55 protein-coding genes, 6 tRNA genes and 1 pseudogene (1 of these 62 running past the window's edge) are annotated in these 56,192 nt (G+C 58.1%); 48 read left to right on the forward strand and 14 right to left on the reverse strand.

The features are described 5' to 3' along the window. Positions 1 to 237 precede the first annotated feature (237 nt). The 21 genes and pseudogenes from ACQRAQ_RS02940 to folB all read left to right on the forward strand — a co-directional run bounded on the left by ACQRAQ_RS02940 (position 238) and on the right by folB (position 17,865). The gene (locus ACQRAQ_RS02940) at positions 238 to 1,914 is read left to right on the forward strand and encodes a peptide ABC transporter substrate-binding protein (RefSeq protein ID WP_427718635.1); all 1,677 of its coding nucleotides are present in this window, start codon (positions 238 to 240) and stop codon (positions 1,912 to 1,914) included. Positions 1,915 to 2,069: 155 nt separating this feature from the next. Further along, entirely contained in the window at positions 2,070 to 3,107 is a 1,038-nt protein-coding gene (locus ACQRAQ_RS02945) for an ABC transporter permease (protein ID WP_427728782.1), read from the forward strand. Between the two features lie 14 nt (positions 3,108 to 3,121). After that, on the forward strand, positions 3,122 to 4,057 hold the full coding sequence (locus tag ACQRAQ_RS02950) for an ABC transporter permease (RefSeq protein WP_427718631.1): 936 nt from the start codon (positions 3,122 to 3,124) through the stop codon (positions 4,055 to 4,057). Between the two features lie 2 nt (positions 4,058 to 4,059). After that, entirely contained in the window at positions 4,060 to 5,151 is a 1,092-nt protein-coding gene (locus ACQRAQ_RS02955) for an ABC transporter ATP-binding protein (protein ID WP_154517437.1), read from the forward strand. Next, positions 5,152 to 6,180: an ABC transporter ATP-binding protein gene (locus ACQRAQ_RS02960; RefSeq protein WP_154517434.1), complete on the forward strand. Its 1,029-nt coding sequence runs from the start codon at positions 5,152 to 5,154 to the stop codon at positions 6,178 to 6,180. A gap of 590 nt (positions 6,181 to 6,770) precedes the next feature. Then, a tRNA-Leu gene (locus ACQRAQ_RS02965) sits at positions 6,771 to 6,860 on the forward strand. 59 nt (positions 6,861 to 6,919) lie between these two features. Next, on the forward strand, positions 6,920 to 9,265 hold the full coding sequence (locus ACQRAQ_RS02970) for a SpoIIE family protein phosphatase (RefSeq protein ID WP_427793841.1): 2,346 nt from the start codon (positions 6,920 to 6,922) through the stop codon (positions 9,263 to 9,265). Between the two features lie 81 nt (positions 9,266 to 9,346). Next, entirely contained in the window at positions 9,347 to 10,093 is a 747-nt protein-coding gene (locus ACQRAQ_RS02975) for an anti-sigma factor antagonist (RefSeq protein ID WP_154517428.1), read from the forward strand. A gap of 105 nt (positions 10,094 to 10,198) precedes the next feature. Next, a tRNA-Gly gene (locus ACQRAQ_RS02980) sits at positions 10,199 to 10,274 on the forward strand. Between the two features lie 35 nt (positions 10,275 to 10,309). Beyond that, a tRNA-Cys gene (locus ACQRAQ_RS02985) sits at positions 10,310 to 10,383 on the forward strand. A gap of 42 nt (positions 10,384 to 10,425) precedes the next feature. After that, positions 10,426 to 10,501: transfer RNA gene (locus tag ACQRAQ_RS02990), tRNA-Gly, on the forward strand. A gap of 341 nt (positions 10,502 to 10,842) precedes the next feature. Beyond that, a pseudogene (locus tag ACQRAQ_RS02995) lies at positions 10,843 to 11,373 on the forward strand (alpha-amylase family glycosyl hydrolase); the annotation flags it as partial. A 101-nt stretch (positions 11,374 to 11,474) separates the two neighbouring features. After that, on the forward strand, positions 11,475 to 11,741 hold the full coding sequence (locus ACQRAQ_RS03000) for a hypothetical protein (RefSeq protein ID WP_427793902.1): 267 nt from the start codon (positions 11,475 to 11,477) through the stop codon (positions 11,739 to 11,741). Positions 11,742 to 11,774: 33 nt separating this feature from the next. Then, positions 11,775 to 11,850 (forward strand) — tRNA-Gly (locus ACQRAQ_RS03005). Positions 11,851 to 11,853: 3 nt separating this feature from the next. Next, positions 11,854 to 11,928: transfer RNA gene (locus ACQRAQ_RS03010), tRNA-Val, on the forward strand. A 216-nt stretch (positions 11,929 to 12,144) separates the two neighbouring features. Continuing rightward, positions 12,145 to 12,327 (forward strand): hypothetical protein, encoded by a 183-nt coding sequence (locus ACQRAQ_RS03015; RefSeq protein ID WP_154517425.1) that lies wholly within the window; start codon positions 12,145 to 12,147, stop codon positions 12,325 to 12,327. Positions 12,328 to 12,894: 567 nt separating this feature from the next. Next, on the forward strand, positions 12,895 to 15,117 hold the full coding sequence (nrdD, locus tag ACQRAQ_RS03020; protein WP_427718616.1) for an anaerobic ribonucleoside-triphosphate reductase: 2,223 nt from the start codon (positions 12,895 to 12,897) through the stop codon (positions 15,115 to 15,117). Positions 15,118 to 15,545: 428 nt separating this feature from the next. After that, positions 15,546 to 16,127, forward strand: a complete 582-nt coding sequence (gene nrdG, locus ACQRAQ_RS03025; RefSeq protein ID WP_427727760.1) for an anaerobic ribonucleoside-triphosphate reductase activating protein — start codon at positions 15,546 to 15,548, stop codon at positions 16,125 to 16,127. Positions 16,128 to 16,194: 67 nt separating this feature from the next. Next, a complete protein-coding gene (gene folE / locus ACQRAQ_RS03030) occupies positions 16,195 to 16,752 on the forward strand; it encodes a GTP cyclohydrolase I FolE (RefSeq protein ID WP_427718613.1) in 558 nt (185 codons plus the stop codon). Positions 16,753 to 16,754: 2 nt separating this feature from the next. Then, positions 16,755 to 17,336 carry an HD domain-containing protein gene (locus tag ACQRAQ_RS03035; protein WP_195838586.1) on the forward strand — a complete coding sequence of 194 codons (582 nt, stop codon included), beginning with the start codon at positions 16,755 to 16,757 and terminating at the stop codon, positions 17,334 to 17,336. Between the two features lie 43 nt (positions 17,337 to 17,379). Next, positions 17,380 to 17,865: a dihydroneopterin aldolase gene (gene folB, locus ACQRAQ_RS03040; protein WP_427718610.1), complete on the forward strand. Its 486-nt coding sequence runs from the start codon at positions 17,380 to 17,382 to the stop codon at positions 17,863 to 17,865. Between the two features lie 6 nt (positions 17,866 to 17,871). Here the strand turns inward: folB and ACQRAQ_RS03045 are convergent, their stop codons facing one another. Both ACQRAQ_RS03045 and ACQRAQ_RS03050 read right to left on the reverse strand, forming a co-directional pair. After that, positions 17,872 to 18,648 carry a M48 family metallopeptidase gene (locus ACQRAQ_RS03045; RefSeq protein ID WP_427727764.1) on the reverse strand — a complete coding sequence of 259 codons (777 nt, stop codon included), beginning with the start codon at positions 18,646 to 18,648 and terminating at the stop codon, positions 17,872 to 17,874. 74 nt (positions 18,649 to 18,722) lie between these two features. After that, entirely contained in the window at positions 18,723 to 19,736 is a 1,014-nt protein-coding gene (locus ACQRAQ_RS03050; protein ID WP_427793843.1) for a dipeptidase, read from the reverse strand. A 120-nt stretch (positions 19,737 to 19,856) separates the two neighbouring features. Between ACQRAQ_RS03050 and ACQRAQ_RS03055 the strand changes: the two genes are divergently transcribed. From ACQRAQ_RS03055 to ACQRAQ_RS03065, 3 genes are all read left to right on the forward strand, one after another. Continuing rightward, entirely contained in the window at positions 19,857 to 20,285 is a 429-nt protein-coding gene (locus ACQRAQ_RS03055) for an FKBP-type peptidyl-prolyl cis-trans isomerase (RefSeq protein ID WP_427727768.1), read from the forward strand. 3 nt (positions 20,286 to 20,288) lie between these two features. Then, on the forward strand, positions 20,289 to 20,867 hold the full coding sequence (locus tag ACQRAQ_RS03060) for an urease accessory protein UreE (RefSeq protein ID WP_427793845.1): 579 nt from the start codon (positions 20,289 to 20,291) through the stop codon (positions 20,865 to 20,867). An 83-nt stretch (positions 20,868 to 20,950) separates the two neighbouring features. After that, positions 20,951 to 21,748, forward strand: coding sequence for an HAD-IIB family hydrolase (locus ACQRAQ_RS03065; protein WP_427793847.1), 798 nt, complete (start codon positions 20,951 to 20,953; stop codon positions 21,746 to 21,748). Positions 21,749 to 21,823: 75 nt separating this feature from the next. Here ACQRAQ_RS03065 and ACQRAQ_RS03070 read toward each other — a convergent pair whose 3' ends face one another. From ACQRAQ_RS03070 to ACQRAQ_RS03090, 5 genes are all read right to left on the reverse strand, one after another. Beyond that, positions 21,824 to 22,204 carry a Fur family transcriptional regulator gene (locus ACQRAQ_RS03070; RefSeq protein ID WP_427793849.1) on the reverse strand — a complete coding sequence of 127 codons (381 nt, stop codon included), beginning with the start codon at positions 22,202 to 22,204 and terminating at the stop codon, positions 21,824 to 21,826. Positions 22,205 to 22,265: 61 nt separating this feature from the next. Beyond that, positions 22,266 to 22,676, reverse strand: coding sequence for an acylphosphatase (locus tag ACQRAQ_RS03075; protein ID WP_427793851.1), 411 nt, complete (start codon positions 22,674 to 22,676; stop codon positions 22,266 to 22,268). 2 nt (positions 22,677 to 22,678) lie between these two features. Beyond that, a complete protein-coding gene (locus tag ACQRAQ_RS03080; RefSeq protein ID WP_427718592.1) occupies positions 22,679 to 23,785 on the reverse strand; it encodes a Gfo/Idh/MocA family protein in 1,107 nt (368 codons plus the stop codon). Positions 23,786 to 23,859: 74 nt separating this feature from the next. Further along, the gene (gene rnhA / locus ACQRAQ_RS03085) at positions 23,860 to 24,345 is read right to left on the reverse strand and encodes a ribonuclease HI (protein ID WP_370450639.1); all 486 of its coding nucleotides are present in this window, start codon (positions 24,343 to 24,345) and stop codon (positions 23,860 to 23,862) included. Positions 24,346 to 24,486: 141 nt separating this feature from the next. Further along, a complete protein-coding gene (locus ACQRAQ_RS03090; protein WP_427793852.1) occupies positions 24,487 to 25,434 on the reverse strand; it encodes a LysR family transcriptional regulator in 948 nt (315 codons plus the stop codon). A 274-nt stretch (positions 25,435 to 25,708) separates the two neighbouring features. On the opposite strand from ACQRAQ_RS03090, the gene ACQRAQ_RS03095 reads away from it, so the two are divergent. From ACQRAQ_RS03095 to ACQRAQ_RS03105, 3 genes are all read left to right on the forward strand, one after another. Continuing rightward, a complete protein-coding gene (locus ACQRAQ_RS03095; protein WP_427793854.1) occupies positions 25,709 to 27,019 on the forward strand; it encodes an O-acetylhomoserine aminocarboxypropyltransferase/cysteine synthase family protein in 1,311 nt (436 codons plus the stop codon). Between the two features lie 312 nt (positions 27,020 to 27,331). Further along, positions 27,332 to 28,108 (forward strand): hypothetical protein, encoded by a 777-nt coding sequence (locus ACQRAQ_RS03100; RefSeq protein WP_427793856.1) that lies wholly within the window; start codon positions 27,332 to 27,334, stop codon positions 28,106 to 28,108. A 185-nt stretch (positions 28,109 to 28,293) separates the two neighbouring features. After that, positions 28,294 to 28,512 carry a hypothetical protein gene (locus ACQRAQ_RS03105; protein WP_427718581.1) on the forward strand — a complete coding sequence of 73 codons (219 nt, stop codon included), beginning with the start codon at positions 28,294 to 28,296 and terminating at the stop codon, positions 28,510 to 28,512. A gap of 91 nt (positions 28,513 to 28,603) precedes the next feature. On the opposite strand, the gene ACQRAQ_RS03110 is transcribed toward ACQRAQ_RS03105, so the two are convergent. Together ACQRAQ_RS03110 and ACQRAQ_RS03115 are read right to left on the reverse strand one after the other, a co-directional pair. After that, a complete protein-coding gene (locus ACQRAQ_RS03110) occupies positions 28,604 to 29,518 on the reverse strand; it encodes a ketopantoate reductase family protein (protein WP_427793858.1) in 915 nt (304 codons plus the stop codon). 116 nt (positions 29,519 to 29,634) lie between these two features. Continuing rightward, positions 29,635 to 29,829, reverse strand: a complete 195-nt coding sequence (locus ACQRAQ_RS03115) for a hypothetical protein (RefSeq protein WP_427793860.1) — start codon at positions 29,827 to 29,829, stop codon at positions 29,635 to 29,637. 163 nt (positions 29,830 to 29,992) lie between these two features. Here ACQRAQ_RS03115 and ACQRAQ_RS03120 point away from each other — a divergent pair, with 163 nt between their 5' ends. The 6 genes from ACQRAQ_RS03120 (at position 29,993) to ACQRAQ_RS03145 (ending at position 35,790) form a co-directional block, all read left to right on the forward strand. After that, entirely contained in the window at positions 29,993 to 31,183 is a 1,191-nt protein-coding gene (locus ACQRAQ_RS03120; protein ID WP_427793862.1) for an aldo/keto reductase, read from the forward strand. A 95-nt stretch (positions 31,184 to 31,278) separates the two neighbouring features. Next, a complete protein-coding gene (locus tag ACQRAQ_RS03125) occupies positions 31,279 to 32,145 on the forward strand; it encodes a deoxyribonuclease IV (RefSeq protein WP_427793864.1) in 867 nt (288 codons plus the stop codon). Between the two features lie 146 nt (positions 32,146 to 32,291). Continuing rightward, entirely contained in the window at positions 32,292 to 33,152 is an 861-nt protein-coding gene (locus ACQRAQ_RS03130) for an ABC transporter substrate-binding protein (protein ID WP_427793865.1), read from the forward strand. Between the two features lie 116 nt (positions 33,153 to 33,268). Further along, positions 33,269 to 34,630, forward strand: a complete 1,362-nt coding sequence (locus ACQRAQ_RS03135; RefSeq protein WP_427793867.1) for an ABC transporter permease subunit — start codon at positions 33,269 to 33,271, stop codon at positions 34,628 to 34,630. A 12-nt stretch (positions 34,631 to 34,642) separates the two neighbouring features. After that, on the forward strand, positions 34,643 to 35,395 hold the full coding sequence (locus ACQRAQ_RS03140) for an amino acid ABC transporter ATP-binding protein (protein WP_022094423.1): 753 nt from the start codon (positions 34,643 to 34,645) through the stop codon (positions 35,393 to 35,395). Between the two features lie 176 nt (positions 35,396 to 35,571). Continuing rightward, complete coding sequence (locus tag ACQRAQ_RS03145; RefSeq protein ID WP_427718562.1) at positions 35,572 to 35,790, forward strand: heavy-metal-associated domain-containing protein; 219 nt, start codon at positions 35,572 to 35,574, stop codon at positions 35,788 to 35,790. Positions 35,791 to 35,810: 20 nt separating this feature from the next. On the opposite strand, the gene ACQRAQ_RS03150 is transcribed toward ACQRAQ_RS03145, so the two are convergent. Beyond that, positions 35,811 to 36,236, reverse strand: coding sequence for a hypothetical protein (locus tag ACQRAQ_RS03150; protein WP_427718560.1), 426 nt, complete (start codon positions 36,234 to 36,236; stop codon positions 35,811 to 35,813). Continuing rightward, entirely contained in the window at positions 36,229 to 37,800 is a 1,572-nt protein-coding gene (locus tag ACQRAQ_RS03155; RefSeq protein ID WP_427718558.1) for a DNA repair protein, read from the reverse strand. The genes ACQRAQ_RS03150 and ACQRAQ_RS03155 overlap by 8 nt, the downstream gene beginning before the upstream one ends. A gap of 235 nt (positions 37,801 to 38,035) precedes the next feature. Here ACQRAQ_RS03155 and ACQRAQ_RS03160 point away from each other — a divergent pair, with 235 nt between their 5' ends. Next, positions 38,036 to 38,539 carry an iron-containing alcohol dehydrogenase gene (locus tag ACQRAQ_RS03160; protein WP_427718555.1) on the forward strand — a complete coding sequence of 168 codons (504 nt, stop codon included), beginning with the start codon at positions 38,036 to 38,038 and terminating at the stop codon, positions 38,537 to 38,539. 199 nt (positions 38,540 to 38,738) lie between these two features. Next, on the forward strand, positions 38,739 to 40,433 hold the full coding sequence (gene pgi, locus ACQRAQ_RS03165; RefSeq protein ID WP_427793869.1) for a glucose-6-phosphate isomerase: 1,695 nt from the start codon (positions 38,739 to 38,741) through the stop codon (positions 40,431 to 40,433). 141 nt (positions 40,434 to 40,574) lie between these two features. On the opposite strand, the gene ACQRAQ_RS03170 is transcribed toward pgi, so the two are convergent. The 3 genes from ACQRAQ_RS03170 to ACQRAQ_RS03180 form a co-directional block, all read right to left on the reverse strand. Further along, positions 40,575 to 41,879, reverse strand: a complete 1,305-nt coding sequence (locus ACQRAQ_RS03170; protein ID WP_427718552.1) for a VirD4-like conjugal transfer protein, CD1115 family — start codon at positions 41,877 to 41,879, stop codon at positions 40,575 to 40,577. Next, positions 41,872 to 42,489 carry an ATP-dependent Clp protease proteolytic subunit gene (locus ACQRAQ_RS03175; protein WP_427718549.1) on the reverse strand — a complete coding sequence of 206 codons (618 nt, stop codon included), beginning with the start codon at positions 42,487 to 42,489 and terminating at the stop codon, positions 41,872 to 41,874. The genes ACQRAQ_RS03170 and ACQRAQ_RS03175 overlap by 8 nt, the downstream gene beginning before the upstream one ends. Positions 42,490 to 42,552: 63 nt before the next feature. Next, positions 42,553 to 43,599 carry a hypothetical protein gene (locus tag ACQRAQ_RS03180; RefSeq protein ID WP_427793870.1) on the reverse strand — a complete coding sequence of 349 codons (1,047 nt, stop codon included), beginning with the start codon at positions 43,597 to 43,599 and terminating at the stop codon, positions 42,553 to 42,555. 333 nt (positions 43,600 to 43,932) lie between these two features. On the opposite strand from ACQRAQ_RS03180, the gene ACQRAQ_RS03185 reads away from it, so the two are divergent. The 13 genes from ACQRAQ_RS03185 to ACQRAQ_RS03245 form a co-directional block, all read left to right on the forward strand. Next, positions 43,933 to 44,775 (forward strand): Cof-type HAD-IIB family hydrolase, encoded by an 843-nt coding sequence (locus ACQRAQ_RS03185; RefSeq protein WP_427793872.1) that lies wholly within the window; start codon positions 43,933 to 43,935, stop codon positions 44,773 to 44,775. A gap of 64 nt (positions 44,776 to 44,839) precedes the next feature. Further along, on the forward strand, positions 44,840 to 45,499 hold the full coding sequence (locus tag ACQRAQ_RS03190; protein ID WP_427793874.1) for an HAD family hydrolase: 660 nt from the start codon (positions 44,840 to 44,842) through the stop codon (positions 45,497 to 45,499). A gap of 150 nt (positions 45,500 to 45,649) precedes the next feature. Then, positions 45,650 to 46,393: a GntR family transcriptional regulator gene (locus tag ACQRAQ_RS03195; protein ID WP_427718539.1), complete on the forward strand. Its 744-nt coding sequence runs from the start codon at positions 45,650 to 45,652 to the stop codon at positions 46,391 to 46,393. Between the two features lie 218 nt (positions 46,394 to 46,611). After that, positions 46,612 to 48,075: a YfcC family protein gene (locus tag ACQRAQ_RS03200; RefSeq protein WP_427793876.1), complete on the forward strand. Its 1,464-nt coding sequence runs from the start codon at positions 46,612 to 46,614 to the stop codon at positions 48,073 to 48,075. A 9-nt stretch (positions 48,076 to 48,084) separates the two neighbouring features. Next, on the forward strand, positions 48,085 to 49,668 hold the full coding sequence (locus tag ACQRAQ_RS03205; RefSeq protein WP_427793878.1) for an amidohydrolase: 1,584 nt from the start codon (positions 48,085 to 48,087) through the stop codon (positions 49,666 to 49,668). Between the two features lies 1 nt (position 49,669). Next, positions 49,670 to 50,521: a sugar phosphate isomerase/epimerase family protein gene (locus ACQRAQ_RS03210; protein WP_427793880.1), complete on the forward strand. Its 852-nt coding sequence runs from the start codon at positions 49,670 to 49,672 to the stop codon at positions 50,519 to 50,521. 62 nt (positions 50,522 to 50,583) lie between these two features. Then, entirely contained in the window at positions 50,584 to 51,552 is a 969-nt protein-coding gene (locus tag ACQRAQ_RS03215) for an SIS domain-containing protein (protein ID WP_427718530.1), read from the forward strand. 14 nt (positions 51,553 to 51,566) lie between these two features. After that, complete coding sequence (locus ACQRAQ_RS03220; protein WP_035138847.1) at positions 51,567 to 52,430, forward strand: PfkB family carbohydrate kinase; 864 nt, start codon at positions 51,567 to 51,569, stop codon at positions 52,428 to 52,430. A 121-nt stretch (positions 52,431 to 52,551) separates the two neighbouring features. Further along, a complete protein-coding gene (gene frlD, locus ACQRAQ_RS03225; RefSeq protein WP_427793883.1) occupies positions 52,552 to 53,352 on the forward strand; it encodes a fructoselysine 6-kinase in 801 nt (266 codons plus the stop codon). Between the two features lie 54 nt (positions 53,353 to 53,406). Continuing rightward, positions 53,407 to 54,240: an amidohydrolase family protein gene (locus ACQRAQ_RS03230; protein ID WP_427793885.1), complete on the forward strand. Its 834-nt coding sequence runs from the start codon at positions 53,407 to 53,409 to the stop codon at positions 54,238 to 54,240. Positions 54,241 to 54,242: 2 nt separating this feature from the next. Then, a complete protein-coding gene (locus tag ACQRAQ_RS03235; protein ID WP_117735290.1) occupies positions 54,243 to 54,671 on the forward strand; it encodes a secondary thiamine-phosphate synthase enzyme YjbQ in 429 nt (142 codons plus the stop codon). A gap of 33 nt (positions 54,672 to 54,704) precedes the next feature. Next, positions 54,705 to 55,514, forward strand: a complete 810-nt coding sequence (locus ACQRAQ_RS03240; protein WP_427718523.1) for a BtpA/SgcQ family protein — start codon at positions 54,705 to 54,707, stop codon at positions 55,512 to 55,514. A 6-nt stretch (positions 55,515 to 55,520) separates the two neighbouring features. Further along, positions 55,521 to 56,192: the beginning of an FGGY-family carbohydrate kinase gene (locus ACQRAQ_RS03245; protein ID WP_427718521.1), read on the forward strand. Its footprint extends 846 nt past the window's final position; the window shows 672 of its 1,518 coding nt (coding positions 1-672); it begins with the start codon at positions 55,521 to 55,523; its stop codon lies off the right edge, out of view.

Genomic DNA, 56,192 nt, shown 5'->3' on the forward strand with positions numbered 1-56,192 from the left:
TACATATTTGTAACAGAGTCAGAATATCACCACATACTGCGCCCAACTAAAGAAATTCTCGACCGTTAACCGGAATTAGCCCCAAACCGTGCATAAAATGCGCTACTGTATTGAAAACGTTGGCCTGTTGTGCATAACCAGCCATAGCAACGGGCGGCGTTTCGATAGTTCGGATCGGATTGTCTCGACATATGTCCGACTGAACATTTCTTTGTCCTATCTCATAAGGAGGATGGCATGGCTGATTCTATGTTCCACCAGCCCGTTATGGGTCGTCGCGCCTTTGTCGGCGGTACCCTTGCTGCGAGCTCCATGGCTTTTCTTGCCGCATGCGGCAAGAAGGGCGGCGACGCTTCCGGTTCTGAGTCCGGTTCGACGCTGAACTTCTACATCAATAACCCGGTCTGCATCGACCCCTACAATGTCCAGGAGGACCAGGGCACTCAGGTCGAGTACCAGCTCTTTGACGCTCTGACCTCTTATGACGCCGAGAAGGGCGAGATCGTTCCGCTGGCTTGCGAGTCCTTCGAGGCCAACGACGACGCCACCGAGTTTACCTTCAAGATCAAGAAGGCCAAGTTCCACAACGGTGATGACGTTACCTCCAAGTCCTTTAAGCTCGGTTGGGAGCGTCTGGTCAGCACCAAGTCCGCTGTCGCTCAAGAGTATGGTCCTTCCGAGGTCTCCTATCACCTTTCCATGGTCGAGGGCTATGACGATCTGCTTGCCGGTAACACTACCGAGCTCACCGGTGTTACCTGCCCTGACGATGAGACCCTCGTCGTCAAGCTGTCTTCCGCTTACGCCGACTTCCCCTTCGTCGCCACCCACCCGGCTCTGGCCCCGGTTCCCGAGTGCGCCGAGTCCGATGCCAAGAGCTTCTACCTTGCCCCGATTGGTAACGGCCCGTTCATGATGGACGGCAAGTGGGAGGATGGTCAGGAGATCAACCTCAAGAAGTTCGACGATTACTATGGCGACAAGGCCAAGATCGATGGCATCCACTTCCAGGTCATCAAGGACATGGAGACTGCTTACAAGGAGTTCCAGGCCGGTAACCTCGACGTCTGCGACGTTCCCGTTGCTCAGATCGATGCCGCCAAGAAGGACCGTGGCGAGTCCAAGGATGGCTACACCATGAGCGACGGCGAGCGCATGCTGCTCGGTGCCGAGCCTTCCACCTACTATCTGACTTGCAACACCACGGCCGAGCCGTTCAACAACGCCGATCTGCGCAGGGGCATCTCCCTGGCCATCAACCGCGAGGCCATCTGCAAGACCATCTTCAAGGGTACCCGCACCCCCGCTGACGGCATTGTTCCTCCGGGTATCGATGGCTACAAGGAGGGCGCATGGGAGTTCTGCGCCTATGACGTCGACAAGGCTAACGAGTACCTCGACAAGGTTGCTCCTGCCGACGCCAACGGTGACCGTGGCATTAACGTGACTCTGTCCTACAACCAGGACGGTGGCCACAAGGAGATCATGGAGTCCATCATCGGCGACCTCGCCAAGGTTGGCATTACCGCCGTCTCCGATACCCCCGAGTGGTCTGCCCTGCTCGAACAGTATCAGAACCTCAACTATCAGTTCGGTCGTCTGGGCTGGATTGCCGACTACCCGATCATGGACAACTTCCTGTATCCGCTGTTCCACTCCGACTCCCTCGGTGGCGACAACCGTTCTGGTTACAACAACCCCGAGTTCGACGCCAAGGTCGACGAGGCCCGTACCGCGATTGACGACGAAGAGCGCGTCGCTAAGATGCAGGAGGCCGACGCAATCGTCGCTGCTGACTGCCCGGTCATCCCGCTGATGTTCTACACGCACACCCTCGCTGGTTCCGACCGCATCAAGCACCTCTATGTTGATCCGCAGAAGCATGCTGATCTGGGTACCGCTGAGCTCGCATAAGATTTGCAGCTTTGGTGAGGGTCAAGTTTTTACGTAGACCTCATGGGAAACATACAGTTCCCCCTAACCTGGGGTAAACTGGCTGATGGTAATTTTGGGATGCCGGTCTGGCGATCGGCATCCCATTTAGGTTAATCCCTAGATAGGGGAGTGGTATGGGTAAGTACATCGTTAAACGTGTGCTTCAGTTCATCCCGGTATTTTTGGGCGTTACGCTGATTCTGTTCGCCCTCCAGAATATCGTGCCGGGAGACCCGATCAAGCTGATCGGTGGAGACAAGGCTCTGTCCCCCGAGGTGGAGCTTCAGCTTCGCGTGCGCTATCACCTGGTCCAGTCGGACGAGGACGGCAACGCGATCCTTGACGAGAACGGCGACCCCGTTCAAACGTCGCTCGTGGACCGTTACTTGTATTACATGAACGGCCTGCTTCATGGCGATCTGGGTAATTCCTATCAGCGCAAGCTGCCGGTTACGGATATCTTTGCCCAAAAGTATCCGTATACGGTCAAACTTGCCGCGTGCGCCATCGTACTCGAGGCAATCATGGGTATCGGTGCGGGTATCATTTCGGCGGTAAAGCGTTACTCCTTCTGGGATATTTTGGTAACGCTGACCACGTCGATCCTCGTTGCCGTTCCTGCTTTCTGGCTCGGTATGCTGCTGCAGCTGTTCTTTGGCGTCATCCTCAAGGATGCCACCGGCGGCGCATTCTCCATGCCGATTTCGGGTGCCGGCGGTGCTAGCTCTCAGTATCAGGATTGGATGCACTATGTGCTTCCGACCATCACGCTTGCTTCGGTTTCGACCGCCTATGCTGCCCGCATCATGCGCTCGCAGTTGCTCGATGTCATGAACCAGGATTACATCCGTACGGCAAAGGCCAAGGGCCTCTCCAATCGCGCGATCATCATCAAGCATGCGCTTAAGAATGCACTCATCCCCGTCGTTACCTATATTGGTGTCGACTTTGGCGGTATGCTTTCGGGCGCCATCCTGACCGAGACGGTCTTTAACTGGCCCGGTATCGGCTATGAGGTCTATCGCGCCATTAGCATGCGCGACTGGCCCATCGTTATGGGCGGCGTTACGCTCATCGTCGTCGTCGTCATGGTGATCAACCTGCTCGTCGACATTAGCTATGCATTCCTCGACCCGCGCATCCGCCTTGGCGGTCCGTCGGATAAGGCCTAAGGGAGGTACGTCTCATGCAGGAAACTGATTCTCAGTCTCAGGAGCAGGCTACCGCCACCAAGGCCGCATCTGCTCCCGCCAAGTCCCGCACGCTGTGGGGCGACGCTTTTAAGCGTCTTCGTAAGAACAAGCTCGCCGTTATCGGTGTCTGCTGGATTGTCATCGTCGTTGTGGTTGCCCTGACCGCCGACCTGTGGGCTAAGCCCTGGCTCGGTTCGCCGACGGCTTCCGACTCGACCACCATGGCCGAGACGTCGCTGCTGGCTCCGTGTGCAGAGCACCCGTTTGGCACCGACTCCCTTGGCCGTGACATTCTCGTCCGCGTTATCTACGGTGCACGCGTTTCGCTGTCCGTCGGCATTATGGCCACTGCGATCTCCACGGTGATTGGTCTGGTCATGGGCGCTCTGGCCGGTTTCTACGGCGGCATCTGGGATACGATCATCATGCGCTGTGCGGACATCTTCCTTGCGTTCCCGTACGTGCTGTTCGTTGTCGCCATGATCGCCGTTATCGGCCGTGGTCTTCAGAACGTCTTTATCGCCATCGGTATTCTTGGCTGGCCTTCGATTGCGCGCGTCTTCCGATCCGCGATCTTGACGGTCAAGGAAAACGACTATGTTGACGCCGCGCGCGCGATGGGTGCATCTGATGCTCGTATCGTCGTGCGTCACATCTTCCCGAACTCCGTTGCCTCCATCGTGGTCTACGCGACTATGAACATTGGTGGCGCCATTCTGACCGAGTCCGCTCTGTCCTTCCTCGGCATGGGCGTTATTCCGCCTACGCCTTCGTGGGGCTCCATGATTCAGGACGGCCAGCAGTATCTTCTGACTGCTCCCTGGATGATGATCATGCCCGGTCTGGCAATTCTCTCGACGGTGCTCGCCTTCACCCTGCTGGGTGACGGTCTGCGCGACGCCCTCGACGTCAAGATGAAGGACGCATAAGGATGAAGAAGAACAAGAACTATGTGGACCTGAAGGACCAGCCGGTTCCCGAGGGCCAGCATCTGCTCGAGGTTGATGACCTTAAGATGTATTTCCACACCGAGGATGGCGTCGTTCGCGCTGTCGATGGTGTGTCCTACACGCTCGATCGTGGCGAGACCCTGGGTGTCGTCGGTGAGTCCGGCTCCGGTAAGTCCGTGACCGCCATGACCATCATGGGTCTTATCTCGATGCCTCCGGGAAAGATTGAGGGCGGTGACGTTCGCTATCGCGGACGTTCTATCCTCGAGATGACCGAGGAAGAGATGCAGCACATTCGTGGCAACGATATCGCGATGATCTTCCAGGATCCTATGACTTCCTTGAACCCGGTCTATAAGATCGGCAAGCAGGTGGGTGAGGGCCTTCGTCTGCACCGCGGCTACTCCAAGCAGGAGGCGCTCAAGCGCGCCACCGAGCTTTTGGACCTCGTTGGCATTCCCGAGCCCGAGAAACGCGTCAATGAGTATCCGCACCAGTTTTCTGGTGGTATGCGTCAGCGTGTCATGATTGCCATGGCCCTTGCCTGCGATCCCGATATTCTGATTGCCGACGAGCCCACGACTGCCCTGGACGTTACCATTCAGGCTCAGATTATTGAGCTTATGCAGGAAATGCAGGAGAAGAACGGCAACGCCATCATCATGATTACCCATGACCTGGGTGTTGTCGCCGATATGGCCGACAAGATCATGGTTATGTACGCCGGCCGTCCCGTCGAGTTCGGTACTGCTGAGGAAATCTTCTACGAGAGCCGTCACCCCTATACCTGGGGCCTGATTCGCTCCATCCCGGAGCAGGCCATCGATGAGAAGAAGCCGCTTACGCCGATTCACGGCAACCCGCCTTCGCTCATGAACCTGCCCGAGGGATGCGTGTTCTCGCCTCGTTGCCCCTATGCGACCGATAAGTGCCGCAAGCAGCGCCCCGAGCGTTTTGTCACCGAGTCCGGCCACTATTCTGCGTGTCATTATTCCGGTGACCCCGAGTTTCTCAAGAACGCCCCTGAGACGTCCCGCACGCGTAAGGATTCCAAGAAGGGAGGCGAGGCGTAAATGGCAGACAATAACGAGCGCACTCCGCTGCTGAAGGTCGAGCACCTCTCTAAGGAGTTCCCCGCAGAGTCCGGCATGTTCGCCAAGCGTTTTTCCAAGCGCGTCGTCTCTGCTGTAAACGACATCTCTTTTGAGATTTATCCTGGTGAGACCTTTGGTCTGGTTGGTGAGTCTGGTTGCGGTAAGTCCACTACGGGTCGCACCATCATGCGCCTGACCAAGCCGACCGCCGGTAAGGTGTTCTTCCAGGGTAAAGATGTTGCCGAAATGAGCAAGCATGAGATCAAGGATATGCGTCGCGAGATGCAGTTTATCTTCCAGGATCCTTATGCCTCGCTGAATCCTCGCATGACCATTGGCGAGATCGTCTCCGAACCCATGACCATTCACGGCGTGGGAACCAAGGAGGAGCGCATTGAGCGCGTCCGCGAGCTTCTCGACGTTGTCGGACTGAACCCCGAGCACATCAATCGCTATCCTCATGAGTTCTCGGGTGGCCAGCGTCAGCGTGTCGGCATTGCCCGCGCTTTTGCGCTGAAGCCCAAGCTGATTATCTGTGACGAACCGGTATCCGCTCTGGATGTGTCCATTCAGGCCCAGGTTCTGAACCTGCTTAAGGAACTGCAGGACAAGTTTGGTACGGCGTATCTGTTTATCGCCCACGACCTGTCCGTCGTTCAGCACATCTCCGATCGCGTTGCCGTTATGTATCTGGGTAAGGTGGTCGAGGTTTCTGACTGGAAGACGCTCTATAGCGAGCCTCACCACCCGTATACGCAGTCGCTGCTGTCTGCCGTGCCGGTTCCCGATCCGGATATCCAAAAGTCCCGTAAGCGCATCATCCTCGCCGGCGATCCGCCGTCACCGCTGGATCCGCCGACTGGCTGCCGTTTCCACACGCGCTGCCCGATCGCGCAGGGCATCTGCTCCGAGAAGCTTCCCGAGTTTAGGGAAGTCGCACCGGGCCACTGCTGCGCCTGCCACTTCGCCGAGCCGTTCCCGATCAAGGAATCGCACATCGACCTGTAGTCGGTTGTTTTCGTCCGGGCCTGCCCTGGTGTTGCTTTTCAGAACGTCCTCGGACATGTCGGAAGCCCCGCTGCGCGCTACGCGCTGCGGGGCTTCCTCCGTCCTGCGGAATGTTCTGAAAAGCAACACCAGGGCAGGCCCTGCGGCAACTCGGCAGGTGGAATGCGGTTCCCTGATCGCTCACTTAATCTAATGGGAAAGATAGCGAGGCCGGAGCTTTAGCTCCGGCCTCCTTATATAAGGGCTCGGCAAAGCCGAGCCACCAAATTTATATCAGCCCCAGAACATGTTTGAGAACTGTGCCTGAAGTACGTATTTGCAGGCCCCGAATCGGTGCTGCCTCCCGGCGCATTCCGCAGGGGGAGCGATATTTTGCAGCACGAAGTGCGTAGCAAAATATCGCTCGTGCCCGAGGACGCGCCGGGAGGCAACACCGATTCGGGGCCGGACATATAGATTTACCTGCGCATTTTCAAATTCGTAAACTTTTTTGAAAAAAGTGCTTGCACAGTTCTCGAATCATAGGTTATTATCTTCCTCGTTGAAAGCGCGGGTCCAACAAAACGAACTGCGAATCAACAACATAGCATGTCGGAGTGGCGGAATTGGCAGACGCGCTAGCTTGAGGTGCTAGTGACCGCTTTTTGGTCATGCGGGTTCAAGTCCCGCCTCCGACACCATCGCATTTGAGAAGCCTCTTCGGAGGCTTTTTTGTTACCGATAGACGGTGAGGTTCACGATGGAAACGCTTGAGCGCAATGAGTGGGTTGACGTTGCCCAATTGGTCGATATTACGAGCGATGCTGTCATTATCTGCGAGCTCGACGGAACCATTTTGCATGTAAACAATCGCTTGCTCGACTTGATCTGCGAGGAACGTTCCGATGTGATCAACGGGGACGTTAAAGATCTCTTGTACTCGTCAGCATTTGAACGCGCGACAGAACATCGTCTTCCTTTTGAGACCAATGGTACCGAGAGCGAGTTGATGCTTAAGCTCAGTGACGGCTCCTTTATTCCCGTCCTAGTTTGTGCCGGCTCGGTTACGCCGCCTCGTATCTTTGGCCGCCGTGCGCCGCGTGTCCTCGTGGCGCTCCATAGTATCGAAGAGCAGTATTCGCATGACCGTCAGCTCAAGCGTGCGCTTTCGGAGCTCAGAGTGGCGAATAAGCGCCTCTCGGGCACGTTGTCGGTCATTATGAGCACGATGGGCTCCGATGAGCTGCCTAGTTTGTTGGATACCGTTTTGAACCAGCTTGTAGGAACCCTCGATGCCTCGGGTGCTGCCATCTATTTTTCTGAGAGCGGCGGTTTTAAGCTTCGCGGTGTTTCCAAGGAGCTGTATGACAGCTACCTGCCCGAGTTTATGCCGTATGGTGCGGGTATCCCGACGTATGTGCTCCGTGAGTCTCGTGCCTGCCGCCTGTCGATTCAGCAGGACCTTGAGGGCGATAGGATTGCCTCGGGTATGTTCATGGACCTGGACAATCGTTCTAAGCACCTGCTACGCGTGCAAGATATGCCTCCATACCGCAGCGAGATATGTCTTCCCGTGTTTTATGGCACTCAGGTGCTCGGTGTGTTGGAGGTCGGTTGGAAACGTCCGCAGGCGCCGCTTGCCTATGATGTCAACGTGCTCGAGGTCATTTGCGATTATCTCTCCATCCAACTAGTCGGCATGGCATCGAGTCTACGTTCACGTCGCACGGCAGAGCTTGGCCGTTCTCTCAACGTGCTGCGCGATGAGTTGTTTGCCTATCTCGATGATCCTATTGCCGCCTCGCGTGCGGTATCGACCGAAATCTGCGCTGTGCTCAGTTGTCATTTCTGCCCCGTGGAGTATGATGCGGGCCTCGAAACCTATGTCATCGATTTTGAAGGCGGCAGTCGTGTGGCATTGCCGGGCGATCCGGAGTCACTCTTCTTTTCTGTCACGACGCCGGCGGCGCGCCTGGGGGCAATTTCCGATGGATTTGAGACATCGGTGCTGGGCGGGACGAGCGCCGACGACCTCAAACACGTGCGCCTTACGCGCGTAGACGAATCCACGACTATGGGCGCATGGTTGAGAGCCCACGGCCTGCCGTGTCAGGGACTTTATGTCGACTCCGGTATCGAGGCGGGGCGCTGCCACTCGGAGGCGGATGGTACGCGAAGCAACGATGCAATCGTGCCCGCTGATATCGCCAAGGGACCGACGAGGCGCGTTTTGCTGCTCCGTGATGGCAGCCAGGAGCCAATCGACGACCTTGAATACGACTACATGGTGCATTTGGCACACGACTTTGAGCTGATCTATGAGGGAGAGTCTCAAAAGCGTGAAGAGCGTCATATCGCTCAGACGCTTCAGATTGGCATGAGAAATTCGCTAGGCGACGTTCCGGGCATCGCAACCGATTCGGTATACCTGTCGGCAACGAATTCGGCGTTGGTTGGTGGTGACTTCTATACGCTTGTCCGTCTTCCCGACGATTGCGCCGTTATGATATTGGGCGATGTCTCCGGCAAAGGAATTGAGGCGGCGTCGATGTCGGCGCTCGTCAAGACGGCGTTGACGGCTTATGCCTGGGAGGGTGCGGGACCCGCTCGCATGGCCCGCTCGCTCAATAGCATGCTCATGGGCTTTTCGCGGGTCGAGACGTTTGTGACGGCGTTTATCGCCAAGATTGATCTTAAAGCGGGCCGTGCTACCTATTGCTCTGCGGGACATCCTCCCACTATGGTCATTAGGCCGTCGTCGACGCCGCATGGCGGAGGAGAGGCCTGCGGGGGAGAAGTGGAGCTCCTTGGGTGCCAATCGGGCGTGATCGGTGCCTTTGAGAGCATGGTGTACGAGACGGGCGTGTTTACGTTCGATCCTGGTGACATGCTGTTTATGTATACCGACGGAACGATCGAAGCACGCGACCGCTCGGGTGCTTTCTTTGGCGAGCAACGCCTGCGCGACCTTCTACTCTCTGTTTCGGGTGAGGGCGTATCGGGCATCTGCGGTAAGGTCTTGGGCGAGCTTGACCGCTTTACCGACTCGGCGCTGGACGATGACATTGCATTGGTGTCCCTTGAGTTTTTACGGGGTCGATCGTAGGTCGCGACGTTGGGCATACAGAATCCTAACGGTTGCAGAAAAGTGTGCATCGAGCGAGCTCTTTTGGGGAACCATGGTCGCATGAATGAGTGGAATGACATAGCGGTTTTGACGCCACCGGGCGATATCGATATCGCCTCGGTGCCCGAGCTGCGCCGACGGTTGGATAATTTAATCGACCGGGGCGTGCGCCGTGTTGTCATCAATTGCCAGACCGTGGCTTTTATCGACTCGACGGGTTTGGCGTTTTTGCTTACGCGTGCCAGAGAGCTTATGAGACGAGAAGGGCTGCTTTCGCTTGTTAACGCCTCCGATGAGGTCGTTCGCTTTTTGGAGATTGCCCGACTTGTCGACATCCTTCATGTTGCGGGTCCGGTGCGGGAGTCGATTCCCGCCATTCCGGTGGGGGAGTTGCCGCGATGGAGCAAGAGCGTCAAGGTGCAGCGAGGCATCGAGAATCTCCCGTATTATCGGCACCGTGTGGCCGAGCTTCTCGAATCGCTTCCCCTGAGGCGTGATGAGCGCTATGACGTCGCATTAGCGTTGGGGGAGGCATTGGGTAACGCATATGACCATGCGGGCGGTGTTGGCTGCATCCTGACGATTCAGGCCTATGGGGACCGTGTTGTGCTTGAGGTGCTTGATCGAGGCGCTGGCTATTCTATCGATGGGGCGAGCGAACCGATGGCATCCGAGGAACGCGGACGCGGTATCAAGCTTATGCGCATGCTCGTCGATAATGTGGAGGTTGCCCGTCGCACGGATGGTGCCGGCACACGCGTTCGGATGGTGAAGCTGTTTAGCTCGGCATTGGAATCGTGCGCTTAGCGCCTTGGGTTGACATGATTTTCCTGCGTGAACTTGCTTTGGGCAACTTTTTTGAAAAAAGTACTTGCGTCTTTTGGATAACTCGCGTAAATTAATAACCCGCAAGCGGACATGGCTCAGTTGGTAGAGCACAACCTTGCCAAGGTTGGGGTCGCGGGTTCGAGCCCCGTTGTCCGCTCCATTGCATTTCCGGACCGTTCTTAACGGTCCTTTTTCGGCGAAGTGGCCAAGTGGTAAGGCAGAGGCCTGCAAAGCCTTTACCCCCGGTTCGAATCCGGGCTTCGCCTCCAGGCAACATCCGGGCGCTCCGGCGCCCGTTTTGTTTTACATATGCGGACATGGCTCAGTTGGTAGAGCACAACCTTGCCAAGGTTGGGGTCGCGGGTTCGAGCCCCGTTGTCCGCTCCAAGCACAACAGCCCGACTACCACGGTAGCCGGGCTTTTTCGTACCCATTGCAGAGGCTCGAACCCGAGAGGGAGCGAGCGTTAAGCAAACGCGGAGCGTTTGTAGCGAGCTGGCGAGGTCGCCGGCAGGCGGCCGAAGCCGGTGCGGATCCGCGAAGCGGATACGCGGATGCCCCGTTGTCCGCTCCAAGTACAACAGCCCGACTACCACGGTAGCCGGGCTTTTTCGTACCCATTGCAGAGGCTCGAACCCGAGAGGGAGCGAGCGTCTTGGGGCGTGGCCGTGGCGTTGTTTGCCGCGAATATCAGCTTTGGGCGTATCATCGTGGGCATTACCCAGCAGATGGACTATCTTGAGCGGCTGGGCATCGAGGCCATCTGGCTGAGCCCGTTTTACCCATCGCCTCTTGTCGATGGTGGCTATGATGTGGCGGACTACTGCGATGTCGACCCACGTCTCGGCTCGCTTGACGACTTCGATGACATGGTCGCTGCGGCTCACGCACGCGGCATCAAGGTCATCGTCGACATCGTGCCCAATCATTCATCCAACCAGCACCCCTGGTTCAAAGCCGCTCTTGCCGCCGGCCCCGGATCGCCCGAGCGCGCCCGTTATATCTTCCGCGATGGTCGCGGCGAACATGGCGAGCTGCCTCCCACCAATTGGAATGCCAACTTTGGCGGCCCCGCCTGGACGCGTGCTGCGGACGGTCAGTGGTAGCTGCATATGTTTACGCCCGAGCGGCCGGACTTTGTCTGGTCATGCCCCGAGGTTCATGCGTTCTTTTGCGACGTCCTGACGTTTTGGAGCGATCGAGGCGTTGATGGCTTTCGCATTGATGTGGCGCACGGTCTCGCCAAGGACCTCGACCGCGATGACCTCGACCGGTGGCATCTCGCCGAGGGCGATGACATGGTTGACGACGGCACCCATCCGCTGTGGGACCGCAACGAGGTCCACGAGATCTATCGCGCGTGGCGACGCGCTATGCCCTGCTGCAAATCAAGGCGACGCGCTACCGCCAGATTGCGCTCGACTGGCTCTTACGCGACGGGTCGTCTTATGACGAGGACCGTGAACTCGGCGAGCGCCGCGCGCGGGCGGCCCTTTTGCTTGAGCTGGCGCTTCCGGGCTCGGCATACGTGTATCAGGGTGAGGAGTTCGGCCTTTTTGAGGTGGCTGATGTCTTCGTGAGGTTCGCGAGGGCGTCGCAAAACTTTTCAAAAAAAGTTCTTGCATAGGATGCGGGCATCACGTAAGATTAATCCCCGTAAGCGGACATGGCTCAGTTGGTAGAGCACAACCTTGCCAAGGTTGGGGTCGCGGGTTCGAGCCCCGTTGTCCGCTCCATTTGGGCGTTTAGCTCAGGGGGAGAGCGCTTCCCTGACACGGAAGAGGTCACAAGTTCAAATCTTGTAACGCCCACCAAATGTTCGCAGTCCAGAGGCTTTGCTTCTGGACTGTTTTGTTATAAACACACATAATATGCCGTCAAATTATCGACCTCGGTCGCTTTTTCACGTTGCATTTGCTGCCCAGCATAATTTGTCGTTATTGGCCTCTTGGTCTCGTGGGAGATGATTATTTTGATCATAACCGTGCACGTCGCCCGCGTTTCCATGGTTGACCTCCGCGCAATCTTTTATGGTGATCGGTTTTGGCGAGATTGCCTTCCAGGGAGGATTCGGAACGATTGAAGGCCGTACGTTCTTCGCGCGCTGGGCGGGCCTTGTCACAAAGGGGTGGGCTTTTGTGGTTATCGCCGGCGTGCTGCTCGATCCCTTTACAGCGGCTCTCGGCCGCATGATAGCTCGCGAAGAGAACTAATAGCTCCTCGCCTATCGAATGCCGGCGGACGGGGTGTCGGGGCTGTAGTCTTCCGAGCGTTTGCAGCCCTGTCACTCCGTCCGCCGGCATTCGACCGCAACATGTTGGTCAAGCATAATCTTTTGGATTCTTTTCGCGTGAGCGGCTTGGTTTTGGTAGGATTTGTCGGCGGCTTGACTAGGGGGTTTTATAATTGCCTTGCAGGTAGCCGCGTTGGTAACGTTTTACCGACTTGCCAAGAAACCCTCATAATTAATGTGTCTGTAAAATGACCAATTGCTTTGACCTGCTGAAACACTATATGTTGTGTTTGACCTAAAAAAAGAATACAGGATATAGAGGCGTCTTTGTCGTATGATAGATGGCGGACAGAGAACGAAGACCTTGTTCGTCCCATTTGGACACGCCTTTGAGCCGCTTGATCGGCCGCGAGGATTGTCCGCATGAGGACCTATGGTTTATCGAGAACACAGATTGCGCGACGGCGCCGCAAGACAGGGACAAGCCCTGCCAGGCATCGTTTGGCTCTGAAGCGCAATGGGATTACGACGCGAAAGAGGCAAGAGGATGAAGATCATCAAGCGCAGCGGCACCGAGGTTGCCTTTGACATCGATAAGATCGTCAATGCGATTCGCGCCGCCAACTTGGAGGTCGAGGAGGGCTCTCGTCTTACCGACCGCCAGGTGATCTACGCGGCGCAAAACGTCGCCGAGGCATGTGAGAAGGCCGGCCATACCGTATCGGTCGAGGAGATCCAGGATCTGGTCGAGGACGAGATCATGCGTCTCGACTGCTACGAGGTCGCTCGCCGCTACATCATCTATCGTTATGTTCAGAGCCTGAAGCGCCAAAAGAACACGACCGACGACAAGATCCTGTCGCTGATCGAGTGCAATAACGAAGAGGTTAAGCAGGAGAACTCCAATAAGAATCCGACCGTCAATTCCGTTCAGCGCGACTATATGGCCGGCGAGATTTCCAAGGACCTGACCCAACGCGTGCTGCTGCCCCAGGAGATCGTGGATGCCCATAATGAGGGCCTGATCCATTTCCACGATTCGGATTACTTTGCCCAGCACATGCACAACTGCGATCTGGTGAACCTGGAGGACATGCTCCAGAACGGCACCGTTATCTCGGGCACGCTGATCGAGAAGCCGCACAGCTTCTCGACCGCCTGCAACATCGCGACGCAGATTATCGCCCAGGTTGCTTCCTCCCAGTACGGCGGTCAGTCTATTTCGCTGACCCATCTCGCCCCGTTCGTTGAGGTGAGCCGTCAAAAGATTCGCGGCGAGGTCGCTCGCGAGCTTGAGGAGCTCGGTGTTTCGGCATCTGCCGAGAAGGTTCGCGAGGTCGTTGAGGAACGCCTGCGCGATGAGATTCGTCGCGGCGTCCAGACGATTCAGTATCAGGTCGTGACCCTTATGACCACGAATGGCCAGGCGCCGTTCGTGACGGTCTTTATGTATCTCAATGAGGCCCGTACGCCCCAGGAGAAGCACGACCTTGCCATGATTGTGGAGGAGACGCTTCGTCAACGCTATGAGGGCGTTAAGAACGAAGCCGGCGTGTGGATCACCCCGGCGTTTCCCAAGCTCATCTACGTGCTCGAGGACGATAACATCCGCGAGGATTCGCCGTACTTCTATCTGACCAAGCTCGCCGCCAAGTGCACCGCCAAGCGCATGGTGCCCGACTACATCTCCGAGAAGAAGATGCGCGAGCTCAAGCTGTCTAAGGGCGAGACCGCCGGCAACGGCGATTGCTATACCTGCATGGGTTGCCGCAGTTTCCTGACGCCCGACCGTTCGGGCAACGGCTTTAACAATGTCGCCAACGCTCTGAACTATGACCCGACCAAGCCTAAGTACTATGGTCGCTTTAACCAGGGTGTTGTGACCATCAACCTGCCCGATGTTGCGCTGAGCTCGCATCAGGACATGGACAAGTTCTGGAAGATCTTCGATGAGCGCCTTGAGCTGTGCCACCGCGCCCTGCTGTGCCGTCATGAGCGCCTGATGGGCACGCTTTCGGATGCTGCGCCGATTCTTTGGCAGTACGGTGCCTTGGCGCGCCTTAAGAAGGGCGAGACGATCGACAAGCTGCTCGTGGGCGGCTATTCCACCATTAGCCTGGGTTACGCCGGTCTGTATGAGTGCGTCAAGTACATGACGGGCCACAGCCACACCGAGAAGGAGGGCACGCCGTTTGCCATGGCCGTCATGCAGCACATGAACGACAAGTGCGCCGAGTGGAAGGCCGAAAGCGATATCGACTTCTCGCTGTACGGCACCCCGCTTGAGTCGACGACCTACAAGTTCGCCAAGTGCCTGCAGCGCCGTTTCGGCATTATCCCGGGCGTGACGGACAAGGGCTACATTACTAACAGCTATCACGTCCACGTGTCCGAGGAGATCGATGCCTTCGACAAGCTTAAGTTTGAGGGCATGTTCCAGCAGCTTTCGCCGGGCGGTGCTATCTCCTACGTTGAGGTTCCCAACATGCAGGACAACCTCAAGGCGGTCATTCGCGTAATGCAGTACATCTACGACAACATCATGTACGCCGAGCTCAACACCAAGAGCGATTACTGCCAGGTGTGCGGCTATGACGGCGAGATTCGCATTGTCGAGGACGATGGCAAACTGGTGTGGGAGTGCCCCAATTGCGGCAATCGTGACCAGGAGAAGATGAATGTCGCCCGTCGCACGTGCGGCTACATCGGTACCCAGTTCTGGAACCAGGGTCGAACCGAGGAGATCCGCGACCGCGTGCTGCATCTCTAATAACCATCCCAGGCTGCCCCGTAGCGAGGCCCCGGACCTTTGCTCGCTATTTCGGACAGTCCTGGCTCACGAACAGGAGGCGCCACTGGCGCCTCCTGTTCGTGCGGAACTCATATCGAGCAAAGGTCCGGGGCCTCGCTACGGGGCAGTCAAGTTGATGTAGCTGAGATGCAGCATGCGGTCTGCTCACTCCTCGAAGTTCTTGGCGGAAATAATTCGAGCTGCAGCTGCGATTTACTTGCTATGGCGGTTGAGTCGCAACCCAGTTTTTATTGGACCTCGAACCCCATACTCGATGTTCGCTTTGTTCACCGAGTGTCGCTCGCGAGGGATCTGGAGCATATCGTCCCGCCCGCAGTTTCGCAGGCCGAAGGCCGAGAATGTTTGAGGACGGGATGATATGCTCCAGACCCCCAGGAAGGTTACCTATGAACTACGCGAACATTAAGTATTTCGACATTGCTGATGGAGAAGGCGTTCGTACCTCTCTGTTTGTGAGTGGGTGCCGTCGTGGGTGCAAGAATTGTTTTAACTCCGTCGCGTGGGACTTTGCCGCGGGTGAACCGTTCGATCGTGCCGTCGAGGACAAAATCATCGAGAGTCTTGATCATCCCTTTATTGATGGCCTGACGATTCTGGGCGGGGAGCCTATGGAACCCGAGAACCAGGCGGGGCTCGTTGATTTTATCGAACGCGTGCGTGCGACCTACCCTGTGGAGTCTGGTAAGACCATTTGGTGCTTTACCGGTGATGTGCTCGAGGAACTAATGCCGGGCGGCCGTCACCATACCGACGTGACGGACCGTATCCTTGCTTGCCTCGACATGCTGGTAGACGGTCCGTTCGTTCAAGATCTGTACGATATCTCGTTGCGCTTTAGGGGCTCGAGTAATCAGCGCGTGATCGACATGAACGCCACGCGCGCTCGTGCTGCGCGCGAGGGCGTTGCGCTTTGCGACGCTGTGGAGCTTTGGCGGGACGATCCGGTCTATTCGACCCATACTATGTAGCTGGAAGAGGTTGCGTGCCAGCGTGGTACCATAGCGCGAACGCGAAATCGAAAAAAGTGAGGCCCAGATGGTCGATCAGGAAAAAGTCGAGACTGCTATTAAGCTGCTGCTTGAAGGTATAGGCGAGGACCCAACTCGTGAGGGCCTGCTGGAGACCCCGGCACGCGTCGCCCGTATGTATGGCGAGATTGCCGGCGGTATGGGCCGGAGTGCCGAGGAGCACCTGTCCAAAACCTTTGCCGTCGCTTCGAACGATTTGGTTATCGAGCGCGATATTACGTTTTACTCGCTGTGCGAGCACCATCTGCTGCCGTTTTATGGCAAGGCTGCGATCGGCTATATCCCTAACGGTCGCGTGGCGGGTCTGTCTAAGCTTGCTCGCACGGTTGAGGTCTATGCCCGTCGTCTGCAGCTGCAGGAGCAGCTGTGCGCGCAGGTTGCCGATGCCCTCATGGAATATCTTGCTCCCCAAGGGGCGATCGTGCTGATGGAAGCCGAGCATATGTGCATGACCATGCGCGGCGTGCAAAAGCCCGGTACCAAGACCGTAACGCTTGCTCGTCGCGGTGTCTTTGAGACCGATCCCGCGCTCGAGGAGCGATTCTTTAGGATGCTGGGCCGCTAACCATGAGAGTCGTCAACGACTTTACATCGAAGACCGATGAGGGGACGCCGCGTCGCGGCTTTATGGCTTCGGGCCTGACTCCCTTTGGCGCCATGCCTCGCATTGATTACATTTGTGCCAACGGGCTGTTCCGGCGGCACCTGGGCAACATTGCACAGTTGGAATCGGGGCGCATCTTTTGCCGCCACGGTATTGACCATCTGCTGGATGTCGCGCGCATTATGTGGATTAAGAATCTTGAGGAACAGCTCGAATTTGACCGCGAGGTCATCTACGCCACGGCACTTCTTCACGATATCGGCAAAGATGAACAGTATGAATCGGGTATATCCCATGATGTTGCAAGCGAGCGCGTCGCTGATGCGATTCTTGGCGGCATGCCCGATGACGTGGCATTTGATCCGGCCGATGCCGCGGCCATTAAGACGGCCATTTTAGGCCATAGAAAGCTGCGCGTGAACAGCCAACCGCTTGAGCGTCTGCTCTATGCAGCTGACAAAGCGTCGCGCGCCTGCTTTGCATGCCCCGCGCGCAATGCCTGCAACTGGAGCGATGATAAAAAGAACCTGTCGATTCGCGTGTAGTTGGTTTGCGCGGTCGGGGTTCTAAACGAAGGAGACGATCGCGATGACCAACAAGAAACTGCCCGAGAATGCAACCAAGACTGAAGGCGCCGAGCTCGCCCGCCGTGGAAGGGGCGAAATATCCACCGCAACGGCGGTGCCCCACGTGAGCTATGACGATCTGCGCCATGCCGATCGCATCACCGTTGAAGGTCTTGAGGTCTTTGCCAACCACGGCGTGTATCCCGAGGAGAACGCCCTGGGCCAGAAGTTCATCGTGTCCTTGGTGCTCTATGCCGACCTGCGTGCAGCAGGGGAGCACGATAACCTGGATGCCTCGATTGACTACGGCTCGGTGTGCCACGATGTCGATGGCTATCTGCGCGAGCATACGTTTAAGCTCATCGAGGCCGCAGCCGAGGGCGTGGCCCAGATGCTGCTACGTCGTTACCCTCTGCTGCTCGGCGTGCGTGTTAAGCTCGATAAGCCTTGGGCGCCCGTCGGTCTTCCCCTGGCAAGCTGCGGTGTCGAGATCGAGCGCGTGCGCTAACCGGTTCTAATACGTCTCTATGGGTGGCTGCTTGAGCCGCTGCGACAGAGCTCTATTGTTGGGGCAGTACGTGTCGAGCAGGGCGTGAAACCGCTGATTGTGGCTTGGCTCGAGCAAGTGGACGAGCTCGTGGGCGACAACCATGTCAAGGCACTCGACGGGGTAGGCGGCAAGCTCGCGTGCGATGCGAATGGCACCGGTTTTGGGCGTACACGAGCCCCAGCGCGTTTTCATGCTGCGCACGGAAACGCGGGAAGCGGCGACACCCATTGCGATTTCGTATGTGCGCACCATATCGCGCAGCGCCGTGGTGACCTCGGATGTATAGAGCTGGTCGATGCGGGCTTGGAGCTCATCGGGCGTTAGGCCGTCGAGGGCCGTGCGCTGCTTTGCCTGCGCGCGCCCACTTGGCTCGTCGGTACCCATAAAACTTGCGAAGGTGGCCTGTTTGGGTCGCGGTGCGGGTGATGCAAAGTTGTGATCGAGCGCATCTTGTACCGTGATGGGCTTGCCCCAAAGCGCAATGATGGACGAGGGGCTGAGCGGCTCTCGCTCCGTCGCCTGACGTTGCTCGCGCTGGGCAAGTCGGCTGATAATCCAGGCGCTGTTGCGCTTCACAAATGCTTCGATACACTCGCGGGTGGCACCGAGCGGTGCGCTTGCGTGGACCTCACCGCTCGATGTGACGCGTAGGTTGAAGTTCTTGACACGCTTTTTGGTAACGACTACGGGGATGGGCATCCCATCCGGTCGGGATACGGAAATCGTAAACTGCTGCGTCAAAAGCGGTCCTTCAGATTGGGGACGGGCCGGCATGTCGACCGTTCGGCATGCCGGAGCGCTCAAGGGATGTGAAATTAATAACGCTCAAAGAAGGCAAGCGCGTTGTCGCTGCAGAGCTTTTGCATCACGGTCTTGCCAAAATGCTTGGAAAGCATGTTCTGGAACTCGGGCATCTTGCTGGCATCGGAGAGGAAAGCGGGCACCGTGGCGCCGTCCCAGTCGCCGCCGAGCGCGATGACGTCCTCGCCGCCCAGGTCGAGCCAGTGCTCGATATGTGCCGCTAGCTGATCGAAGGTGACGTCTGCGGCGGTCTTGTCGGTTGCGTCGTTGGAAAGGAACTCGCTGCAGTAGTTGAGGCCGACGATGCCACCCATGTCGCGAATGGTGCGGAACTGGTCGTCGGTAAGGTTGCGTTTGGCGCCGCAAACCGCACGGGAGTTGGAGTGGCTGGCGACGAAGGGACGCGTGGCGCGGACGGCGACCTCGTCAAAGCACTCATCGTTGAGATGGGAGACGTCAAGCACCATGCCGGCGTGCTCCATCTGCGTAAGTGCCTCGATGCCGGCGGCGGTGAGGCCGGCGTGGGTATCGTGTCCGCTCGCGAGCGGCCCTTGCGCGTTCCAGCTGAGTGATGACATGAGTACGCCCAAGCTCTTGAGCACCTCGATCAGTGCGGGGTCCTCGGCAAAGAACGTGGCGTTTTCGATGGTGTGGATGCAGGCGACCTTGCCGTCCTTGAGCGCGGGGCGAATGTCAGCGGCGCTGCGCACGTTGACCATGCGATCGTGGTTGAGCATGGCCTGGCCGCTCATATGCGCCATGATCTGCGCCTGGAAGCGCGCGGCGTGGGCGGAGGGAATCTCGTCGGGGACAAACGTGGCGAAGCACTGTGCCCACGGCGTGTTGCCGATCTTTGTGAGCGAGATGGCGCAGGCGTTGCCCTCGATGAGGTCGAAATCTTGCGGATGCGTCTCGTCGCCGGGGAAATAACCGTCGGTTCCGGCGGTAAAGCGCAGGTCGAGATCGAGCGTGGCCCAGCCGATGCGGTCGGCGGTGTCGCAGTGTAGGTCAAATACGGGATATGCCATGGTTCCTCCGGTTGCAGCGTTTCTTTGCAAACTGTCTTCGAATTGTATGACTAGGGTATAGTTAGCGCCATACGTTCATGGCGGCCCGCGTTGTGTGCCGCCCTTATCACGGAGGTTTCCATGTCCAACCAGGGCAAGAAGGTCAAGACTCATTATCGTGGCACGCTCGACGATGGCACGCAGTTCGATAGCTCCTACGATCGCGGCGAGCCGCTGGAGTTCACCTGCGGTGCCGGTCAGATGATCAAGGGCTTCGATGCCGCTGTTGTCGACATGCAGGTGGGCGAGAAGAAGTCCGTGCACATTCCTGCTGCCGATGCCTACGGCGAGCACAATCCCGAGATGGTTATCACCTTCCCGGCCGAGCAGGTTCCCAACATCGAGCAGATCGAGAAGGGCATGAAGCTCTTCCTGTCCACGCCGAGCGGCATGCCTGTCCCTGCCGTTGTCATCGATGTGACGCCCGAGGCCGTGACGCTCGATGCTAACCACGAACTGGCCGGCAAGGATCTCAACTTTGATATCGAGCTCGTCGAGGTCGAGGGTTAGAGTATGCCTGAACGCTTGGTTTCGACGACATGCTTGGGAAATCTCAACGATCCGTCCTATGAACTCCTGCTTCGTCGGGAGCTGGGTGGCATCTTTGAAGTTGACGAGCTACTGCTCGATTGGGACCAGGCTGATGTATGCGCGTTTGCGGGCGTGACGGAGCTGGGGCGCACGGTCGATGTTCGGCTAGATGCTGCCGACGGTAGTCGTCTTGCCGACGGCGACGTGCTCGCCATCGACCGTTCAGGCATGGTGCCCGTGGCGGTTGTCGTGCGCCTGCGCAGCGCCGAGGTCTATTTGGTCGAAGTCGACCGCATGGATCCGATTGCGCTCGCGCATGCGTGCTGGGAGATCGGCAATATGCACGCGCCGCTTTTCCGAGGCGATTCGGACGAGCATACCGTGCGCATGTATACGCCGGTGCAGCCTGTTTTGGGCCGCATGCTCCGGGGCGTCGAGGGTGTTCGGCTCTCGGTGGTTAGCCGTGAACTCGATACGGACCGGCGTTTTGCGTCGAGTGCGGCGTATGCCGTTGTGAGCATGGCTCCCGACTTTACGATCGTAAAAAAGGCGCGCGGTTAACGTGCGTATGAGCAAGACGGACTTTGAGAGGCAGCTATTCAAAGTCCGTCTTGCTGTTGATGAGGTGCTGTGGGGGTAAGCATATGGGTCTTGAGGGAATCAAACTGATTGCATGCGATTTGGACGGCACGTTGCTGCATCCGGGGGAGTGCGAGCCGCGTTCCGAGGCCTTTGAGCTCATCGATGAGCTGCATCGTCGTGGCATCGTGTTTATGCCGGCGAGCGGCCGTCAATATGCGAGCTTGCGCTATCTGTTTGCCCCGGTGGCCGATGAGCTCGCCTATGTATGCGAAAACGGAGCCCTCGTGATGAGCGAGGGGCGTGCCGTTGTCAAGCGTTCCATGGAGCGTAACCTTGCTATGGATATCGCGAATGCCGTGGTTGCGTATCCCCATGCCGACGTGACCCTTTCCTGCGAGGGGCACCTCTACACCATAAGCGGCAACGATGCATTCGTCGACCATTTGCGCTACGAGATCCATTGCGATGTGGCGGTGGTCGACCGTCCCGAGGACATCGACGAGGACGTCATTAAGATCGCGTTTCAAACGCCCGAGACAGAGCAGCCGGCGGCGCTGGAGTATTTCGTCCGTCGCTTTGGCGACCGGGTCGATGTGATGACGTCGGGAACCGAATGGACCGACTTTATCGGCTTTGATTCGGGCAAGGGGTCCGCGCTTGCCGATTATGGTCGTGCGCTGGGGATCTCACCTAACGAAATGATGGCGTTTGGCGATAATGAAAACGACCGCGACATGCTCAACGTGGTGGGCCATCCCTATCTGATGGAGAGCTGCAATCCCAGCATGCGCGGTATCAACGACCGCGTCCGTTACGTGCGCACGGTCGAAGAAGAGCTGCGTCGCCTACTTGCTGAGTAGACATTTGGGACATGCCTGGAAATCTTCCTTTTGCCGCAATCGGTGAAAAGTTGATTTTAAGGCATGCCCCAAAATCTACCTACAGTTGGGGCAGAGGCCCTCGAAGATGGTGTAGTGCGAGCTGACGCTCCATCCGATTTGTTCGGATGCCCTGGCGTCGAGCTGGGTATTGAAGGGGAGCGGCACATCGATGACGCGGCCACACGAGGTGCAGATGATATGCGCATGCGGCTCGATGGCACGATCGAAGCGGCTGCCGCCCGGCGTTTTAATCGAGAGAATCTCCCCGGCATCGGCCAAGAGATTGAGGTTGCGGTAGACCGTACCGCGGCTGATTTTGTCATCCTGCGCGCGCACAGCGTTGTAGATCTCATCGGCGGTGGGATGGTTGTAGCTTTGGCGCACGGCATCAAGAACTAGCTTTCGCTGCCTAGTATTCCTTCTTTGCACCGCCATGCGCCTCGCCTCTTTTCTATTAACGGACGTAGGTAAATGATACCGTATTTAGCACACAATACTAATAATGAGGAGTGAAACCGTCTTCATTGGCAAGTGGGGCTCGGACCTGGGCGTCTACGAGGCGAAAACGCGTTCCCATGCGCTCGTAGGAGGCATGAAGCGCCTCGAGATGAGATAGGATGTTTGCCGGAGCTCCCTGTATCTCCATCTCGACTGAGCCGTCTTCCATGTTACCCACCCAGCCGGTGAGTGCGCGTGCCTGCGCGAGGTTGGTGTTGGTAAAGCGAAAACCAACGCCTTGGACCTGTCCCTCCCAGCGCAGGAAATAGCGCAGGGGAGTGTCTTGAGTGGCCTCGTCGCTTGCGAGCACAGTAAGCCTGCGGCGCAGCTCGAGCTCGACGCCAGAGGGCTTTTGGGGCTCGCGGCTGCCGCCGGCGACGCCCGAGAAAAGCTTGTCGAAAATACCCATCGCTAGGCCTGCTTGACAGAATCGGCGGGGAAGGTAATGCCGGCCTGTTGGCGCACGGCATCCATGATGCGCAGCGAGACAAGCGTGACATCGCGATAGTGGCCAAGCTCGTGACGTCCCGCCGGGGTCTCCCAAATCTCTTCCTTGACGTTATCGATGCCGCCGATGGCGGTGATAAAGTCTGCGAGTTCGTATTCCATGGTGTTGCTCGATTTGGGAAGGTCGAGCACGCGGCCGTTGTCGCTCTGTTCGCGCGGCGCCTCGGTCGCCGAGCCGCGTACGACATCGCCGCGATAGTCGATGCGGACGTTGCGGGGCGTGGACAGATGGTCAATCTGGATAGTGCCACGCTCGCCTTCGATCTGCGAGGGCAGTAGGTCATTCGTAATTTTGGAGTGCGCGAGCTCGACGGAGATACGGCCACCGCCGTAGCTGGCGAGGATGGAACCGCAGCCATCGATGGGGCCATGGGTGAGCTCTTGCGTGGTGGGGTCGAGCAGAGTAGCCATGCTCGTAAGGCCGGAGGGCATGCCGAAGATCTCGACCATGGGCTCGACGGTGTAGACGCCAATATCCATGAGGGAGCCCGAGGCCATGTGGCAGTCGAAGATGTTGGTGGCGCGTCCCGCGAGAACCTCGTTGTAGCGTGAAGAATACTTGCCAAAGCGCAGTGAGGCGCGACGAATGGGCGCAATCTCGCCCAGGGCGTCCTCGATGGCGTGGAAAGCGGGGTCATGGAGCGGGCGCATGGCCTCGAGGGCTACGACGCCCGCCGCCTCGGCGGCGCGGAAGACTTCCAGCGCCTGCGCCTCGGTGGCGCAGAAGGGCTTCTCGACGATGACGTGCTTGCCGCTGGCGATGCAGGCAAGGGCCTGCTCGTAGTGAAGTGCGTTTGGGCTGCCGATATAGACGGCGTCGACGTCGGCGGCTGCTGCAAGCTCATCAAGTGAAGTAAAGTTTCGTTCGCCGCCGTGCTCGGCAGTAAAGGCGGCGCCGCGCTCGGCGTTGCGCGAGAGCGTGCCTACGAATACAGCCTGGTCGTTGGCATTGACGACCTGGATAAAGTCGTCGGTGATCATGGATGTGCCGATGGTCGCGATGCGCAGCATACGTCCCCCTTGCGTTGTTTTGGTCTACAGGATGAGTGTAGCGCGTGGGGATATAAAGCTGCGCGAAAACGCTATTACAGGTCGCTCTCGTTAAAGCCGGTGTCGATATCGAGGTTGACTCCATCGGCCGCGGTGGTGGCGAGCTCGTCGCAGCGCTCGTTGAGCTCGTGGCCGGCATGCCCCTTAACCCAGATGAACTCCACCTTATGCTTGCTCTTTGCGGCAAGCAGGCGCTCCCACAGGTCGCGGTTCTTAACGGGCTGCTTGTTGGCAGTTTTCCACCCGCGCTTTTTCCAACCGTCGATCCAGTGCCTGTTAAAGGCGTTGACGACGTACTGCGAGTCGGAGTGGACCTCGACCTCGCAGGGACGGTTGAGTGCCTCGAGCGCCACGATGACCGCCATGAGCTCCATGCGGTTGTTGGTGGTCTTGGCGTAGCCACGCGAAAGCTCGGAGGTGAAGGTCTTGCCGGCGGGGTTGGTGTATTTGAGCACGGCGCCGTAGCCACCGCGTCCCGGATTGGATCGAGCCGAGCCGTCGGTATAGATGATGACCTTCACAGACTTCCTTTCGTCGAGTTCCCCTCTTGCGGCTGTCTATTGTAGCGCCCGGTCCATCCTGTTTTATGCGAGGCGCGCCGCTCCACAAGGATGGTGGAGACGTTGTCGCCAAGAAAGATGGGCGACCTGAATTGTCAAGAGCTAGAGGGCTTTTAAATCTGCCATTTCTATCCCGTCCCCAAATGGTTGGTTTTCGTGGATGATGCGTTCGAGTTCGTCGAGGTATTGCCGCAGCAGGGGAGAGGGCTTGCGCTCATCGTGCATGATGTAGCCCACGCGCATCATTGGGGCGTCTGCCAACGGGATCGATGCCATGCCCCATTGCATTTCATTGGAGAGGACACCGGTCGACAAAGTGTAACCGTTCGACGTGATGAGCAGATTGGTGAGCGTGCCACGGTCGGAAACGCGGATGTTGCGGTCGCAGGGGATATAGCTAAACGGCTCCTCGGCGTAATAGAAGGAGTTCGAGGTCCCCTGCTCAAAGCTGTAGCGCGTATAGGGCGTAAGGTCGGCAAGCGATAGCTGGGGGCGGCGTGCGAGCGGATGGCGCTCGCTAACGAAGACGTGGACCGTTGCATCGAAGAGGGGATGGAAGCTTGCGCGGGCGTCGGCGAAGGCCTTCTGCAGGACGCGGGCGTTAAAGTCATCCAGATACAGAATGCCGATATCGCTGCGAAATGCGCGGACGTCGTCGATGATCTGTGACGTGGTGGTCTCGCGCATGATGAACTCAAACTTACTGTCGCGGCAGCGCTCGACGACGTTGACAAAGGCCTCGACCGAAAAAGCGTAGTGCTGGGCCGAGACGGCAAGGCGTGCCTGGGGTGTGCCGCCGTCCTCGTAGCGGGCCTCGAGCATATCGGCCTGCTCTACGACCTGGCGCGCATAGCCTAAAAGCTCGGTGCCGTCGTTGGTGAGTGTGACGCCGCGGCTGGAGCGCGTAAAGATTTCCAGACGGAGCTCCTGCTCTAGGCTTTTGACGGCGTTGGAGATATTGGATTGCGCGGTATAGAGGCGCTGAGCTGCGGCGTTAATTGAGCCGGATTCTGCCACGGCGATAAGAAAACGAAGCTGCTGGAGGGTCATCGGCACCCGTCCTTTCGATAGCTATCTAAAAAACCGATAACAGGTTAGCGCTTTTAAGTGATTGACCGCGCGAAACAATGCTCGTACTATTCAAAACACACAAAGGCGGTAGGTAATTAAGCCGACCACGAGAACGGGATGTCAAAAGGAGGACCGCATATGAACTGCTTACTAAGACGAATGCCGGGCTCCTGCTTGCGCCCGTCGGCGTGATCAGGAGACGGCGACTTACTTCTCTTACTCTTATTACTTTTGTTCGATCAAGGAGATCATCATGAGCCAGTTTATCAACAACCCCGAGCACACCTTTGGTTTCGACACCCTGCAGCTGCACGTTGGCCAGGAGAGCGCCGACCCCGCATCCGATTCCCGTGCCGTGCCTATCTACCAGACCACGAGCTATGTGTTCCGCAACTCCCAGCACGCCGCTGACCGCTTTGGCCTTGCCGACGCCGGTAATATCTACGGTCGTCTGACCAACTCCACCCAGGGCGTCTTTGAGGACCGCATTGCCGCGCTCGAGGGCGGCGTTGCAGGTCTTGCCGTCGCCTCTGGCGCCGCCGCCATCACCTATACCCTGCAGGCCCTCGCTCAGGCCGGCGACCATGTGGTGGCCCAAAAGACCATCTACGGTGGTTCCTACAACCTGCTGGAGCACACGCTCTCCCAGTTTGGTGTCGAGACCACCTTCGTCGATGCCCACAACCTGAACGAGGTCGAGGGCGCCATCAGGGACAACACCACGGTCATTTACCTCGAGACGCTCGGTAACCCCAACTCCGATATCCCCAACATCGACGCTATCTCCGAGGTCGCTAAGAAGCATGGTCTTCCGGTTGTTGTCGATAACACCTTCGGCACCCCGTATCTGTTCCGTCCGCTGGAGCACGGCGCCGACATCGTCGTTCACTCTGCAACTAAGTTTATAGGCGGCCACGGCACCTCGTTGGGCGGCGTGATTATCGATGGCGGCAACTTTGACTGGAAGGCGAGCGGCAAGTATGCGCAGATCGCCGAGCCCAATCCCTCCTACCATGGCGTCTCGTTTACCGAGGCCGCCGGCCCCGCTGCCTTCGCGACCTATGTCCGTGCTATCTTGCTGCGTGACGAGGGCGCCTGCATTAGCCCGTTTAACGCCTGGGTCCTGCTCCAGGGCACCGAGACCCTGTCGCTGCGCGTTGACCGCCATGTCGAGAACACCAAGAAGGTCGTTGAGTTCCTGATCGGTGACGGCCATGTTGCCAAGGTGAACCACCCGAGCCTGCCCGAGCACCCCGACCATGAGCTGTACCAGAAGTATTTCCCCCGTGGCGGCGCCTCGATTTTCACCTTCGAGATCAAGGGCGGCCAGGAGGCTGCTTGGAAGTTCATCGACCACCTGCAGGTGTTCTCGCTGCTCGCCAACGTAGCCGACGTCAAGTCGCTCGTCGTGCACCCGGCTACCACCACGCACTCCCAACTCTCTTCCGAGGAGCTTGCCGAGCAGAACATTACGCCCTCTACAATCCGTCTTTCCATTGGTACCGAGAACGCCGAGGACATCATTTGGGATCTGAAGCAGGCCTTTGCCGCGCTGGACGAGTAAGGCGACTTGTGCAAGGGCCCCTTGCGACTCGATAGGTATAACTGCATAAAATGCCTGCTCAAGGCGCCTGCGCGAACAATGGTTGCGCAGGCGCCTTTTTTGCATAGGAAGGGCGATATTACAGGGTTTTTGGCATGCTTTATGCATGCGAGTTGTGGAAAACTCCTGTTGAGAGGATGTGAGTTTTACGCAAATGACGTGCACCTTTTGAGAAAAACCGCAGGTCGCGATTTACTCGGGGTACTATGCAGCGCGATCGAATCACACGCAGCTTAAACGCAGCAAAAACTCACTACGGAGGTTTCCAGCTACATGAGGATCGATTCACGAAAACCGAAGGCCGCCGCCCTTTCTGCCACGCTTGCCGTGGCGCTTTTAGTGGGTGCCGGCGTAACCGATGCCCACGCGGCAACACTGTCCGACGCGGTCGGATCCACGCCGTCCGAGGCGACCCTGATGCAGCCCGTCGACTATCGTAGCGACGGCTTTGGCTCCATGCAGGAGTGGAACGCCTCGATGGGGGCCAAGCGCGATTCCCTAGAGGTCCGCGCGCAGATCATCATGAACATGTACGGTGACTATGCCACCGATGACGAGCGCGCTGTACTGCAGGGTTGTATCGACGGTGCGGGCAGTCTTTTGACGATGGAGGAGGTCGACGCGAAGTCGGCCGAGCTCGACGAGCTTCGCTCCACGCTCGAGGATGCTAAGCGCGAGGCGCTCGAGGCTGCGGCCGTCGAGGCAGAAGCTGCCGAGGCCGTTCAGGCTTCGTATTACAACGCCGGCTCCGGCTCGTCTTACGCGTCTGCTGCGTATTACGCGAACGGCTCGGGCCTGACGCGCTCGAGCGGCGTCAATAACTACAACGGTCGTCGCGAGACCTATTACAGCAGCAACGTGTTGTATCACCACCGCACGGGTGAGTGGACGCTGGATTCCGAGGGCTTTTGGCGTGATTCCGACGGCTACTACGTGGTGGCTGCGAGCGATAAGTCCCAGGGCTCGACCTTTACGGGCTCTAAGGGCGAGTGCAAGGTCTACGATTCGGGTTGCGCAGCCGGAACTACCGATTACTACACCGGTTGGTAATCTGTCGGCATCGATTGCACATGATGGACGGGCGTCTTTACTGAGCTTTCGGGCAATGTAAAGTCGCCCGTTTTTATATGCATTTGGGTTAACAGAGCCCTTACCGTGGCACTACGTTGGGCATATGGGCGCGGGGCACACTAAGTCATGAGAAACAAGGTCTTTCTCGTGGAGGAAGTGATCCCATGAACGCTCGAGATGTCGCTATTGCCGTCGTTGCCCTTTTGATCGGATGTCTTGGTCCGACGGCGGCGTTAGTTGCCGGCTTGCAGTCCACTACGGGTGCTGGTCCTGTGGTTGTGAGCGCCTTGATTGCAGCGGCGCTGTTGGGAAGCGCCGGCGTGGTGCTTTGCCGCGATGACGAGGACGAGGTCCCGGAGTCGCAAAACGAGCCTCAGTTTTAGCCTCGGCCTAAATGCGACAGGCCTTCGCGAGCGATGGGATCCTCGCGAAGGCCTGTCTGCTTACATTGCGCGCGTCGCCGTGCGGGCGAGGCTACCAGCTGCTTTCTATTTCGCGAATCCTCTGGTAGAGCCAATCGTTTTGCGGCACTTGGATATCGTGTTTGGCGGCCAGGCGGCAGATGGTGCCCGCGAACTCCTCGACTTCGGTTTTACGTTGTGCGATGCGGTCCTGCGCCATCGAGGGCATGCCGGCGGGGTCGATTCCCTCGATGAGGTGCACCATCTGCGTCAGGTCTGCCTCGGTAAGCTCAACGCCCTCGGCGTTGGCGACCGCAAGTGTCTCGCGCATGGCGGAAACAAAGCAGCGACGCTGCTCGGAGTCCTGTTCCGTGGCGCTCCCGTAGGTCCCGCCATAGGCCATGCAGGTCTGGTTGATGCCATCGTTGAGCATGAGTTTGGCCCACATGCGGTGCACAATGTCGCTCTCGACGGTATGGGCGATGCCGCAGCGCGTGTAGAGCTCATCGATGGCGGTGACGGTTGCGGGCTCGGTGCCTGCTGCCGCGCCAAAGCGAATCTCGCCCGCATTGGTAAAGGTGAGCGCGCCGTTAAGGAATACGGCGTCCATGCCCTGGCAGATGCCCAGGACGGTGCGCTTCCAGCCAAAGCGCTCGGCTATTTTTTGCTCGCTCGTAATGCCGTTGCACAGCGAGGCGATGAGCGTGTTGGGTCCCACGACGCGCTCCATAGTCTTGAGTGCTTGGTTGAGCCCCGTCGTCTTGACCGTGAGAATGACCAGATCGGCGGGCGTTGCCTCGCTGGCGCGGACGGACTTGAGCGCGCAGGGCTTTCCGTTGACGGTGAGCGCATCGCCCACGTGGCGCTCGAAACGCGCGTCATCCATGACGTATTCGACGGCGTCATTGCCGAGGGCCTTGGCAATCATACTGCCGTAGAGCAGGCCGACGCCGCCCTTGCCGATAAAGGCGACCTTGTTGATCTGCATGTGAATCATCTCCTCACAAAAAGGCGCCCGCATATGGGGCGCCTGATGGATTGTATGCCGCTGGGGCATGTGGCGTACACCGGAGGCTGAATTTAGAAGAACAAATGCATGGGAACTTATGCCGCGGGGCAGATGGCAAAAACGCGCGCGGGATATCCAACGCCATCGCGCACCTTGGGGAAGGTGCAGAAGATGACGGCGCCCGTGGCGGGAAGCTCGTCCAGATGGTCCATGATCTCGATCTGGTAGCGGTCGACCGAGAGGGTGCATTGTTCGCCGGGATAGGGGTAGGCATCCTCGTGTGTGGTCACGCTCGCCTCCTTTCATCGGGCTTTTTGCTGATGTTAAAGCGGTGCCGTGACAGCTCGATTTCTGCTGCGTTACGATACGTTCTCGATTGCGATTCCACGATGTTTCGGCCGCGTGACCCTTGTGTTTCGCCTTGCCGGGGCGCTGATGGCGAAGGGAGGGGCCGTGCAATACCGCGTTGACCCCAAAAGTGGTAACCGAATATCCGCTCTGGGTCTGGGCTGCATGAGATTTCCTGGTGCGCCGGGACGTCCGGATGCGAAGACAGCCGATGCCATCATTTCCCGTGCGGTGGAGCAGGGGATTAATTATCTGGATACCGCGTATCTCTATCCCGGTAACGAGGCGTGCGTGGGCGCCTCGCTTGAGCGCTTGGGGCTGCGTGACCGGGTGTTGCTGGCGACGAAGTTGCCGCACGCTTCGTGCAAGTGCGCGGATGATTTCGACCGCATCTTCGACGAGCAACTGCGTCGGCTGCGGACCGACCATATCGACTACTACCTTATACACAACATCACCTCGCCCGCCCAGTGGGAACGTGTGGTGGCGTTGGGCATCGAGGACTGGATCGCGCGTCAAAAGGCGGCGGGGCGCATTCGCCAGATTGGTTTTTCGTATCACGGCAGCGCGGCGGATTTCCTGACGATGCTTGACGCATATGACTGGGATTTTTGCCAGATACAGTACAACTATGCCGGCGAGCGTTACCAAGCGGGAACGGCGGGGCTCATGGCCGCCGCCGAGCGAGGCCTCGCGGTGTTTGTGATGGAGCCGCTTTTGGGCGGACGCCTGGCGGGCAAGCTGCCGCCGCGGGCCCGCGCTGTGCTCGATAGCGCCCGTGACCCGCATTTGCGCACCCCTGCCGCCTGGGGGCTTTCGTGGGTGTGGAATCATCCTCAGGTGACGATGCTGCTTTCGGGTATGACCGATACCGCGCAGGTGGATGAGAACGCGGCGTTGGCTGATCGGGCCCTGCCGGATTCGATGACGGCTACTCAGCTCGATGCCATCGCGCACGTGCTGACGGAGTTTGAAAAATCGAATCGCGTGCCCTGCACGGGATGCGGCTATTGCATGCCGTGTCCTAAAGGCATCAATATTCCTGGGTGTTTTGCCGCCTACAACGCAAGCTATGCGCACAGCTGGTTTACGGGTCTATCGCAGTACTTTACGGCGAGTGCGGTGCGCACAAGCGAGCCCAAGTTGGTGAGCAATTGCGTCAAATGCGGCAAATGCGCGCGGCACTGCCCGCAGCATATCGATATTCCCGAGCGTCTCGACGATGTGCGCCGACGTTTCCAGCCTGGCCCCGTGACGGCGGCGCTTAAGGCCTTCGGCAAAACGCGCTCCTCATGACCCTTTTATAACTTGCGGTGGAATAGTTCCTGTTTGCGGCAGAATAAGGCATCAACAGGAACTATTTCACCGTAACTGATGAGGGGGAGCTGGGGATGCTGACGATTGGGTGTCACCTATCCACGACGAAGGGCTATCGGGCGATGGGGGAGACGGCGCTATCCATTGGCGCCAATACCTTTGCATTCTTTACGCGCAACCCGCGCGGCGGCAAGGCGAAAGACCTTGACATGGATGACGTGGCGGCCCTGCGCGAGCTTATGGAACAAAACGATTTTGGTCCCCTCGTGGCCCATGCTCCGTATACCTATAACCCCTGCTCGGCCAAAGAGCGGGCGCGCGAGTTTGCCCTGGAGGCCATGGTTGAGGATCTGCAGCGTATGGAAGCGCTGCCCGGTAACTACTACAATTTCCATCCCGGTGCGCATGTGGGACAGGGCTCCGACGCCGGCATTCAGATGATCGTCGACACCCTGTGCCAGGTGATGTTTGAGGGCCAGCAGACGACGGTGCTGTTCGAGACCATGGCCGGCAAGGGCACCGAGGTGGGCCGCAGCTTTGAGGAACTGGCGATCATCATCGAGGGCGTTGCTGACAGGCGCCCCGAGCTGTCGGCCAAGCTGGGCGTTTGCCTGGACACCTGCCATGTAAATGACGCCGGCTATGATATCGTCCAAGATCTTGACGGTGTGCTCGACGAGTTCGATCGTGTGGTGGGTATCGAGCGCCTGCGCGCTGTGCATATCAATGATTCCAAGAATCCCCGCGGTGCCCATAAGGACCGGCATGAGTGCATCGGCAAGGGTTACCTCGGCAGCGAGGAACTTGGCGGTGGAATGCAGGTTATGCAGAATATTGTATCGAATAGCCGCCTGCGATCACTGCCATTCATTTTGGAAACGCCGAACGAACTTGCAGGTTATGCAGCGGAAATTACGCTATTAAGGTCGTTACAGCAGTAATGACTGTCACAAAGCGAGTGTCCCATTCACGTTATGGGTTTGTTTCAATCAGTTTTCTAATTGCAGATTCTCTCACGCGGGTGCATAATAGCCCTCAGTTTTTGCAGGCCCCTGAATCACATGGGGCCATTGGAAGGAGACTGATTATGAAGCTGAAGAAGCTTGGCGCATTTGCCGCCACGGGCGCCATGGCGCTCGCCCTCGCACTGACGGGCTGCGGCTCGTCCAACGCCACCTCTGGTTCTGATGCCGGTTCCAGCAGCTCTGACGACGCTAAGGTCGAGAAGGTCGACGGCTCCAAGGAGTACGCGCTCGTCAAGGACGGTACGCTGACCGTCGGCACCTCTGCCGAGTACGCTCCGTTTGAGTACAAGGATGACAACGGCGATTATCAGGGCTTTGACCTTGAGCTCATCAAGGCTATCGGCGACAAGCTGGGCCTGGATGTCGAGTACGTCAACAACGACTTCGACACGCTCGTCCCCGGCGTCGCTTCGGGCACCAAGTATGACGTCTCCATTGCGGCTATCACCGACACGCCCGAGCGTGAGAAGGAAGTCGCTTTCTCCGATTCCTACTACATGGACGATCAGGCTATCGTGACCAAGGTCGATAACACCGACATCACGGCCGACAATTACAGCGAGAAGCTCAACAACGCCGACGCTACCATTATCGTCCAGTCTGGCTCGACCGCCGAGGCCTTTGCTCAGGAGAACTTCCCCAAGGCCAAGATCATCCCCTACAAGGACGCTACCGATTGCTTCAGCGCCCTGCAGTCCGACAAGGGCGATGCCGTAGTCACCAACCGCTCCGTTGCCAGCCAGCTGACCGCCGAGCAGTTCAACACCTGCCACACGGTTAAACAGATCAGCACCGGCGAGGAGTACGCCATTGCCATCAACCAGGGCAATACCAAGCTCAAGGACGACATCAACCAGGCCATCAAGGACCTGACCGACGACGGTACCGTTGACGCCCTCATGGCTAAGTACAACATCAAGTAAACAGATACTTGATTGCGTGTGGGCCCTTTCCGTTTAGCGGAGAGGGCCTTTGCGCTTCTCTCGACGGAGAGTGTTTCCGTCTCTTTTTGCCGGCAACTTCTACGATAGGAGCCACCTTGTCTCGACTGAACAAAGGGGCCGCGGAGCAGCGTTCTTCACTACCCGCGTTGCTCCAAAAGCTAGCCTGTGTCATGGCCGTGGCGCTCGCGCTGGTGTGTGTGGGGGCATCTGCGCCCTCGACTGCCCAAGCGCTTGAGACCGCAAAGATTACCGCCCGACCCAACACCGGTTCGGGCAGCGATGTGGTCGGCGGCACCGAGACACGCATTACCTGGGAAGTTCAGGCCGATGCCGACGAGGAGCTGAGCGGTCTTTCGCTGACGTTTGTCGACGGCACGACGTTTGGTACCGATGACACGCGATTGACGATGCTCTCGGGCGAGGACCTCATGGATCGCACACCCATGAAGCCCACGTGCACGGCTGATGGCCAGACGCTCAAGATCGACTTTGGCGAGACGGCGCCTGCCGGCGGCTTTTTCCGTGTCGAGGTATACGGCGTGACCTTCCCCGTCGAAGGCGGCGACGAGGCCTTTGGCGGCACCTATACGCTCGCCGACGGTTCGACCAAGAAGATTTCCAAGATTCCTTCCGTCGAGATTAAGGGCGTGACGGCCTTCGATAACTTCCAGGCCGATCTTAAGGAACAGTCGTGGGTCGAGGCTTGGAATTCCAATATGTTCCTGCGCCTGTTCTTGAACCCGGTCATTTTGGTCCAGAGCCTGCCGGTCGTATTTAAGGGCTTCCTTATGTCGCTCTCGATCGTGCTTGTGGCGTTTCCGCTGGCAATCCCCTTTGGCTTTGCCTTGTCGCTCATGCGCATCTCCAAGTCGCGCATCCTGCGCTGTCTTGCCGGCATTTACGTGAATATCATCCGTGGTACGCCGGCGTTCCTGCAGATCTATATCGCGTTCTTTGGCCTGCCACTTGCCGGCGTCAAGGTGGACGACTACGTCTTGGGCGTTATCGTCATGGCCATGAACTCGTCTGCGTACCTGTGCGAGATCTTCCGTGCCGGTATTCAGTCGATTCCCAAGGGCCAAAACGAGGCTGCCCGCTCGCTGGGCATGAATGCCTTCCAGACGTTGCTCTACGTTATGATTCCGCAGACGTTCCGCAATGTCCTGCCTACGCTGACCAGCGAGTTTATCCTGCTTTACAAGGATACGTCACTGCTCGCCGCCGTGGGCGTGGTCGAGATCGTCATGAATGCCCGCACCATCGTGGCGACGACGGGCTCCATCACGCCGTATGTGGTTGCCGCCCTGTTCTATCTGGTCATTACCCTGCCGCTTGCGCGCTTGGTGAGCGGTCTTGAGGCGAGGCTTCTGGGGACGGCCGAAACCAAAAAGAAGCGTCCCACCAAGAGCGCCGGACAGGTTGTCGCGACACCCGCCGATCATATTGCAGGTCTGTAAGGAGGTTCTATTATGAGCGAAACCAATAACTCGAACGAGGTCGTCGTCAGCATCAAGAATCTCCAGAAGGCCTTTGGCGATAACGTGGTCCTGCGCGACATCGATCTGGATGTGCACAAGGGCGAGGTCGTCGTGGTCCTGGGCCCCTCGGGCTCGGGCAAGTCGACGATGCTTCGCTGCATTAACCGTCTTGAGGAGCCCACGAGCGGCTCGATTGTCGTTGAGGGCGTGGATGTGTGCGCCAAGGGCGTCGACCTCAATAAGGTGCGTACGCACTTGGGCATGGTGTTTCAGCAGTTCAATCTGTTTCCGCACCTGTCGGTCAAAAAGAACGTCATGCTTGCGCAACAAAAGGTGCTCAAGCGCAGCAAGGAAGAGGCCGAGAAGATTGCCGTCGAGGAGCTGACCAAGGTCGGTCTGGCGGAGCGCATCGATTTTATGCCGAGCCAGCTTTCGGGCGGTCAACAGCAGCGCGTGGCCATCGCCCGCGCCCTGTCGATGAATCCGCACGTGATGCTCTTTGACGAGGCTACGTCGGCGCTTGATCCCGAGCTCGTCCGCGACGTCCTTGGCGTCATGCGCGATCTTGCGCGTGACGGCATGACGATGATCGTGGTGACGCACGAGATGGGCTTTGCCCGCGACGTCGCCGACCGCGTCGTCTTTATGGACGGCGGCGTTATCGTAGAGGAGGGCACGCCGAGCGAGGTCTTCGACCATCCTAAGAGCGAACGCACCAAGGCGTTTTTGGGCAATATCTCGTAGCTGCTTTATGTGGCTGACATAGCAGAAAACTGCAAACATCATTGTGCTTGCCGTAATTGCCGCCGGCTTATTTTTTTGGATTCCGGCGTATTGTCGCATCGACGCATGGCAAATGCTGTTGCGGCGATGGGGCGGGCAGAAAGAAGATCAAGAGGGTCGCGGTCGCGGACACCGATGTGTCTCACTACCCCTATAGCGATGAGCTGCTTATTGGCGGTATGAGCTGCCGCGGCTGCGCGCAAAATGTGACGAACGCCCTCAACGCTCTCGATGGCATTTGGGCCACGGTGACGTATACAGACCACACGGCGTGCATCCGTTCTAAAAACCCGATCGATCGTGAGGTACTTGAGGCTGCCGTGAGGGATGCGGGCTATTACGTCATAAAGCCGTAGGGCCGGGCGTACGCTTGCGCTTAGGCTCGGCCGCGCAGCTCGATGTCTTGGATATCGTCGAAGCCGATGGCGATGTCTCGGAGTTTGAGCAGCTTGAACGCGGGGAGCACTTCGTCGAGAATGCCGGTGCGGCTGCGATAGCCGTATGTATCGTAATAAGTAACGCGCACCAAGTCGCCGCGTTTGAGGCCCTCGAGCTTTTTTGAAAGCTCGAGGGCTTTTTCTTCCGTGAGTTCGCATTTGGGCTCAACAGAGATCTCTTGTTTGCGCACGAGCTCATAGTATCCCGTGAGGGCGGCAAAGGGCATAAACTGCGCGGCGCGGTTGGCGCGAACGGCACCGTTAGCGGTGAGCTTGGGGTCGGCGGAGCGACGTCTTCCCTCGGGGTCCGCCAGGCGTTCAAAAGGCGTCGGTGGCCGCATCGGCTGTTGTTGGGCCTTAGGCACGGTGTCCTCCTACCTGATCGTTGCGTTCGCGTGCGGTGGCGCCGGCGGTAAAGCTTAATCCCTTGACCAGGGCATTCTTGCCGTACTTGCCCTTCACGGCCAGAACGGCGCGGGCCAGGTCACGCTCGCGTTCATCGGCCTTAACATCGCTAAACAGATCGATGGTGGCAAATTCCTCGGGCATGAGGTTGCCAAAGCCCAAATTGATGCGCTTGACCGGTCGTTTGGGATCGACGGTCTGCGCCCAGAGCTCATCGAAATGGCCCATGATTTTCTTAAACGAATTGGTGCGCTCGGGCAGCTTGCGCGAAGCGTTAGAGTGCGCAAAGAGCGCGGCATAGCCGCCACGCGGTTTGCCGCCATGCTCTCCCACAAAGATGCCGTCGATTGCCTGTGCCTCGCGCACCAGACGGCGTCGTTCGCCATCGCGCTGGACGGGCTTGGGTGCACGGGGTGTGAGCTCGGGGCCGGCGGTTGCGGCGGGTTCGATGCTCGACGTGCTCGAACGCAAATGTCCGCATCCGTCTACATATTGCGCTGTGCCGCTGGCGTCGAGGCGGCGTATGTCGGCGCGCTCGCTCGCGTAGCCCACAAAGAGCGAGATGCTGTCGCAGACCACGTGCTTATCGACCAAGTCCAGTACGGCGGCATCGACCATCTCGCGCAAGACGGTGTAGGCCTGCTCGTAGGCATAACCCTTCGAGAGCACTTGTCCTGTGGTGGTTGAAGTTGCCTGCGGGCGATAGGCCTGAATATCGGCGATAGTTGTCGGCTCGCGCCCAAAGGCGTGGTCGATGAGATACTCGGCATTGACGCCGAGTTCGTCGTAAAGCAGGTTTTCGTCGAGCGCGGCGACGCCCATCAGATCGTATACCCCGTACTTTTCGAGGCGGGCTGCCACGCCGGGGCCGATGCCCCAGATATCGGTGATGGGGCGATGGGGCCAGATCTCCTTGCGAAAGGTCTCGTCGTCGAGTATGCCGATGCGGCTGGGTACGTGCTTAGCGGTAATGTCGAGCGCCACCTTGGCCTGGAATAGGTTGGGGCCGATGCCGGCTGTCGCCGTGATGCCGGTGCGCGCGAGGACCTCATCGCGCAGCATGCAGGCAAAGCTTTTGGCATTGGTATGGTAGAGCTCTAGATAGGGTGTCACGTCGATAAAGCACTCGTCAATTGAGTAGACGTGAACGTCTTGCGGACTGACGTATTCCAGGTAGATACCGTAGATCTGCGCCGACACCTCCATGTAGTGCTGCATGCGCGGTACGGCCTTGATGTAGTCGATGCCGTCGGGAATCTCAAACAGACGGCAGCGGTTGTGTATCCCGAGGTCTTTCATGGCCTGGGTAATGGCGAGGCAGATGGTCGTACGCCCGCGTGATTCGTCGGCAACGACCAGGCGGGTGGTGAGCGGATCGAGCCCGCGGTCGACGCACTCGACGCTGGCATAAAACGTCTTGAGGTCGATGCAGATATAGGTGTGACGCCCGTGCCCCACGCGTCCTCCCATCAAACACATGTTCTTATCGAATGCATGTTCGATAATACCCGCTCGTCCGGACATCGTCAAAACCTGCCAAAAAGGGACAGGTTTATTTTGGTAGGTAAAACGCTTGACCGACCAAAACAAACCTGTCCCTTTTTGGCAGGTATGGTCGGGCGGTTGCATCGGGTTTTAACGCAGCTCTAAAGAGCGCGAAACAGCCCGGAAAACCTCGCTTCGTAGCATGAGCCTAACGATCGATACCACCATAAAGCACGGAAGGGTTGTGGGGATAATGGTCAACTATGGGTTTGGTATGCCGACGCGCCTTGTTGCGGATGGAGACGTGGCTCGCTGGTGTGGACGATTGGTCGCTCACTACGGCGGCACCAAGGCGCTGGTGGTGCTGGGTGGCGACAAACATACGCGCGATGAGCTTGTCTCGGCGGCGCTCGGCTCGCTTGACCGAGCTCTGCTCGAGCGCGTGCTTTTTCGTTGCGGCTCGGTTGAGGGCGACGGGGGAGACGAGCTGATCGACGAAGCTGTGGCCCTGGCGACCGACGAAGGCGTGGACTTTGTCCTGGCGATCGGCGATGCCGATACTGCTGGCTTTGCGCGCGAACTCGCGCGTCGCATGGCGGCGCTCGATGCCGGCGAAGACGGTTTTGTCCCTTATGGATGTATTGTCTCGGAGGGCAAAGTGCCTGCCGTCGTGGGGGCCGGCGAGGTTCCCGTTTTTGCCATCATCGCGCCCGAACTGCTTGAGGGCATTGGGTCTCCTCTGCGTGAGTTGCTCGGCAGCGTGTGCGCCGCGGCCTAATGTCTGCCATAAAGAGATGGGCTATTTTTGGTAGGTAAAGCGTTTGACCTGCCAAAATAAACCTGTCCCTTTTTGGTCGGTCGCCGTTTGGGGGCGGATTGGCAACGCTCGCTGATTACGGTCTTGACCTGCGCTAGAATAGGGGCATCTGATTATCCGGGCGCATGGAGGTTTGCGCCCGTATGTTGAGGAGGACTTTATGGCAACTGTTGCCGCACCTATCGACGCTACGTCGACCGCCGCTTGGAAGGCGCTCGAGGCTCATCAGGAGAAGCTCGAGGCCGAAGGTATCGACCTCAAGGCCTGGTTCGCTGCCGATGCAGAGCGCGTGAACAAGCTGAGCTTTGACGCCGGTGACCTGCACTTCGACCTGTCCAAGAACCTGGTGACCGATGAGACCGTCAAGCTGCTGTGCGATCTTGCCCGCGAGGTGAAGCTCGAGGAGCGCCGCGACGCCATGTTCTCCGGCGAGCACATCAACACCACCGAGGACCGTGCCGTCCTGCACACCGCGCTGCGCCGCCCGGCAACCGATAAGGGCCAGCTCATCGTCGACGGCCAGGACGTCGTCGCCGACGTGCACGAGGTCCTCGACCGCATGTACGCCTTTGCCGAGCGCGTGCGCTCCGGTGAGTGGAAGGGCGTTACCGGCAAGAAGATCGAGCATCTGGTGTCCATCGGCATCGGCGGCTCCGACCTGGGCCCGGTCATGGCTTACGAGGCTCTGCGCCCCTATGCCGACGCCGGTATCGACTGCCGCTATATCTCCAACATCGACCCCAACGACCAGGCCGAGAAGCTCAAGGGTCTGGATCCCGAGACCACGCTCGTGATTATCGTCTCCAAGACCTTCACCACGCTCGAGACCCTCACCAACGCTCGCGAGGTCAAGACCTGGATGCTCGAGCAGCTCAAGGCTCAGGGTGCCATCGACGGCTCCGATGAGCAGAACGCCGAGGCCGTGGCCAAGCACTTCGTTGCCGTTTCCACCGCACTCGACAAGGTCGAGGCCTTCGGCATCGACCCCGCTAACGCCTTTGGTTTCTGGAACTGGGTCGGCGGCCGCTATTCCGTTGACTCCGCCGTGGGTCTGTCGCTGATCGTCGTGCTCGGTCCCGAGCGCTTCCAGCAGTTCCTCGAGGGTTTCCACGCCATCGACGAGTACTTCTGCAATACCCCGCTCGAGAACAACGCCGTCGCGCTGATGGGCCTGCTCAACGTCTGGTACGTCAACTTCTTCGGTTCCAAGAGCCACGCCGTGCTGCCGTACTGCCAGTACCTGCACCGCTTCCCGGCCTATCTGCAGCAGCTCACCATGGAGTCCAACGGCAAGCACGTCCGCTGGGACGGCAGCGCCGTGACCTCCGAAACCGGTGAGATCTTCTGGGGCGAGCCCGGCACCAACGGTCAGCACGCCTTCTACCAGCTGCTGCACCAGGGCACCGTGGTGGTCCCGGCCGACTTTATCGCTTTCGCCAACACTGCCAACCCCGCAACCGACAGCGGCCAGGATGTTCACGAGCTGTTCCTGGGCAACTTCCTGGCCCAGACCAAGGCACTCGCCTTTGGTAAGACGGCCGATGAGGTGCGCGCCGAAGGCACGCCCGAGCAGATCGTCCCAGCCCGCTGCTTTGAGGGCAACCGTCCGACGACCTCGATTTTCGGCGATACGTTGACCCCGTTCGCACTCGGCGAGCTCATCGCCCTGTACGAGCACATCACGTTTGTCGAGGGCACGGTCTGGGGCATCGACTCCTACGACCAGTGGGGCGTCGAGCTGGGCAAGCAGCTTGCCAAGCAGATTACCCCGGCCTTCCACGACGACGCCGCCAAGGCCGAGCAGGACGCTTCGACCCAGGCACTCATCGAGTTCTACCGCGCGCATCGTAAGTAGTCGCTGCTGTTAACGCATCGCGCCTTATAGTCAGGGGCCCGTATCCTATCGGATGCGGGCCCCTTTGCTTTGCCGTAGTCCCGGGGCGCACGGCCTTTGTGGAACATCGCCGGGGCGCCGCGCGCCGCGAGAACCCTGCGCCTAGATCTCGGCCTCCGCATGGTCTCGCTGCGCCTCGGGCAGCTCCCCGTAGAGCGGATGGTCTTCGAGCCTAAAGCGCTCGACCTGTTCGGGAGTGTGGCCGCGCACAAAGAGCCACGAGCGATCGATCGGCGTCGCCATGAGCGTGCTGGGCAGCGCGTCGGCGCGTTCGGAAAACACCCGGGCACTCTCGGGATCCTGGAACGCCAGCACCAGATGCGTGTCGCAGTTGCCCATGATGGAGCGTGCGCGTGCCTCGCCATAGAGCGCATCGAGCTGGTTGGTCGACTGCAGCAGCAGCGTTGCCCAGATGTTGCGGCTTCGGATAATCGAGAGCACGTTGTCGATCTGGGGGATCTGCAGATTTGCGAAGTCATCGAGCATAAAGCGCACGGGCACGGGCAGGCTGCCGTCGGGCTGCCTATCGGCCTCACGAATGAGGCCCATAAACGCCTGCGAAATAAAGAGGCCGGTCAGCGGATCGAGATTGCGGTCAATATCGCTCACGGTTACAAATAGGGCGCAGGGGGTGTGTCCCATGGAAGCGAAGTCCACCTGATGGCACTCACGATAGAGCTGTGCCGCACCGTCGAATCCCAGACACATGACCTTTTCGGCAAGGATGCCGACGATGCTCGCGTGCATGCGCTCGGCATTTTGCGTAATGGCGTAGCGCCGCCATAGCGAGAGGGCATAGCTTTGGGGGTCGATCGTGATCAGGTCGTCAAACAATCGACCCGTGGCACCGTCCTGCAGGTGCTCGATCAGCTTGATGACCGAGCTGATCGTCTGCTCGTCGGCGGGTAGCTGTTCGGTGACGTAGGCGATAAGACACGACAGCAGGTTTGCCGCCGCATGATCCCAAAAAGGCTGGTTGTTGTCCTCGATGGGGCAGATGGCCTTTGCCACCGAGAGGATGTCCTGCTGGTTGGGCCTGCCGTCCGCCTTGCGGCGAATGTGCCTCAGGGGGTTGTAGCCGCAGCGCTCGATGCCGGGCGCAAGGGCCGGGACGGTGTTGAGGTCGGCGAAGTTGAGACATTGCACGCGGTAGCCGTGGGCTGCCAGCACGGGTCCCACTTCGCGACAGAGCGTGCCTTTGGTGTCGAGCACGATGTAGCTTGCGTTCATTTGCAGCAGGTTGGGCTTGAGGACGTTTCGGGTCTTGCCGGCTCCCGAGGGGCCGATCACAAGTGCGTTGTTGTTGAGTCCCGTTTGGCGGGTGTCGCAGGAAAGCATTCGATCCTTGGCGAGGATGGTGGACGATGCGGACTCAGATGCGGCGAGGCGGCTGGTGAGGTTAGACATGGGCGACCTCCTTGGTGGTCGAGAGGATTTCGTGGGCAAAGCCGAGCTCGACGGCGCGCTCGGCCGAAAGGTAGGTGTCTTTTGCGGTGAGGGACTGGATGCGCTTGGGCGTGAGGCCGCTGCGGTCCGAGAGGATTTGCGTGAGGGTCTTGCGGGTCTGCATGAGACGCCGGCTGGTTTCCTGCAGCGCAAGTGCCGAGCCGCCTGCCCCCTGGGGGATCAGCGGGTCGTGAATCATGAGCTCTGCATGGGGCGCCATACGGCGATCGTCGCCGCCCATAAAGATCACGGCGCCCATGGACGCGGCGAATTCCAGGCAGACGGTGCGGATGGGGCACGATGCGAGGCGCATGGCGTCATAGATCGCAAGACCCGATCGCACGCTTCCGCCGGCGCTGGCGACAAATATGGTGATGGGGCGGCTGGGGTCGGCGGCATCGAGCAGGCGGATCTGCTGGCATAGGTCGTGGGCCATCGGGGTTTCGATGTTTCCCATGACGGAGAGCTCGCGACGGGCGAGCATCTCATCGTAAATGCTGGTGAGCGTGATACCTCGGGCGGATTCACGCATGGTGAGGGGGCTGATGATGGGGGAATGATTGGTGTCCATGAGGACTCCTTTCTGTTGGTTGTGTTGTGGAATAGGATTGTTGCCCGCGGAGGGGCTGGCGGGCTACAGGGTTCGTCCGAGCCTGAGATCGAGCTCGGTTGTGGGGCAGGCTGCCTGTTCGTACGGCTCGCAAGCGCCAAGGGCTCCAAAGCGATGGAGCGTTGCGACGGGCGTGGTGTAGGCGAGCCGCAGCTGATGCTCGACAGGGGCACATCCGTCATTTTTGTAATGAGCCGCGTAGTACTGCGCGATGCTGGCGTTCATCTCGCTGCCATTGCGATGGCGCTCAAACTGGCGTCTGCAGGTCTCGATGATCTTTGCTACCGACTTGGGTGCCGTCGCGGGAACAAGGGCGAGATAGCCCTCAAATAGCTCATTGATGCTCAGGAGGCACAGCAGGTCGATCAGCGTCCTTATGGCTGCTCCCTCGGCGGAAAAGTGTGCGGTCATGCGGTTATATCGGTTGCGGTCGACGATGGCCGCATGGGGTCTTGGAGTTTTCTGCCCCGTGGTCCCGGGCTTTTGCCGCGCCTGTGTATTGAGCTCGACGTTGCAGCGCTTGAGGCCGTCCAACGGAAGGAACAGTGCGGTGCGCAGGGTGTTCCGCTTACTTTCGAGTTCATGACGCTCGTCGGGTTCCCATTCGAGCTTGAGTTTCGTGTCGAGCGCCGTAAGCATATGGGCTAAGCAGCCTACGGCAAGAACGTACGAATCGTTGCCGCGTTTTGGGGCATAGGGGTCTGTCAGCTTGCGAATGTCGGGGTCGCCCATGATCTTTGTGCAGCGCTTCAGCAGTTGAGGGTGGTCGGCCAAGATCGTCGCGAGCGGTAGCGACGCGTAGTTCTTGATGGTCGCGGCGGCAAAGGCGGCGTCATATTCGTTTGCATATGCTCGCTCAATGCGGGCATCCAGAATGCTTTTCTTATCGCCGTCTTCAGCGTGGTGGTTTGTCATAGCTTCTCCAATCGGTTGATGTTCGTGCTGTTTGTTGATGTGTTGGTTGTCGTGAGTGATGTGCTTGCCGTGGGTGATGTGCTGACGTTGGGGTGCTATGCGGTTTTCAATGAGCCCGTGAGACAGTTGCTGCAGGGGCGGGATGGAACGGCCCATGCAAGGCGGAAGGCATCGTGCTCAAAATCGAGACAGCAATGCCCTAGGTGCCTCACATGTGGCAGTTACCTCATTAAGTTGTCATTACGTTTGGGGTTGTACTTTGCCGATCTTCCTTCTCTTACACGCTAAAACTCAAACTTCATATGCTCGATCTACTTAAAACCGCAACGGCGGTCTTTTATCAACTTATATGTCGGAACGCGTCTTTGCAAGTACTTTTTTGCCTTTGTTTCAAATGGGGTGGTTTTGCAACCGTCATACGTGCGCTGTGCGAACGTGCCCCGGCTCGGATAAGATAGTGCGCGATAAAAACGATGCAAGGAGGCGCATATGGCAATCAAAGCCATCGCAATGGATATCGACGGTACGCTCACCAACGACCAAAAGGTCATCAGCCCGCGTACGCGCGAGAAGCTGCTCGCGGCGCAGGAGTCGGGCATTAAGCTCATTTTGGCTTCGGGCCGTCCCGCATGGGGGCTGCACGCCTTGGCGCAGGAGCTCGACCTTCATAACCATGACGGTCTGCTGGTGGCCTTTAATGGCGCGCATGTGGTCGACGCTCAGACCGATGAGGTCCTTTTTGACCAGGCCATGCCGGCTGACGAACTGCACCGTCTGATTGATCATCTGCGTAATTTCGACGTGATTCCTATGATTTCGCTCGGTCGCGATCTGCATGTCGAGGATTCGTACCGCTGCATGATTACGCTGCCGGATGGCTCGCAGAAAAACATCGTCAAATACGAGCGCGACGCGTGCGATCTTAAGATTCGCGAGGTGGAGAGCCTGCATGAGGTCGTGGACACTTATCCCGTGGACAAGCTGCTCACTGCGGGCGACCCGGCCTATCTGCAAGCGCATCACGAGGAGATGTATGCGCCCTTTACTCAGACGCTTTCGGGTATGTTTACGGCCGACTGGTACTTTGAGTTTACGGCGTCCGGTATCGACAAGGCCCGCGCGCTCGAGGGTGCCCTGCCCAAGCTCGGCATCGATGCCAGCGAGGTCGTCTCTTTTGGCGACGGCCAGAACGACAAGTCCATGATTGAGTGGGCCGGCACCGGTGTTGCCATGGGCAACGCGGTTGACGTGGTTAAGGCCGTGGCCCAGATGGTGACTGCCAATAACAACGAAGACGGCATTGCGGTGGCGCTGGATAAGCTGCTGGGTTAGAATCGCCGATTAATGCATGGTTCGGGCGCCTGCTTACAGGCGCCCTTTTGTTAGGGAGGGTGCCGTGTCCGCATTTCCGTTCGAAGCCGTTATCTTTGACATGGACGGCGTCATTGTCGATACCGAGTATTACTACCTGGGCGAGACTGCCGCGTTTGCCAAGGAGCTTGGGCTTAACCTGACTCAAGAGGAGTTGAACGGGCAGGTCGGTACCTCACATCAGTTCTTCCTGCATATGCTGGTCGATTGGTTTGAGCGCGCCGGTAAGGGGCATTTATCTGGCGAGGAAGCGTTGGCCCGTTGGGACGAGTGGGCGCATAAGCGTCCGCGCGACTATCAGGCTTTGATTAACCCAGGCGCCGTGGATACGATTCGAGAGCTGCCGCGCCGCGGCGTTCGCGTGGCGCTTGCCAGCTCGTCTCCCATGGATAGCATCGAGGAAGTGCTCAATGCGTGCGGGCTGTCGGATGCCTTTGAGTATGTGGTGAGCGGCGAGCAGTTTAAGGAGAGCAAGCCCGAGCCCGACATCTACCTGCATGCGCTGGACCTGCTGGGACTGCCCGCGAATCGCTGCTGCTGCGTCGAGGATTCGGTGCCTGGTATCACTGCCGGCAAGCGAGCCGGCCTGACGGTCATTGCCAAGCGCGAGGAACGCTTCGGCTTTAGCCAAGATGCCGCGGACAAGATTATCGACCAGCTGCCGGAGCTGCTCACGCTTTCTTAGGAGCGCGGTAGTTGCGCGTTTTTCGGGTCAGATGAGTAAAAACCCGACATTTTGGTGCGGCAGCAAGCATACTTAATGCTAATGCGGGCTTAAGGACTTGCTGAATGCCCTTGGGCCCGCTTTAGACTTAATTGTGCTGGGAGAAGGTATATGCCACCGACTGAAGGGCTAACTGACGGTAAAGCAGCGATACCGCTGTACCAACAGGTTATCGATATCATTAAAAACGAAATTAACTCCGGTGCCTACAAGGCGGGCGCGCGGATACCCAACGAATTCGAATTGGCTGAGAATTATAAAGTTGGCCGCGTTACCGTGCGACGCGCTATTGAGGAGCTCGTCCAGCAGGGCTATCTAACGAAGCGACAGGGGAAAGGCACGTTTGTCAATGCCCCCAAGCTTAAGCGCAAGATTCGCCAGAAGGATGACGTCCAGAGTTTTTCGGACGCATGCCGCGTTAACGGAATGGAGGCGGGGGCGCGCGTCATTTCGAGAAAGATACTGCCGGCGGATTCCACCGAAGCGCAGTTCTTTGGTGTTCCCGTTGGAACTGATTTGATTTGCGTTGAGCGTGTGCGTACTGCCGATGGGGTCCCCGTCATGCTCGAGAACAACATATACGTTTACGAGGACAACGCTTATCTATCAACGGCACCTCTATCTAACCAATCCATTTTTGAGCTCGTGCGCAACCGGACGGGCCGCACGCCCGCGTTTACCGACCCGTGCACGCTCGAGATCGCGTGCGCATCGCCCGAGGTCGCTCGGCTGTTGGCAGTTCCCGTTGGCGAACCCTTGTTTTATATGGAAGCCTTCTTTTTCGATGAGCAGCGGCGGCCGTTTATCATCGGTCGTCAGCGGATCGTTGGGTCTCGCTACGTTTTTGACATCTAGGATATTGCGAATGGAGACGCCCGGTGGATCATCTCACCGGGCGTCTCCATACCGTTCACGGCGCGAACGCAACCATTCAACCGTGTCGCGACAATCAGTTTGAAATAATCTTGATGACGAGAAAAGCTGCTGGTAATCTATAGAACGTCATAGAACGTTTGCTTTGTGCAAGCGTTGAGGCGAGATGCGATGCATTCTCGAGTTCTTTGGAGGTATCTATGTCAGATACGAAGGCGAAGAAGACAAACAGACGTTTTAAGTTCAAATTACCGCATGTCTATACGATCATGTTCTTGCTGATCGTTGTCTTTGCGGTCCTGACTTGGATCGTTCCCTCTGGTCAGTATCAGCGCAAGACGATTTCGACAGCGGCGGGCGAGCGTGAAGTCGCCGTTGCTGGAACCTATGAACAGGTCGATAAGAACTACACCGATTCCGAGACCGGCGAGACCATCAATCTGGGCCAGGATATCTTCGCGGTCCTGCAAGCGCCCACTAAGGGCATCCAGGAGGCTGCCGACGTCGTTGCGTTCGTCTTATTGATTGGCGGATCGTTCGCAGTCATTACCAAGACCAACGCTTTGAATGCCGGCATGAGCCGTGTGATTAAAAAGCTCAAGAACAAGGACATCCTCATCATTCCCATCACGATGACGTTGCTGTCCATTTGCGGCACTACGTTTGGTATGTCTGAGGAAGCCCTGCCGTTCTATGCCATCTTCATTCCCATCATGATGGGCATCGGGTATGACTCGATGACGGCATTCATCATCTGCTTCCTTGGTCCTAACCTGGGATATTGTGCCTCGACCATCGACCCATTTAATGTTTTGATCGCCCAAGGCATCATTGGTATCGAGGGCAATCCGCAACTGTGGCTGCGCGCCGTTTCTTGGGTCATCTTCACTGCCGTCGGTATCGCATGGGCCATGCGCTACGCCATGCGCGTCAAGAAAAACCCCGAGTCGTCCATTACGTACGAGGACGATAAGCTCAAGCGTATCGAGTTTTCCGTGACCGATGCTTCCTTCGAGGAAGAGTTCACTATCCGTCAGAAGCTCGTGCTTATCGATTTTGCTTGCGGTATGGGCATTATCGTCTGGGGTCTTGTTACCCAGGGTTGGTACATGAATGAGATTTCCGCCGTGTTCCTTGGCATGGGCTTGCTTGCCGGTATCCTGGGCGGTCTTGACCAGCAGACGATTGCTGAGGAGTTCGTTAAAGGTCTCGCCGACTTTGCGTACGCTGCCATCGTTATCGGTATCGCTCGCGGTATTCTGGTCATCGCCGAGGGCGGCATGATCATCGACACCATTCTCCAGGCGCTCGCTACTGCGCTCGCCGGTGCACCCGCCGCCGTCTACACCACGTTTATGTATATCGTCCTTGGCCTGCTCTCTTTGCTGGTTCCCTCGAGTTCTGGCCTGGCGGCGCTTACCATGCCCGTTATGGGTCCTCTGACCGAGCTCATGGGCCTCAATCCCGAGGCGGCCGTCACCGCGCTCCAGTTTGCCAACCAGACCATCAACACCATTAGCCCCGTGGCGGGCATGACGGTCGCCGGCCTTGCCGTGGCTAAGATTTCGTTTGGCCAATGGTGGAAGACCATTTGGAAGTTCTTCATTTTCATGGTCGTCTTTGGTCTGATCGTAACGGCAATCTCTGGCATGCTTCCGGTGTAGGTGGTTGTGATGTCTGATCGTTTGACGGTCCTGATGTCTAAGAGCGTCTTTACCGGTACGGGGGACCTGCCGTTTGAAGGTTTCGTAGCGGTCCGTGGCAATCGAATTGAGGCCGTTGGCACCAAGTGTGAGGTAGCTTCGTATTTGACCCAGGCGGACGAGGTAGTTGACCTTGGCGACCGCACCGTCATGCCTGGCCTGATCGATGTGCATACCTTCTATACAGGCTGGGCGCTGCGGACGTTGGGGCCTGATCTGTCCGGCATCGCTGATGCCAAAGAAGCCGTGTCGCTCTTGCGTGCATGGAAAGAAGATCATCCGGATTGCGTGGCGGCTTTTGGCCACAACCTACCCGAAACGTTGGCATCGGATGCCGAGAACGCAAATACGGCAGCTGTGTTTGACGATTGTTTTGGCGATATCCCCGTCGTCTGCTTTACACCGGGCGCGGAGACCTGTGTTCTCAATGCTGCCGCCAGCGCGCGATACGGCTTCACACCCCAGGCGTGCTATGCCGAGAAGATCTGGCGCATGATGAGCGATTTCCTCGCGCTGCCCGAGGTACGTGCGGGGTATTCGGACTACATGAGCATGCTTAACGAGCGCGGCGTTACCGCCATCAAGGAGATGGCGTTTGATGACTACTACGGCTTTGCCGACGAAATGGCTCGCCGTGAGGAATCTGGTGAGCTGACGGTTCGCGTCTCTATGATGTCGCAGCCGGTGGGTGCCGGTGCAAATCTGGCATATGCCCGCGAGGCGAGAGAGCGCTTCCGGGGACCGTTCGTTCGCTTTTCCGGCTTCAACCGTATGACCGATCGCGGCGTATGGGCGGGGCTTGCCGAGATGATTGACCCCTATGAGGACACGGCCGATGCGGGCGCTGCAGGCAAGACGGTCGTCGAGGAGCCAGAGTGGGAGCTGATTGAGAACGAGCTGCGTGCAATTGATGCTGACGGCTTCCGATATTCCTTGCATTGCCAGGGTGATGGCGCCGTTCGTCGCACCGTGGCGCTCTATGCCTCGCTGCCTCGAGACGAGCATGGACGGATGCTTCGCCGCCATGCGATTACCGATCTCGAGAACTCTGATCCGACCGATCTTGTCGAGTTTGGCAAGTTAGGTGGAATTTGCGAGGTCTATCCGCAGATTCTGACGCTGGACCGGCGCGAGGATTGCCTGTCGATGATGCGTCGACAAATTGGCGAGACGCGACTTTTGCACAGCTGGAATCGCCGCGGTATGGAAGATTCCGGATGCACAGTGTGCTGCGGCACGGATTTGCCGCTGTTGATTCCGAGCTTGGGCGAGTCAATCTACAGTGCGTGCGGCGGATACTTCGACGACGGACTGCCCGTGAATGAGGTCAACGCGCTGACGCTTGTCGAGCTCTTGCGCGCTTGGACTGCCGGGGGCGCGTACGACCTGATGCGCGAAGACGAGCTGGGTACGCTCGAGGTTGGCAAGCTTGCCGATATCTGCGTGCTCGATCGGGATGTGTTCGACCTCGATTATCGCGACGCACGCGATCTTACGGTTGATATGACGATGTCGGACGGACAAATCGTGTTCGATCGAAATAAGGAGGTATAAGATGTCTGAATCCAAACCGACGCTGCGCCGCGAACAGATTGCGGGCATGAATATCCACTACATCATGTGGTCGCTTGATTACTTCCTTGATGTGCAGCAGCGCTTGGGCTTTGAGTCCATTGAGCTGTGGTGTGCAGAGCCGCATGTGACGCTCGACCACACGGGCTACTTTGAGGCTGAGGTCCTGGCGAAAAAGGCTGCAGACCGCGGGCTTAGGTATCGTACTCTGTGCCCCGAGAATGTTATCTATCCTTGGCAGTACTGCGCACGCAAACCGCTGCACGAACAGCGCAGCCTGGCGTACTTTAAGCACGGCATTGAGCTTGCCGAGGTACTTGGGTGCGACCGTATGTCCGTCAACTCGGGCTGGGGCGACTGGGACGAGGACCGCGAGGAAGCCTGGAAGCGCAGTCGCGAGCACTTGTCCATTCTAGCGGAGTATGCCGGCGAGCACGGTCTGGTGCTTACGATGGAAAGCCTGCGTCCCGAGGAGAGCAACCTTGTGACGACGGTTTTCGATGCGAAGCGCATGATTGACGAGGTCGCGAGCCCGTACTTACAGCCCATGGTTGATACAACCGCGATGGGCGTTGCAGGCGAGACGCTCGAGGACTGGTTTGCCGCCTTTGGTGATGGGGCAATTCACGAGATGCACTTTATCGACGGTGACCCGTATGGCCATCTGGTGTGGGGCGATGGCAAGCACGATATGGACGCCTTCGTTGCCACACTCAACGCCCATGGTTTCGACGGCATGCTGGGCCAGGAAATCACGGACGGTCGTTACTACGATGACCCGGCGGCGGCAGATGCCAAGAACATGGCCGCATTCGAGAAATATCTGATTGACTAAAACAACTATCGGCCACGCAACCAACGTCATTGGTTGCGGGCCAAACAAGAAAGGAACTGGATATGAACGCACACGATCTGATTAAAGAGGCAATTGCCGAGAAGGGCAAGTTCGACAGCGTCTACTGGATTGCTTGCGGTGGCTCCATGATCGATTTGATCCCGGCTCATGAGCTTCTGCAGCGCGAGGCAACCGCCTTCACTTCGTATATCTATACGGCTCGCGAGTTCGATATCATGCGTCCGCGTCGTCTGGGTGAGAAGTCCCTGGTCATCGCTTGTAGCCACAGTGGCAACACCCCGGAGGTCGTCGAGGGCTGCGAGATTGCCCTTGCTGCTGGCGCTACGGTGATCGCCCAGACTGACAACGCTGGGTCTAAGATCGACACCGGTAAATGGACCACGTGGGTCTACCCGTGGGGCGAGGGCGTGCCGCAGGCCGAGGTTCCCGCTGGCATTTCGCTGTCGCTTGCGGCAGAGCTGCTCGATCAGCAGGAGGGCTACGCCGATCTTGCCGATATGTATGCCGGTATTGCCGAGATGGATAAGATCCTTCCCCCGGCACGCGAGAAGGTAAATGCCGAGCTGGGTGATCGCTTTGCCAAGCTTTGCCAGGAGCACGAATTCTTCTATATTCTGGGCAGCGGTCCCAACTTTAGCCAGACCTACGGTTTCGCTATCTGCTCTCTTATGGAGATGCAGTGGCAGCACTGCAGCTACATCCACTCTGCCGAGTACTTCCATGGCCCCTTCGAGGCTACTCAGGATGGCGTTTTTTACTTCCTGCAGATGGGCTCCAGCGAGTGCCGTGCTATGGACGAGCGCGCCCTGGCGTTCCTTAAGACGCATACCGATACGCTGATGGTGCTCGATGCCAAGGAGTACGGTATGGAAGCCGTACCGGCGAGCGTTCGTGCCTATCTGGACCCGGTGCTGTTCTACGCCATGAACTGTGAGCTGCGTGCCGCACGCGGCAAGGTGTTTGACCATGATCCCGATTTCCGTCGCTACATGGGCGTTGTCGAGTACTAGAAGGGACAAAGGCCATGGCATTTAACGTTAACGCGCTCGGATTTGGCGATAACGTCGTCGATCGCTACGAGCATATCCACACCATGTATCCTGGCGGCAATGCGGTGAACTTCGCCGTTTATGCCAAGAAATGCGGTGCCGCACGCTCCGCATACATGGGCATTTTTGGCAATGATGCCGCTGCCGAGCATGTCATTGCAAGCCTCGAGGATGAGGGTATCGAGCTTGACAAGTGCGAGCAGATGATTGGCGAGAACGGAGCGGCTCGTGTGACCGTCGTCGACGGTGACCGTGTCTTCCTCGGCTCCAACGAGGGCGGTATCCGTGGCGATGCGCGCTATGTCCTCGATCGCTTTGACCTTTCGTACATGAAGCAGTTCGATGTGGTTCATTCGGGCAACTATTGCTTTACCGAGCGCGAGCTGCCCAAGCTGAAGGCTGCGGGCGTCACGGTCTCTTTTGACTTTTCGGACGACTCTACCGACGAGTACTACGAGCAGATTGCGCCCTACGTTGATTTTGCTTTCTTTAGTGCGGCGGATGCTGCGAGTGAGGACGAGATTCGCGAGCGTTTGGCATGGGTGAAGGGCCTGGGTCCGCGTTTTGTGTCGGCTACGGCGGGCGCCGAGGGCTGCATTGCTTACGACGGCGAGCGTTATTACCGCCAGCTGGCTAAACCGGTAACGGACATGAAGGACACCATGGGGGCGGGCGACTCGTTCCTCACCTCGTTTTTGATGTGCTATCTCGATTCCGCCAAGCGTGGTGAGGATGGCGCCGAGGCCATCGAGCGCGCGCTCGACTTTGCTGCCGGGTTTGCCTCGACCGTGTGCGGCATGGAAGGTTCTTGGGGCCACGGAGCACCAATCGTCGAATAGCTTAAGAAAGCGTACGACGGTCTGGCTATGAGGCCTTGGACAGCCGACGCAAAACAATAAGCGAAACGCGAAAAGGGGGCTCGCCATGTGGTGGGCCCCCTTTTGAACATTGGAGAAGACCATGGGTATTAAAGCGTGCGCAGCTGGTTTTTGCTGTGCGGACGTCTATCAAAACATCGGCGTATTCTATCCGACTGGTAATGGCATTGACTGGGGTATCCATCTTGCACGAATGGGCGTTTCGGTATCCGCCGTGTCGGTTGTCGGCAAGGATGAGTACGGAGACAAGATGAGAGAGGCGCTGGCCGCTGAGGGGTTCGATATCTCACATCTGCGGGTGGAGGATGGCGACACCTCGGTGATGCTCATGGCGTTGAAAGACGGCGTCGATCGCGTACATCTCGAGGCAATCGATGGCGTAATGGAGACATATCGACCGAATGAAGACGACCGGGCGTTTATTCTAGAGCATGACATCATTCATACTGACCTGTTTGGCAATTGTTTGGACCTCTTGCCCGAATGGCATGATGCGGGCAAGACGGTGGTAATGGACTTCTCGGTGTTCAGCCAGGATCCCGAATATGCCTGCGAGAATCATTTCCCCTACGTTGACTACGCATTTATGTCGTTTGAAGAGGACACTCCGGAGCTGCGAGACTGGGTACGCCACGTGCAGGAATTGGGACCGCGCGTTGCGGTCGCCACGCTTGGCGAGAAGGGAAGCATTGCCTATGACGGTGAGCGCTTCTATGAGTGCGGGATCGTACCGGCGGAGAAGGTCGTTAACACCGTGGGCGCCGGCGACTCGTATATTGCCGGGTTTACCAAGGGCGTGATCGATGGCCTTGATATTCCGGCGTGTATGAAGGCGGGCGCCGAGCTGTCGTCCCGAGTGATTGGTTCGTTTGAGCCGTACTAGGGTCAAATGCCTGGAAAGGAGTACGAAGTGGTTATCGACATGTTGGTTCAGCCCATGCTCTACGGCGAGATCTGTACGCCGGGTGATGAGCCTGATGGATTCGGTTTTTGGTCACGAGAATTTGGTATGGGGCATATGGGTCCCATGGATTGGGACGAGCTTCAAGTTGAGATGGATGTCTGCGATGTGCAGAAGAGCTTGCTCATGCCGCTCGATGTAACCACGGCATGCGGAGGGCATTTTGGCACCAATGACCAGATTGCCATGCTGGTTGCCGCGCATCCCGATCGTCTGTGGGGATTTGCGAGCGTAGATCCGCGGGTGAGCAGTGCCGCAGGCGAATTGGAGCGCGCCTTTACCGAGCTGGGGGCAAAGGGTCTTTGCCTGCATCCGGCAAAGCAAGGTTTTGACCCCGATGATGCTGTGGCTGAGCCGCTTTACGAGCTGTGCGGGCGCTATAACAAGCCGGTGGTTTTCCATGCCGGTATGTCTTGGGAGCCGGGCGCAGAGCTCTCGCGCAGTAACCCGCTTGCATTTGAGCACACAATCGCAACGCATCCAAATGTGCGTTTTAGTTTGACCCACTTTGGCTGGCCCTGGGTACGCGAGACCGTGGCGATGCTGCTCAAGTATCCCAACTGCTACACGGACACCTCTATCACTTACATCGATTCGCCCGAGGAGATGATGCAGCGTCTTTTCACGGTCGATATGGGGCCGCTGTGGTATGAGCGCGCGCTATCGCATCAAGTGATGTTCGCCAGCAATACGCCGCGTTTCCGTGCGTTCAAACTCAAGCGGGCGCTCGATACCGTGTCCATGCGCGATGATGCGCGAGAAAGGCTCTACTGGGGTAATGCCCTGCGTTTTCTTGAAGGGGATGAGTGAACATGGTGACGCTCGAGACATTGAGCTATCTATCGACTGCTCCGGACCAGTTCATCGATATTACCGAGGACGTGCACGCTGCCATCGAACGCAGCTCGGTGACGAATGGCTTGGCAGCAATTATTTTGTCGCATACGACCTGTGGAATCGTGGTAAACGAGGGACTGCCCTGCGTGGAGACGGATCTTATGGAGACGCTTGATCGCATCGCCCCGCTCGATGCCCCCTATGCGCATGCACACTTCCTGCCGAGCTATGGAGCCACCGGCAACAACTCCTGTGGGCATATCAAGAGCATGATTTGTGGAAACAGTTGCTTCTTTCCCGTCCAAGATGGCCACATCGTGTGTGGAGGTGCCCAGAACATCTATCTTGCGGAGTTTGACGGTCCGCAGAAGCGAAAAGTGTACGTCGAAGTGCTGGGGGAGTAACGTTCCTGCAATAACCCTATGAAGGAGCATGTTATGTCGTTTCTAACCTCGATGTTCAAGACCGAAAAGCCGGTTATCGGAATGCTGCACCTTCGTCCTCTGCCGGGCGATCCACTGTATTACCCGGGCGGAAGCGTGTCGCAGGTCGTGGAAGCCGCCAAGCGCGATCTCGAGGCGTTGCAGCAGGGCGGTGTCGATGGCATTTTGATTACCAATGAGCTCTCGATGCCCTACGAGCAGCACGTTTCTCCCTCAACCCTTGCATCGATGGGCTATATAATCGGGGCTCTATCCTATGATCTGTCGACTCCTTGGGGAGCTGAGGCTATTTACGATGGTGATGCCACAATCGAGCTGTGCGCTGCCGTAGATGCGCAGTTCACGCGCTGCAATTTTTGCGGTGCCTGGGCCGGTGATCTCGGGCTGATAAACCGAGATTTCGCTCACACCATGCGTCGCAAGGCGGCATTGCGCTTGGACGACCTCAAGCTTTTTCACTTCATTACGAGCGAGGGGGAGGTTTATCTCAACGACCGCACGACTTCGGACATTGCCGATTCACTTCTCTTTAATTGCCTACCGGATGCGATGGTCATCGGCGGCTCGGCTGCCGGTCGTGGCGCTTCGGGCGAGCTTGCCGATGAGGTCCGCGAGCGTGTTGGCCGAGTACCTGTGGTATGTGGCACCGGTTGTCGCGAAAATACCGTGACTGACGTATTTGCTCACTACGATGGCGCGTTTGTCGGCACGTGCTTAAAGCGCGATGGAAAGCTGGATGCCCCGGTTGATGTTGAGCGGGTGGTTCGTTTTATGGCTGCCGCTCGTACGGCGCGAGGGGAGTAGGCGCTCATGGCGTTCTATCTGGGTATTGATATTGGGACAAGCGCCTCTAAAGGCGTTTTAATCGATGATCGATGCAACATCGTTTGCCAAGCCTCTTGTGGACACGAGACGGACAACCCGCGTGACGGATGGTACCAGCATGATGCGGAGGCAGTTTGGTGGGGTGATTTTTGTCGCTTGTCGCGCGAGCTGGTGGTGCGATCGGGGGTTAACGCGGCGCAGATCGGATGCGTGGGCCTTTCCGCATTGGGTTGCGACTGCGTGCCGGTCGATACCGAGTGCAACGCGCTGGCGCCCGCGATTTTGTATGGAGTCGATGCACGTTCGAAGCCGCAGATTGACGAGATTCTTTCTGAATATGGGTCAGACCGCGCACGCGAGCTTTTCGGGCACGATCCCTGTTCGTCAGATATTGCTCCCAAGATCTTGTGGTTTAAGGAGAATATGCCCGAAATGCATGAGCGTGCCGCGAAGTTCCTGACGGCGTCATCGTTTCTGTGCGCGAAGTTGACGGGGCGTTTTACGGTGGACCGTTATTTGGCGGAGGATTTTCTTCCCCTATACGACCGCTACACTTGGAAGGTTGATGCTCGGGAATGTGCTCGTTTCTGCCGGCCTGACCAGATGGCGGAGGTAATGTCGGCTACCGATATTGCCGGGGTGATTACGCAGCGCGCG

This window comes from Collinsella sp. SGI.178 (assembly GCF_050313495.1).
In the GTDB taxonomy this organism is placed as follows: Bacteria; Actinomycetota; Coriobacteriia; order Coriobacteriales; family Coriobacteriaceae; genus Collinsella.

What these genes read in the sequence shown, in the direction of transcription:
- ACQRAQ_RS02940 (WP_427718635.1), top strand. Translation starts at nt 238, where the DNA reads ATGGCTGATTCTATGTTCCACCAGCCCGTTATGGGTCGTCGCGCCTTT.
- ACQRAQ_RS02945 (WP_427728782.1), top strand. Translation starts at nt 2,070, where the DNA reads ATGGGTAAGTACATCGTTAAACGTGTGCTTCAGTTCATCCCGGTATTT.
- ACQRAQ_RS02950 (WP_427718631.1), top strand. Translation starts at nt 3,122, where the DNA reads ATGCAGGAAACTGATTCTCAGTCTCAGGAGCAGGCTACCGCCACCAAG.
- ACQRAQ_RS02955 (WP_154517437.1), top strand. Translation starts at nt 4,060, where the DNA reads ATGAAGAAGAACAAGAACTATGTGGACCTGAAGGACCAGCCGGTTCCC.
- ACQRAQ_RS02960 (WP_154517434.1), top strand. Translation starts at nt 5,152, where the DNA reads ATGGCAGACAATAACGAGCGCACTCCGCTGCTGAAGGTCGAGCACCTC.
- ACQRAQ_RS02970 (WP_427793841.1), top strand. Translation starts at nt 6,920, where the DNA reads ATGGAAACGCTTGAGCGCAATGAGTGGGTTGACGTTGCCCAATTGGTC.
- ACQRAQ_RS02975 (WP_154517428.1), top strand. Translation starts at nt 9,347, where the DNA reads ATGAATGAGTGGAATGACATAGCGGTTTTGACGCCACCGGGCGATATC.
- ACQRAQ_RS03015 (WP_154517425.1), top strand. Translation starts at nt 12,145, where the DNA reads ATGGTGATCGGTTTTGGCGAGATTGCCTTCCAGGGAGGATTCGGAACG.
- nrdD (WP_427718616.1), top strand. Translation starts at nt 12,895, where the DNA reads ATGAAGATCATCAAGCGCAGCGGCACCGAGGTTGCCTTTGACATCGAT.
- nrdG (WP_427727760.1), top strand. Translation starts at nt 15,546, where the DNA reads ATGAACTACGCGAACATTAAGTATTTCGACATTGCTGATGGAGAAGGC.
- folE (WP_427718613.1), top strand. Translation starts at nt 16,195, where the DNA reads ATGGTCGATCAGGAAAAAGTCGAGACTGCTATTAAGCTGCTGCTTGAA.
- ACQRAQ_RS03035 (WP_195838586.1), top strand. Translation starts at nt 16,755, where the DNA reads ATGAGAGTCGTCAACGACTTTACATCGAAGACCGATGAGGGGACGCCG.
- folB (WP_427718610.1), top strand. Translation starts at nt 17,380, where the DNA reads ATGACCAACAAGAAACTGCCCGAGAATGCAACCAAGACTGAAGGCGCC.
- ACQRAQ_RS03050 (WP_427793843.1), bottom strand. Translation starts at nt 19,736, where the DNA reads ATGGCATATCCCGTATTTGACCTACACTGCGACACCGCCGACCGCATC.
- ACQRAQ_RS03055 (WP_427727768.1), top strand. Translation starts at nt 19,857, where the DNA reads ATGTCCAACCAGGGCAAGAAGGTCAAGACTCATTATCGTGGCACGCTC.
- ACQRAQ_RS03060 (WP_427793845.1), top strand. Translation starts at nt 20,289, where the DNA reads ATGCCTGAACGCTTGGTTTCGACGACATGCTTGGGAAATCTCAACGAT.
- ACQRAQ_RS03065 (WP_427793847.1), top strand. Translation starts at nt 20,951, where the DNA reads ATGGGTCTTGAGGGAATCAAACTGATTGCATGCGATTTGGACGGCACG.
- ACQRAQ_RS03070 (WP_427793849.1), bottom strand. Translation starts at nt 22,204, where the DNA reads ATGGCGGTGCAAAGAAGGAATACTAGGCAGCGAAAGCTAGTTCTTGAT.
- ACQRAQ_RS03075 (WP_427793851.1), bottom strand. Translation starts at nt 22,676, where the DNA reads ATGGGTATTTTCGACAAGCTTTTCTCGGGCGTCGCCGGCGGCAGCCGC.
- ACQRAQ_RS03080 (WP_427718592.1), bottom strand. Translation starts at nt 23,785, where the DNA reads ATGCTGCGCATCGCGACCATCGGCACATCCATGATCACCGACGACTTT.
- ACQRAQ_RS03090 (WP_427793852.1), bottom strand. Translation starts at nt 25,434, where the DNA reads ATGACCCTCCAGCAGCTTCGTTTTCTTATCGCCGTGGCAGAATCCGGC.
- ACQRAQ_RS03095 (WP_427793854.1), top strand. Translation starts at nt 25,709, where the DNA reads ATGAGCCAGTTTATCAACAACCCCGAGCACACCTTTGGTTTCGACACC.
- ACQRAQ_RS03100 (WP_427793856.1), top strand. Translation starts at nt 27,332, where the DNA reads ATGAGGATCGATTCACGAAAACCGAAGGCCGCCGCCCTTTCTGCCACG.
- ACQRAQ_RS03105 (WP_427718581.1), top strand. Translation starts at nt 28,294, where the DNA reads ATGAACGCTCGAGATGTCGCTATTGCCGTCGTTGCCCTTTTGATCGGA.
- ACQRAQ_RS03110 (WP_427793858.1), bottom strand. Translation starts at nt 29,518, where the DNA reads ATGCAGATCAACAAGGTCGCCTTTATCGGCAAGGGCGGCGTCGGCCTG.
- ACQRAQ_RS03125 (WP_427793864.1), top strand. Translation starts at nt 31,279, where the DNA reads ATGCTGACGATTGGGTGTCACCTATCCACGACGAAGGGCTATCGGGCG.
- ACQRAQ_RS03130 (WP_427793865.1), top strand. Translation starts at nt 32,292, where the DNA reads ATGAAGCTGAAGAAGCTTGGCGCATTTGCCGCCACGGGCGCCATGGCG.
- ACQRAQ_RS03140 (WP_022094423.1), top strand. Translation starts at nt 34,643, where the DNA reads ATGAGCGAAACCAATAACTCGAACGAGGTCGTCGTCAGCATCAAGAAT.
- ACQRAQ_RS03155 (WP_427718558.1), bottom strand. Translation starts at nt 37,800, where the DNA reads ATGTCCGGACGAGCGGGTATTATCGAACATGCATTCGATAAGAACATG.
- ACQRAQ_RS03160 (WP_427718555.1), top strand. Translation starts at nt 38,036, where the DNA reads ATGCCGACGCGCCTTGTTGCGGATGGAGACGTGGCTCGCTGGTGTGGA.
- pgi (WP_427793869.1), top strand. Translation starts at nt 38,739, where the DNA reads ATGGCAACTGTTGCCGCACCTATCGACGCTACGTCGACCGCCGCTTGG.
- ACQRAQ_RS03170 (WP_427718552.1), bottom strand. Translation starts at nt 41,879, where the DNA reads ATGTCTAACCTCACCAGCCGCCTCGCCGCATCTGAGTCCGCATCGTCC.
- ACQRAQ_RS03175 (WP_427718549.1), bottom strand. Translation starts at nt 42,489, where the DNA reads ATGGACACCAATCATTCCCCCATCATCAGCCCCCTCACCATGCGTGAA.
- ACQRAQ_RS03180 (WP_427793870.1), bottom strand. Translation starts at nt 43,599, where the DNA reads ATGGGCCGTTCCATCCCGCCCCTGCAGCAACTGTCTCACGGGCTCATT.
- ACQRAQ_RS03185 (WP_427793872.1), top strand. Translation starts at nt 43,933, where the DNA reads ATGGCAATCAAAGCCATCGCAATGGATATCGACGGTACGCTCACCAAC.
- ACQRAQ_RS03195 (WP_427718539.1), top strand. Translation starts at nt 45,650, where the DNA reads ATGCCACCGACTGAAGGGCTAACTGACGGTAAAGCAGCGATACCGCTG.
- ACQRAQ_RS03200 (WP_427793876.1), top strand. Translation starts at nt 46,612, where the DNA reads ATGTCAGATACGAAGGCGAAGAAGACAAACAGACGTTTTAAGTTCAAA.
- ACQRAQ_RS03205 (WP_427793878.1), top strand. Translation starts at nt 48,085, where the DNA reads ATGTCTGATCGTTTGACGGTCCTGATGTCTAAGAGCGTCTTTACCGGT.
- ACQRAQ_RS03210 (WP_427793880.1), top strand. Translation starts at nt 49,670, where the DNA reads ATGTCTGAATCCAAACCGACGCTGCGCCGCGAACAGATTGCGGGCATG.
- ACQRAQ_RS03215 (WP_427718530.1), top strand. Translation starts at nt 50,584, where the DNA reads ATGAACGCACACGATCTGATTAAAGAGGCAATTGCCGAGAAGGGCAAG.
- ACQRAQ_RS03220 (WP_035138847.1), top strand. Translation starts at nt 51,567, where the DNA reads ATGGCATTTAACGTTAACGCGCTCGGATTTGGCGATAACGTCGTCGAT.
- frlD (WP_427793883.1), top strand. Translation starts at nt 52,552, where the DNA reads ATGGGTATTAAAGCGTGCGCAGCTGGTTTTTGCTGTGCGGACGTCTAT.
- ACQRAQ_RS03230 (WP_427793885.1), top strand. Translation starts at nt 53,407, where the DNA reads ATGCTCTACGGCGAGATCTGTACGCCGGGTGATGAGCCTGATGGATTC.
- ACQRAQ_RS03235 (WP_117735290.1), top strand. Translation starts at nt 54,243, where the DNA reads ATGGTGACGCTCGAGACATTGAGCTATCTATCGACTGCTCCGGACCAG.
- ACQRAQ_RS03240 (WP_427718523.1), top strand. Translation starts at nt 54,705, where the DNA reads ATGTCGTTTCTAACCTCGATGTTCAAGACCGAAAAGCCGGTTATCGGA.